Source organism: Sphingobacterium sp. BIGb0165, from assembly GCF_024810095.1.
Taxonomy (GTDB): Bacteria; Bacteroidota; Bacteroidia; order Sphingobacteriales; family Sphingobacteriaceae; genus Sphingobacterium; species Sphingobacterium detergens.
Window position 1 is genome coordinate 461,372 of sequence record NZ_JANUEB010000006.1, and the last position, 57,671, is coordinate 519,042.

The 57,671-nt window shown below is 40.6% G+C and carries 52 protein-coding genes and 1 tRNA gene (2 of these 53 running past the window's edge); 8 read left to right on the top strand and 45 right to left on the bottom strand.

The genetic code is table 11. The features are described 5' to 3' along the window. From M2408_RS16325 to fucP (M2408_RS16415), 19 genes are all read right to left on the bottom strand, one after another. Positions 1–1,513, bottom strand: the 5' portion of a protein-coding gene (locus tag M2408_RS16325; protein WP_259183363.1) for a hypothetical protein. The gene continues 590 nt to the left of window position 1, outside the view; only the first 1,513 of its 2,103 coding nucleotides appear in the window; it begins with the start codon at positions 1,511–1,513; its stop codon lies off the left edge, out of view. A 28-nt stretch (positions 1,514–1,541) separates the two neighbouring features. Further along, positions 1,542–3,299, bottom strand: coding sequence for a RagB/SusD family nutrient uptake outer membrane protein (locus M2408_RS16330; RefSeq protein ID WP_259183364.1), 1,758 nt, complete (start codon positions 3,297–3,299; stop codon positions 1,542–1,544). A gap of 11 nt (positions 3,300–3,310) precedes the next feature. Beyond that, complete coding sequence (locus tag M2408_RS16335) at positions 3,311–6,457, bottom strand: TonB-dependent receptor (protein WP_259183365.1); 3,147 nt, start codon at positions 6,455–6,457, stop codon at positions 3,311–3,313. A 200-nt stretch (positions 6,458–6,657) separates the two neighbouring features. Then, positions 6,658–7,710, bottom strand: a complete 1,053-nt coding sequence (locus tag M2408_RS16340; protein WP_259183366.1) for a hypothetical protein — start codon at positions 7,708–7,710, stop codon at positions 6,658–6,660. 2 nt (positions 7,711–7,712) lie between these two features. Then, positions 7,713–8,729, bottom strand: a complete 1,017-nt coding sequence (locus M2408_RS16345; RefSeq protein WP_259183367.1) for a LacI family DNA-binding transcriptional regulator — start codon at positions 8,727–8,729, stop codon at positions 7,713–7,715. 38 nt (positions 8,730–8,767) lie between these two features. Continuing rightward, positions 8,768–9,310, bottom strand: a complete 543-nt coding sequence (locus M2408_RS16350; protein WP_259183368.1) for an RNA polymerase sigma factor — start codon at positions 9,308–9,310, stop codon at positions 8,768–8,770. Between the two features lie 10 nt (positions 9,311–9,320). Continuing rightward, positions 9,321–10,985, bottom strand: coding sequence for a ribulokinase (locus M2408_RS16355; RefSeq protein ID WP_259183369.1), 1,665 nt, complete (start codon positions 10,983–10,985; stop codon positions 9,321–9,323). Between the two features lie 17 nt (positions 10,986–11,002). Beyond that, positions 11,003–12,349 carry an L-fucose:H+ symporter permease gene (gene fucP / locus M2408_RS16360; RefSeq protein WP_259183370.1) on the bottom strand — a complete coding sequence of 449 codons (1,347 nt, stop codon included), beginning with the start codon at positions 12,347–12,349 and terminating at the stop codon, positions 11,003–11,005. Between the two features lie 30 nt (positions 12,350–12,379). Continuing rightward, complete coding sequence (locus M2408_RS16365; protein ID WP_259183371.1) at positions 12,380–14,143, bottom strand: L-fucose isomerase; 1,764 nt, start codon at positions 14,141–14,143, stop codon at positions 12,380–12,382. Between the two features lie 5 nt (positions 14,144–14,148). Continuing rightward, entirely contained in the window at positions 14,149–15,387 is a 1,239-nt protein-coding gene (locus M2408_RS16370; protein WP_259183372.1) for a DUF6786 family protein, read from the bottom strand. A gap of 11 nt (positions 15,388–15,398) precedes the next feature. Further along, entirely contained in the window at positions 15,399–16,547 is a 1,149-nt protein-coding gene (locus tag M2408_RS16375) for a glycoside hydrolase family 172 protein (RefSeq protein ID WP_259183373.1), read from the bottom strand. Between the two features lie 575 nt (positions 16,548–17,122). Beyond that, entirely contained in the window at positions 17,123–17,911 is a 789-nt protein-coding gene (locus tag M2408_RS16380; RefSeq protein ID WP_259183453.1) for an SDR family oxidoreductase, read from the bottom strand. Between the two features lie 181 nt (positions 17,912–18,092). After that, on the bottom strand, positions 18,093–18,995 hold the full coding sequence (locus M2408_RS16385; RefSeq protein WP_259183374.1) for an amidohydrolase: 903 nt from the start codon (positions 18,993–18,995) through the stop codon (positions 18,093–18,095). After that, positions 18,946–19,803: a fumarylacetoacetate hydrolase family protein gene (locus M2408_RS16390; protein ID WP_259183375.1), complete on the bottom strand. Its 858-nt coding sequence runs from the start codon at positions 19,801–19,803 to the stop codon at positions 18,946–18,948. Before M2408_RS16390 ends, M2408_RS16385 begins: the two co-directional genes overlap by 50 nt. Before the next feature lie 62 nt (positions 19,804–19,865). After that, positions 19,866–20,630 carry an SDR family NAD(P)-dependent oxidoreductase gene (locus M2408_RS16395; protein ID WP_259183376.1) on the bottom strand — a complete coding sequence of 255 codons (765 nt, stop codon included), beginning with the start codon at positions 20,628–20,630 and terminating at the stop codon, positions 19,866–19,868. A gap of 2 nt (positions 20,631–20,632) precedes the next feature. After that, the gene (locus M2408_RS16400; protein ID WP_259183377.1) at positions 20,633–21,946 is read right to left on the bottom strand and encodes an alpha-L-fucosidase; all 1,314 of its coding nucleotides are present in this window, start codon (positions 21,944–21,946) and stop codon (positions 20,633–20,635) included. Positions 21,947–21,967: 21 nt separating this feature from the next. Then, entirely contained in the window at positions 21,968–23,626 is a 1,659-nt protein-coding gene (locus M2408_RS16405) for a UxaA family hydrolase (RefSeq protein WP_120259115.1), read from the bottom strand. Between the two features lie 3 nt (positions 23,627–23,629). Further along, positions 23,630–23,962 (bottom strand): L-rhamnose mutarotase, encoded by a 333-nt coding sequence (locus M2408_RS16410; protein ID WP_257087854.1) that lies wholly within the window; start codon positions 23,960–23,962, stop codon positions 23,630–23,632. 9 nt (positions 23,963–23,971) lie between these two features. Further along, positions 23,972–25,237 (bottom strand): L-fucose:H+ symporter permease, encoded by a 1,266-nt coding sequence (fucP, locus tag M2408_RS16415; RefSeq protein ID WP_259183378.1) that lies wholly within the window; start codon positions 25,235–25,237, stop codon positions 23,972–23,974. Positions 25,238–25,380: 143 nt separating this feature from the next. Between fucP (M2408_RS16415) and M2408_RS16420 the strand changes: the two genes are divergently transcribed. Next, entirely contained in the window at positions 25,381–26,244 is an 864-nt protein-coding gene (locus M2408_RS16420; RefSeq protein WP_259183379.1) for an AraC family transcriptional regulator, read from the top strand. Here the strand turns inward: M2408_RS16420 and M2408_RS16425 are convergent. From M2408_RS16425 to M2408_RS16460, 8 genes are all read right to left on the bottom strand, one after another. Then, positions 26,233–27,201 (bottom strand): NAD(P)H-quinone oxidoreductase, encoded by a 969-nt coding sequence (locus M2408_RS16425; protein ID WP_259183380.1) that lies wholly within the window; start codon positions 27,199–27,201, stop codon positions 26,233–26,235. The two genes, M2408_RS16420 and M2408_RS16425, sit on opposite strands and share 12 nt — an antisense overlap. A 74-nt stretch (positions 27,202–27,275) precedes the next feature. Then, positions 27,276–30,041, bottom strand: a complete 2,766-nt coding sequence (locus M2408_RS16430; RefSeq protein ID WP_259183381.1) for a TonB-dependent receptor — start codon at positions 30,039–30,041, stop codon at positions 27,276–27,278. 136 nt (positions 30,042–30,177) lie between these two features. Further along, a complete protein-coding gene (locus tag M2408_RS16435; protein ID WP_223583426.1) occupies positions 30,178–30,705 on the bottom strand; it encodes a ferritin in 528 nt (175 codons plus the stop codon). Between the two features lie 386 nt (positions 30,706–31,091). Beyond that, positions 31,092–31,466, bottom strand: coding sequence for a DUF6686 family protein (locus tag M2408_RS16440; RefSeq protein WP_257087846.1), 375 nt, complete (start codon positions 31,464–31,466; stop codon positions 31,092–31,094). Between the two features lie 311 nt (positions 31,467–31,777). Then, on the bottom strand, positions 31,778–32,137 hold the full coding sequence (gene hpf, locus M2408_RS16445; protein ID WP_259183383.1) for a ribosome hibernation-promoting factor, HPF/YfiA family: 360 nt from the start codon (positions 32,135–32,137) through the stop codon (positions 31,778–31,780). Positions 32,138–32,151: 14 nt separating this feature from the next. Continuing rightward, positions 32,152–33,033 (bottom strand): tyrosine-type recombinase/integrase, encoded by an 882-nt coding sequence (locus tag M2408_RS16450; protein ID WP_120259124.1) that lies wholly within the window; start codon positions 33,031–33,033, stop codon positions 32,152–32,154. A gap of 103 nt (positions 33,034–33,136) precedes the next feature. Continuing rightward, the gene (rpsU, locus tag M2408_RS16455; protein ID WP_046672133.1) at positions 33,137–33,331 is read right to left on the bottom strand and encodes a 30S ribosomal protein S21; all 195 of its coding nucleotides are present in this window, start codon (positions 33,329–33,331) and stop codon (positions 33,137–33,139) included. Positions 33,332–33,421: 90 nt separating this feature from the next. Next, complete coding sequence (locus M2408_RS16460; protein WP_259183389.1) at positions 33,422–34,054, bottom strand: HAD family phosphatase; 633 nt, start codon at positions 34,052–34,054, stop codon at positions 33,422–33,424. A gap of 89 nt (positions 34,055–34,143) precedes the next feature. Here M2408_RS16460 and M2408_RS16465 point away from each other — a divergent pair. Next, positions 34,144–34,217: transfer RNA gene (locus M2408_RS16465), tRNA-Ile, on the top strand. A gap of 143 nt (positions 34,218–34,360) precedes the next feature. Here the strand turns inward: M2408_RS16465 and M2408_RS16470 are convergent. The 13 genes from M2408_RS16470 to M2408_RS16530 all read right to left on the bottom strand — a co-directional run bounded on the left by M2408_RS16470 (position 34,361) and on the right by M2408_RS16530 (position 46,590). Further along, the gene (locus tag M2408_RS16470; protein WP_259183391.1) at positions 34,361–35,464 is read right to left on the bottom strand and encodes a DKNYY domain-containing protein; all 1,104 of its coding nucleotides are present in this window, start codon (positions 35,462–35,464) and stop codon (positions 34,361–34,363) included. Between the two features lie 102 nt (positions 35,465–35,566). After that, positions 35,567–36,598: a hypothetical protein gene (locus tag M2408_RS16475; RefSeq protein ID WP_259183393.1), complete on the bottom strand. Its 1,032-nt coding sequence runs from the start codon at positions 36,596–36,598 to the stop codon at positions 35,567–35,569. A 54-nt stretch (positions 36,599–36,652) separates the two neighbouring features. Continuing rightward, positions 36,653–36,997, bottom strand: coding sequence for a hypothetical protein (locus M2408_RS16480; protein ID WP_259183394.1), 345 nt, complete (start codon positions 36,995–36,997; stop codon positions 36,653–36,655). A 100-nt stretch (positions 36,998–37,097) separates the two neighbouring features. Then, positions 37,098–37,550 carry a nuclear transport factor 2 family protein gene (locus tag M2408_RS16485; RefSeq protein WP_259183397.1) on the bottom strand — a complete coding sequence of 151 codons (453 nt, stop codon included), beginning with the start codon at positions 37,548–37,550 and terminating at the stop codon, positions 37,098–37,100. Positions 37,551–37,614: 64 nt separating this feature from the next. Beyond that, the gene (locus tag M2408_RS16490; protein WP_259183399.1) at positions 37,615–38,202 is read right to left on the bottom strand and encodes a hypothetical protein; all 588 of its coding nucleotides are present in this window, start codon (positions 38,200–38,202) and stop codon (positions 37,615–37,617) included. Positions 38,203–38,368: 166 nt separating this feature from the next. Next, entirely contained in the window at positions 38,369–42,013 is a 3,645-nt protein-coding gene (locus M2408_RS16495; RefSeq protein ID WP_259183401.1) for a M1 family aminopeptidase, read from the bottom strand. Beyond that, positions 42,006–42,890, bottom strand: coding sequence for an ABC transporter ATP-binding protein (locus M2408_RS16500; protein ID WP_259183403.1), 885 nt, complete (start codon positions 42,888–42,890; stop codon positions 42,006–42,008). Before M2408_RS16500 ends, M2408_RS16495 begins: the two co-directional genes overlap by 8 nt. A gap of 192 nt (positions 42,891–43,082) precedes the next feature. Then, positions 43,083–43,595 (bottom strand): GNAT family N-acetyltransferase, encoded by a 513-nt coding sequence (locus tag M2408_RS16505; RefSeq protein WP_259183405.1) that lies wholly within the window; start codon positions 43,593–43,595, stop codon positions 43,083–43,085. Positions 43,596–43,736: 141 nt separating this feature from the next. Then, complete coding sequence (locus tag M2408_RS16510; RefSeq protein WP_259183407.1) at positions 43,737–44,705, bottom strand: dimethylarginine dimethylaminohydrolase family protein; 969 nt, start codon at positions 44,703–44,705, stop codon at positions 43,737–43,739. Between the two features lie 70 nt (positions 44,706–44,775). Then, on the bottom strand, positions 44,776–45,162 hold the full coding sequence (locus tag M2408_RS16515; protein ID WP_259183409.1) for a glyoxalase: 387 nt from the start codon (positions 45,160–45,162) through the stop codon (positions 44,776–44,778). Between the two features lie 22 nt (positions 45,163–45,184). Then, a complete protein-coding gene (locus M2408_RS16520; protein ID WP_223583417.1) occupies positions 45,185–45,634 on the bottom strand; it encodes an SRPBCC family protein in 450 nt (149 codons plus the stop codon). Between the two features lie 92 nt (positions 45,635–45,726). Next, positions 45,727–46,146: a DoxX family protein gene (locus M2408_RS16525; protein ID WP_259183412.1), complete on the bottom strand. Its 420-nt coding sequence runs from the start codon at positions 46,144–46,146 to the stop codon at positions 45,727–45,729. A gap of 21 nt (positions 46,147–46,167) precedes the next feature. Continuing rightward, positions 46,168–46,590: an SRPBCC family protein gene (locus M2408_RS16530; RefSeq protein WP_259183414.1), complete on the bottom strand. Its 423-nt coding sequence runs from the start codon at positions 46,588–46,590 to the stop codon at positions 46,168–46,170. A gap of 137 nt (positions 46,591–46,727) precedes the next feature. On the opposite strand from M2408_RS16530, the gene M2408_RS16535 reads away from it, so the two are divergent. Further along, positions 46,728–47,696, top strand: a complete 969-nt coding sequence (locus tag M2408_RS16535; RefSeq protein ID WP_259183416.1) for a GlxA family transcriptional regulator — start codon at positions 46,728–46,730, stop codon at positions 47,694–47,696. Between the two features lie 98 nt (positions 47,697–47,794). On the opposite strand, the gene M2408_RS16540 is transcribed toward M2408_RS16535, so the two are convergent. The 3 genes from M2408_RS16540 to M2408_RS16550 all read right to left on the bottom strand — a co-directional run bounded on the left by M2408_RS16540 (position 47,795) and on the right by M2408_RS16550 (position 53,121). Next, entirely contained in the window at positions 47,795–49,552 is a 1,758-nt protein-coding gene (locus M2408_RS16540; protein WP_259183417.1) for a DUF885 domain-containing protein, read from the bottom strand. A 93-nt stretch (positions 49,553–49,645) separates the two neighbouring features. After that, positions 49,646–52,309, bottom strand: coding sequence for a magnesium-translocating P-type ATPase (gene mgtA / locus M2408_RS16545; protein ID WP_259183419.1), 2,664 nt, complete (start codon positions 52,307–52,309; stop codon positions 49,646–49,648). 107 nt (positions 52,310–52,416) lie between these two features. Then, on the bottom strand, positions 52,417–53,121 hold the full coding sequence (locus M2408_RS16550) for an MgtC/SapB family protein (RefSeq protein ID WP_259183420.1): 705 nt from the start codon (positions 53,119–53,121) through the stop codon (positions 52,417–52,419). A 223-nt stretch (positions 53,122–53,344) separates the two neighbouring features. On the opposite strand from M2408_RS16550, the gene M2408_RS16555 reads away from it, so the two are divergent. From M2408_RS16555 to M2408_RS16565, 3 genes are read left to right on the top strand one after another with little or no spacing between them, the layout of a single operon-like run. Then, a complete protein-coding gene (locus tag M2408_RS16555) occupies positions 53,345–53,818 on the top strand; it encodes a carboxymuconolactone decarboxylase family protein (protein ID WP_120259139.1) in 474 nt (157 codons plus the stop codon). Positions 53,819–53,867: 49 nt separating this feature from the next. Beyond that, the gene (locus M2408_RS16560) at positions 53,868–54,206 is read left to right on the top strand and encodes a YciI family protein (RefSeq protein ID WP_259183423.1); all 339 of its coding nucleotides are present in this window, start codon (positions 53,868–53,870) and stop codon (positions 54,204–54,206) included. Between the two features lie 45 nt (positions 54,207–54,251). Next, on the top strand, positions 54,252–55,481 hold the full coding sequence (locus M2408_RS16565; protein WP_259183425.1) for an RNA polymerase sigma factor: 1,230 nt from the start codon (positions 54,252–54,254) through the stop codon (positions 55,479–55,481). A 64-nt stretch (positions 55,482–55,545) separates the two neighbouring features. On the opposite strand, the gene M2408_RS16570 is transcribed toward M2408_RS16565, so the two are convergent. Beyond that, a complete protein-coding gene (locus M2408_RS16570) occupies positions 55,546–56,031 on the bottom strand; it encodes a hypothetical protein (RefSeq protein ID WP_259183427.1) in 486 nt (161 codons plus the stop codon). Between the two features lie 58 nt (positions 56,032–56,089). Next, positions 56,090–56,623 carry a hypothetical protein gene (locus M2408_RS16575; protein WP_223583406.1) on the bottom strand — a complete coding sequence of 178 codons (534 nt, stop codon included), beginning with the start codon at positions 56,621–56,623 and terminating at the stop codon, positions 56,090–56,092. Between the two features lie 199 nt (positions 56,624–56,822). Here M2408_RS16575 and M2408_RS16580 point away from each other — a divergent pair, with 199 nt between their 5' ends. After that, positions 56,823–57,641 (top strand): hypothetical protein, encoded by an 819-nt coding sequence (locus M2408_RS16580; RefSeq protein WP_259183431.1) that lies wholly within the window; start codon positions 56,823–56,825, stop codon positions 57,639–57,641. Positions 57,642–57,660: 19 nt separating this feature from the next. Continuing rightward, positions 57,661–57,671, top strand: partial view of an SRPBCC family protein gene (locus tag M2408_RS16585; protein WP_259183432.1) — the beginning only. It continues 448 nt past the right edge of the window; 11 of the gene's 459 nt are visible here — the first part of the coding sequence; the start codon lies at positions 57,661–57,663; its stop codon lies beyond the right edge, outside the window.

Consider the following 57,671-nt stretch of genomic DNA (forward strand, 5'->3'; position numbering starts at 1 on the left):
CTTCGGCACCGACACGCGAACAGGACCAATAGGTTTCAAAATCTTCCCAGCGCCCATTGGGTATAATTTCCTTCACAATCGCTTGCATTGCTCGTAGAGCCGCTACTTTATACTCCTCTTTTTGCGTCATGCGATAAAGGGTCAATAAAAAGGTTACCGACAAGGCGCTTTCGGGTGAATCATTGAGGTGAGCAAGAGGCTTTAATGTCTCTACATCAAGCCAGCCTGGAAAAAATCCATCCGTGGTCTGTACTTCGAGCAGAGACTTCGCATAATCTTCGGCATAAGCGAGCAAACGCGGGTCCTTTTCGAGCTCGTTGTACCAGCGCAACATCAGCAACGCCGTCCAGCTCATATCCAGCAGATGAAAAGGGGATTTACGGGCATCCCAGGTATAGGGGTTTCGATTTGAATTTCCCCAGTAATAGTGTTCCCAACCTTTACTCCGAACAGATTTTTTATCGCCTTCTCCCGCAATAGTTTCTTCCATTTCTGTTCCAATTAAACCATAGAAAAAACCCTTCTTTTTGGGATAGGATAGCGCCAATTCCTTGGTCAGATTAGCCTTATCCAAGAGTTCAGGGTCTCCTGTCCGCTTTGCAAAACGATATAGGCCACTGGCTGAACGTAAAGAACTAAACCAGGCCTGATTCCATATTGAACGGAACTCCCGTTCATTGGTTTTCCCAGGATAATTGGGACTTTGTGTGGTATTGACAATAAAAGTCGGTGCGCCCACTTTTTTCCCATTAATTTCAAACGACTGCCATACCTGCTTGACCCAAGATTGGAATGCCCAGTGATAGCTATGCCGCACATAGGTACCCATATCTCCGGAGATTGGTTCACCCTTCTCAAAAAGACCTGCGCCCCAATTTTTCCAGTAGAAAGCCAGCGGCCTGCGAAAAGGATTTTCTGCCACTTCCCGATCGTCAAAAGCAAGAACATAAAATGCAAATTCAAATTTACCACGCGTGTATGTATTTCCAGATTTCCGTTTGAACAAAACATGTTCGCCGACCTGCGCCAGCGATCGCCCAAGTGTTAACTGGTTTTTCTGCGCATCCATATCCATATACCAATCTCTGGCTAAAGTACTATTCAACAGGTCTACATCGGGAATAATAACAAGTTGCTTCCGCTGATCAGTTAACATCATCATCGGCGCCCTAAATACATGCTGCGCAATAATATGGCTATCCGAAGGTGTCAAATGTGGTGCCCAATGAAATGTGGGCTGAAATGCCGGCAAAATTCGGATCCGCCAGTCATCGCAGCGCACATCCTCGGGTAGTTCTACCGAAACCCGCACCTTAACTACCTGACGCGCAATTTTCTGATAGCTCAATTGAGGCAGTTGCCCCCCTATACTATCAATTTTAATTGCTTTAATCAATGCATTTATTTTCCCCGGATCCCCATTCGCCCAGCATTGCTGGTATGCACAACATAATGTCAACAGTATCGACAAACAATAAGGAAATATGTTATTCTTGATCAATATTTTTATCATCACAGGTCGGTTTCGTAATATTTATCAACTAATATCCAGGATTTTGTGTATAATTCCCTTTCGCCCAGTTAATCTGAGGTTGAGGAATCGGAAAATATTCATCCCGACCTGCTGTAAAACGCCCCGCTCCCAGCCACTTAAACCTATTTTTTTCTACTGAAAAGTAGGCATTCATCGTTGGCTCCAATATTCCCCAGCGTTGCAGATCAAAAAAACGACGCCCCTCCGCGGCCAGCTCAAGACGGTTTTCCCATTGTAATGCCTTCCAGGCAAAAGCTTTATCCCAAGTACAATTGACACCTGGTTGATAGGTCGCAATTTTGTAATTGAGTACCGGAGAACCATCCTTTTTCACTAACCTCGCTGTGCTTTTAGCAGCTCGTTCACGAATCTTGTTGATCAGTATCAATGATTCATTCCAACGGTCCAGCTGAATCAGTACCTCAGCTTTCCAAAGTAAAACCTCATCATAGCGAATCATTTTCTTGTTCATCGAGTTAAATTGCCAACCATCGTATAGCAAACATTTACAATCTGGTTGTGGCAATTCCTTAATAGACTTCAAATAACCATATTCGGCACCATTTCGAATCCCCTTTGTTTCAAAAAGAAGATTCGGATTATATTTCCAAGGTTGCCCCGGTGCAGCTACTGTATGGCTAAATCGCGGATCAAAGCTGTTCCCGCCAAAAAACACAGCGTCCCCATCCGCATAACTCCCATTATTGTATGTATCAAATAAAGGTAGACCATTTGTTCCGGTTTTAAATGCATTCGCCATAGTGTAGCTGATCTGGTGAAATCCGCAACATTGAAAACCTCCCCATTGGAAGGGGTGATTTAATCCCTCGCCGCGATTGATCTTACCTCCACTTGAACTTCCATCATCAATGGAATATTGAATCTCCCAAATAGATTCTTTTGTCTTGTTATCAAAATTTATATCAAAGTTTTCGGCAAAATCTGTCTGTAAGCCAACCTTCCCCCCTTCCTGGTCGGTCAATTTGTTGAGATAAGTCAATGCTTCGCTCAACCTTTCTTTATTGATATTGACAACAGTATGTTTATCATTCTGTTCATAGGCCATAAATAACAAGGTACGGGCGACCATCGCTGTTGCCGCATTTTTATCAACACGTCCTTTTTCGGGCTGCGTCGCTGGTAAAAGCTGTTCGGCCTCTTTAAAATCGGCTAATATTCTCCCCCAAAGATACTGATCGTTGGGTTGGTCTTTTTCTCTATTCGGTACCGCTTCAAAGTCGGCACTGGTACCAATTACCTTTTCGTCGATATAAGGTATATATTTCCAAAATTGCTTTAGCCTAAAAAAGGTGAATGTCCGTATAAATTTAACTTCTCCAAGACGGGCATTCTTTTGTGGAAATTCTTCCTCCTTGATCAGTTGCAACTTTTGTATCGCCGTATTGCAGCGTTGAATAATCTGGTAAGATACATACCAGGGATAGTCTAGGGGCCATCCATTGGGATTGACTCCAACGAAGATCTCCATATTATGCCAGCCATCACCATCCCATGTTCCGCCACCACCTTTATAGGAATCATCTGCCCGCATGGAACCCGACCACCAGGGTGCAAAAGGTGAATCAAATGACGGAATATCGGTCATCCTGGCATAGGCAGCTGTCACAAAACCGTCCATATCCTCTGGTTTCACCAGAAAAGATTCGTCCAGCACCTGTTTGGGTGCAATATCAAGGGAATCAGTACAACTTACAGTAGTTAATAGGAAAAGCGCAAGGCATATTTTTATTTTAAACGTTTTCATAATAGGGAAGTTTAAAAGGTTACATTGATACCAAAAGTCAAAAACATAGGGGTCAGATAGCCGTAGTCAGGCATCTCGGGATCAAAACTGGTATATCGATCTTTTCCCCAACCTTTTTTGAATGTCAGGAGATTACGTCCAGAGACATAAAATCTTAAATTATTCATGGCTGCTTTCTTGGAAATCGCTTGTGGAAGTGTATAGCCAAGTTCTATATTCCTCAATTTCAAATAAGATCCATCCTCCACAGTATAACTTGATGGGCGTTGCTCCGCATTTAAAGTAGAATTTGAGATGGCGGGAATATCGGAGTCTGTACGATCAAAATACCATCCGGCCAAAATACGTGTAGGATGATTTTTGTGTGCCGGGACATTGATATTCCACAGGTCAGATTCCAATTTCCATAGGTTATTTACCTTATTACCAAAGACTCCCTGAAAGAAAATATTAAGGTCAAAATTGCGGTAACTAAAATCAAAAGTTATCCCACCGAAAAACTTTGGATCTTTGACGCCAATATAAGTCCGGTCATAAAACTCCTCGATCTTTCCATTGCCATCGATGTCTTTATAACGTATCCGCCCCACTGCCTTGCCGGGTTGCTCAGCATGATTATCGACTTCTTCTTGTGTCTTAAAGATACCATCCGCTACCATGCCATACAAGATATTTGGGGTCCTTCCCAACACAAGGTCATTGACACCATTGCCCGGGTATTTATTGATGACATCTTTAGGAAGGCTAACGATTTTGGTCTTATAAGTTCCCAGATTTGCAGAGAAGGTATACCGAAATGCATTTTGTGGATTGTTGTGATAACTAATATCCAGTTCGATCCCGCGGTTATTCATACTTGCACCATTGATCCAGGGCTCCCCACCTTCACCCATGGCGGCAATGTATGGGGTCTGAACCAAGATATCTTTTGTTTTCTTAAAATAGTAACCAAAAGATCCACTAAGCCTGCTATCAAATAGACTAAAATCTAGCGCGACATCAGTTTGTGTTGTTGTTTCCCATTTGAGATTAGGATTGCCCAGCCAGGTCCGTCGATATCCTGAAAATAATGGTCCGGTCTCATTCCCTTCGATCGGGTAAGATGTACCAAAATAATCTGTTGTAAATGGTGTTGAAGTATAACCTCTTGGAAGCCCCTGTACACTTCCATTAGCTCCCCATCCGCCACGCAGTTTAAGATCAGATATAAATGTATACTTCTTCATAAATGGTTCGTTGCTGATCCGCCAACCTGCCGAAAATGCGGGAAACATAGCGAATTTATTGTTTGCGCCAAAAAGTGAGGATCCATCCCGACGTAGAGTCGCTGACAGCAGGTATTTTTGGTTATATACATAGTTGGCTTTGGCGAAATATGACAGGTATACATATTCGTCGGCCGTGCTTCCAAGTGAGTATTTGGTTCCATTGGTTACACCAATATGTGCAAAGTCACGATCTTCCAGGTATATTCCTTCCCGTCGGGCAGAGAAACCTTCCTCAACAAATCGTGTGTATTCAGTTCCCAATACCGCATCTAAGCTATGTTTGTCATTTTGTAGGCTGTAAGAAAGCGTATTTGTCCACACATAGCTGAGGGGATGAGACTGGATATTCCCCACATAATTTTCATCATCGCTATTGCGACCACCTGTTTCCGACCATTTCTTTTCCACTATTCTTCGATAGGCATTTCCGTAATCGATACCAAATTGTGAGCGGGCGGAAATTCCTTTCCAGATATTTAAATCAACAAAGACATTACCGATCATCTTGACATAATTATTTACGTTGTCTTTGTTATCGGTCAGTACACGAACAGGATTTGTGAAGTCATCAAAACCTGCGGCACCAGCCCAGCCACCATAAATATCATGTACAGGAACAGCTGGTGGATTGATCAATGCCCAACGCATTTCGTTTGCATCACGGTATCTTAAATAAGAAACCGCAAAATTCTCCCCTACTTTTAGTCGGTTATTGATTAAACTAATCTCATTGTTGGCCCGCAGTGAAAACTGCCTAAAGAAGGTATGGATCTGCGTTCCTTGGTTTTCAAAATAGCCCAATGAAAACATGCTTTTTGATTTTTCCGTCCCACTGGAAACAGATACCTGATGATTTGTCATCAGCGCTGGACGGAGAATTTCATCAAGCCAGTCGGTATCAGTACTTTTCACCGTTTTTTCGGCATTAAGATACTCCGCCGGTTTAACAGCATCTAGCACAGCGCGCCCTTCAGCATCCCTATGCCAGGTAAAATCGTATGTTTTAGGCAGCGTCAATGGCACACCATAAACCGCTTCATCGTAGGCATAGGCCCGAAAGGTCGCCCGACCATATTCCTCGGCATTCATCAATCTGGGCTTGCGCACAATATTGCTTACTCCGACGCTACCATTATAGTCCACTTTTGTCTGTCCAATTTTGCCTTTTTTTGTTTGAACAAGAATAACTCCACCGGAAGCCCGTGCACCATAGATACTTGCGGAGGCTGCATCTTTAAGCACCTGAATAGATTCAATATCCGCTGCATTGATATCCCTTAAATTGAGATTCTCGGTGGGCATACCATCCAAAACAATGAGCGGTTTAACTCCGCCTGAAAGTGACGACAAACCTCTGATCTGCACATTCACGCCCTCTGCCGGATTTCCACCATTGGTGGTGATGTGTACACCTGCTAATTTTCCCTGAAGTGATTTCATGGCATTCGCAGATGGGTTCCTGGCAATATCACTCGCGTTTGCGATTGCAACGGAACCTGTTAAATCGGCTTTCCGCTGCGTCATATAACCGACATAGACTTCGGCAAGCATATTGCTTTCGTCCGTAAGGCTCACATTAATCAAATCGTTCTCACCCACTAAACGTTCTTCAGTCTTCTTTCCTGTATACGTGAAAACAAGTATACTTTCCTTGGAGTCAATTGGGATTTCATATTTTCCATTTGAGTTGGTGACAGTTCCGCCGGTTTTCCCTTTAACCTTCACATTGACACCTGCAAGTGTGGTATTCGTACCACTTTCCCGCACTTCGCCCCTGATGATCCTTTGCTGTAATATGGTCGGGGATTCTATAGCTTTTGCCTGCCAAAAAAGTGTACAAAACAGAAAGGCTATACTGAGCCAGTGTGCTAAATTTAGGTAGCGTTTCATAGTCATTAATATTAGGTGTTATTAATCAGTTTATACTACGGCACAAAAATTTAATCGTTTAAGCTAAATATCGGTAATGATACAGCAACTATATACTTAATACGTTCGATCACACAAAATCCTCTGCTCGGAAACTATTTTTTTATTAAAAACCCTTTATGCGGGAAGGTTTATATTTTCGTTAGTTATTGTTTCGTCGGTTAATGTTTGATATGTTGAATGAATGCTTCGGGCGAACGCGGTGTAATCCCAAAAATAAAGGAATCTCCTGCCTTAAATGGTTCCTTCAATTCAAAATTTTCAATGGATACACCTCCGGGTATGGGTTCTTTACTCGCCCAATAAGTGAATCTTCCGGTCAGCACTCCATTGAGCTGCTCGCTGGGATTCTTTTTAATCCAGTATTGAGTCGCCGGTTTACCCCGATACTTCCAATGTTGATTAGTCCCAGCTGTATAAACGGTTTTGATATAATCTACTTCATCAGGAGCTGCAATAAAATAAACACGCCCTTTTTTGTCTCGTATCATACGCTGTTGCCGAAAATAGGCATGTGGTGTAAAATGGATGTCTTTGTAATCGGGCCATAGCTCCAGCGAGGATTCTTTTCCATCTTGCAAGAAAAGTGTCCTTAACCGGGGTTTATTGCCCATTGTCGCGGTTAGTATGAAATAATCCAGTTCTTGAGACCCTTCATAGGTATAGGTCGCCAATTCAAACTCATAGGGTCTAGATGCAAAAAAACGAAGCCTAGCATAAACTCTTGCACCATTGTCAAAGGGTTCTGCAAATAGATATATTGCGAGGGTCTCCTCGCCATTGTTTTGGGCAACGATCCCCCGTGCTGGATATCTTCCATCCAGGGCTGATAATCCTGTCGAATGGTCTGCACTCCAAAAATGCTTTCCGCGTTTTCCGGGATGGATACTACTCATTTCAAGTTCGGAAAATCCACGTGCCTCCTTTCCCTTGGGAATAGGCTCAAAGGCAATAAAATTCATGACTTCCGGAAACCCATAATTTAAATAAGGGGTATAAATCCGGATCAACCCTCTTGGTCCTGGTAAAGGATCTAATCCGATCCTTATACCATTTACATGCCCCCAAACTGGCATCGCTGGCTTTCCTTGTACAGGTTGTACCCAAGTCCCCATCGTATCCGGTGGTGCCAGCTGCTGCCAGGGCGTAGAACTTCCCTGACCATATAAAAGGTCTGCGACCAACAAGAGTAAAGGGAGTAATAGCCGTTTCATTTTTATTTTTGACAGGACTTTCGTGCAACGATTTCCACATCCAACATAACCTTCTGTTCGCTGGATGCTTTCCCACGTAATTGTTCAAGCAATATCTTCACTGCTTCTTTCCCGATCATGGACAATGGTTGTTTGACATAGCTTATTGGACAATAAAACAGATCATAGGCTTCACTCTCATCAAAGCAAAAAACTGCTAAATCATCTGGAACAGTAATATTCAGTTCGTTGATAATCTTTAACCCCATAATAGATAAGGTATTTGTTGAAAAGAGAATAGCGTCTACACCCCGATCCGGCTGCAACAGCTCGATAAATTGCTCCCTAAAATAAGCCGCGTTATTAAACTCTACCTCACAGATTAAGCTGCTGTCCTCGGCATTCCCATGATCTAGTAACGCTTGCAGGTAACCGCTATAACGATCCTCTGTATGTTGCAGCTGGTTTTTATAACATACATAGGCAACTTTAGCATGCCCTTGGTTCAGCAGCAGCTGGGTAGCCTGATAAGTTGCATTAAAATTATCAACAACCACATAGCTGGTTTCCAAATCCTTAAAATAACGGTCAATGAGTACGAAAGGAATATTGGCATTTTTTAGGTATTCCAATTGCGAAGCTGTACCCTCTGCTGGTGCTATAATAAAACCGTCTATCTGCCGATTGATAAATGTGTCGATCAAGCGTTGCGAATTTTCTAGATTCTCATCAGAACTTCCAAAAAGCACACTATAACCATGTTTTTTTGCTTCATCTTCTATCGCACGAGCGAGATTCCCAAAAAAAGGATTGGAAATATCAGCTACCAATAATCCTATCGCCTGCGACTTACCGCTTTTTAAGCTTTTCGCAATCTGATTGGGTTGGTAGTTCATCTCTTTCGCCATTTCCCGTATCCGTTTTGCTGTGTCTTTATTTACCCTTGTCTGTTCGTCTTTATCATTCAATACATAAGACACTAACGCAGTAGAAACACCTACCGCCTCTGCTATATCCTTCAGTGAGATCTTCTTGCTCATATTTTTTTATACTAAATAGCGTGCACACCGTTATCGTGTTAATTCCAATGCACTTTAATAAACTGCATTGCCTTGACGATGTGATCACTTATTGTTGATGGTGAAATATGCAATAATTCGCTTACTTCTTCATAACTCCTTCGCTCAAATTTACACAGTTCAAACACCTGCTTTCTTCGCGGGGGTAATTTATTGATAATTCCTTCTAATTTAGAAAATTTGTCCTCATGGAATATACATTCCTCATCGATCTGATCCACCGCATTTATAAAATCACGATAGATTAGGGTAAAACCTTGCTCCCGTTTTCGCCTACGATAGTGATCCATAATTAAATTTCGGCCAATCTGAAAAAGATAGCTTTTCAATGATTTTTCGGTCTTGATCGTATCCCGCAATTGCCAGGTCTTCAAAAAAACATCTTGAAGAATATCCTCTGCCGTCTCTTGAAAATTGAGCAGAAACATAAACTTTTTATACAAAGTCCCCTGATAGGTTGTATAGACCAGATTAAAAGTATCATGATCTAGAACACCCAGCGGCCTGCCCATATGGATTTGTTTTTGCGTTATTGTTTCCATTCTAAAAACATTAAGTCTGCGCTTTGTTATCTCGATCGTTTTGCACGGCGCCATAACGTAAATACTGCGCATACCGATGATCAAAATGCGCCCTATATTCAGGTCTAGGCTGTACAATTTCCTTATCTCCCTTTCCCATACGGGCTGCCGCTTCTTCTATCGTGTCATAACGGTTGCTAACCACTGCAGCAAACATACAAGCGCCCAATGCGCAGACCTGTTCTGTAGCTGCGATGTGTATGGGTCGATTTAATATATCAGCCATCATCTGCATGGCGAAGGGAGATTTACTAGCGATTCCGCCGATCGCATTGATCCCTTCCACCCTTACCCCTTCGCTTTCAATACGCTCCATAATCGCCCGTGACCCGAAACAAGTTGCCTCAACCAAAGCGCTAAAAATTGCAGGTGCCGTTGTTCCCAAAGAGAGACCGCCGATCAGACCTTTTAGCGTCGGCGCTGCATCCGGTGTCCGTCGACCATTAAACCAGTCTAAAGCAAAAGGATCGTCGATATGCATTGGTAACTGCGCAGCTGAACGATTGAGTTCCTTTAACAGCTCTGTTTCCAAATGTTCATAAACGGCACTGAAATCGGCCGAAGAAATTAATTTTGCGGGCCAGAGGAGCAGATCCTTGAACCAAGAAAATACATCGCCAAAGGCAGACTGTCCAGCTTCAAGTCCCACCATACCCGGAATAATGGAGTCTTCGACCTGACCACATATACCTTCCACAAATACGCCTTCCATCTCCGGTTTGGGCACGACCATCATATCGCAGGTCGATGTACCTATAACTTTGCTGATGTAGTAGGGTTTTATTTCTCCGCCTACAGCGCCTACGTGCGCATCGATGGATCCGATACCGATCTGCACGTCGGTAGAAAGCCCCAGTCGCTCAGCCCATACTGCACAAAGGTAACCAGCAGATTCAACAGCCGTATATACCCTATCCCCAAATCGCTCCGCATAGGTACCCAACATCGGATCGATCGTATTAAAAAACTCCGCATCGGGTAAACCGCCAAAAGCGGGTGACCAAAGTGCCTTATGTCCTGCCGCACATACATTCCGCTTCATCTGATTTGCATCATTTCCACCCGTCAACAAAAAAGGCATCCAGTCACTGTGTTCTACCCAGGTATAACAAGCTTCCCTGACGGCTGGATCAACACGAAGTACATGTAATAATTTTGCCCAGTACCACTCCGAAGAATAGATTCCACCGACATATCGCAAGTAACCTCGAGGATCTTTTTTCCCAGCCCCATTGATTTCTGCCGCTTCATGGATAGCGGTATGATCCTTCCAAAGCACAAACATTGCATTGGCATTGTCCTTAAAAGCATCAAGAAGAGCCAGAGCCGTCCCCTGTTCATCAACAGCTACGGGTGTCGATCCCGTCATTGCCATAGATAAGGCGCCGATGCTTTGTCTGACTTCCGGATCCACCGTTTGTAGACAGTTTTTAACTGCTGACGTCAACCCTTCTATATAATCCAATGGGTGTTGACGAAATTGACTGTTGCCAGCATCACAGTATAAGCCTTTATGCCAACGTTCATATAAACAAACCGATGAAGAAAGGATCTTTCCAGTGATTGTATCCATCAGCATAGCCCTGACAGAGTCCGTCCCAAAATCAACTCCAATAACATATTTATTCTTACTCATATTCCTGTTCTCCTTATTTAATGGGACGCGCCCACAGTGATACGTTCCGTTTTAAGTTTACGCTTGATCCAAAATCCGTAAAACGCAATAAACAAATAACATAGTAATGGTATAAAAAAACCAACAGCCATCTTAGAATGATCTGAAATCAATCCCATAATAGGTGGACAGAAGGCTCCCCCTGCTACAGCCATCACCAAGAAAGAAGAAGCTTTCTTCGTCAATGTACCTAGATCTTGAATCCCTAGGGCGAAGATGGTAGGAAACATGATGGACATAAAAAAATATGTCGTAAACAGGCTGAAAACCGAAAGCCATCCGATATCAGCAATAACGACCGTGACCAACACACTATTGGCTATCGCGTACCACATCAATAATTTACGTGGGCTCACAAACCGCATAAAATATGCTCCTGTAAGACGACCGATCCAGAAGGCTCCCATCCCACCGATAGCGAGCAGGATCGAGGCTGCCTGTTCATTATTTTTGGGCATAAAAAAATCACCAAAATAACCTAAGTGTACCATGATATTGCTGATAGGTGTTTGCAGATCATGAACAGCATCTATGACATAATTGATAAAAAAGGAATTCGTACCTGTCTGCGCGGCGACATATAAAAATTGTGCTGCAACAGCCAATATAAAAGCTGGATATTGCAATAACTTTCGCAATGGCGGGTTTTCCTCCCCATCTGTATCGGGGTCTTCTTTGACTTCGGGCAACTTGATGACCATAAAAATAAGCAGAACCACCACTACGATACTACCGATCATCATATAGGGTGTCACTAAAGAATCAAACTTATCATGTTCACCCGTTGACTCCATCCCAAAAACGAAAAGCCCGCCGATAAGTGGTCCTAATATCCACCCAAGTCCGTTGAAAGATTGAGAAATATTAATTCGTCGGGCGGCTCCTGCCTTGTCCCCCAATACAGTAGAATAGGGATTAGCAGCGGTCTCTAAAAAAGTGAGTCCGCAGGCCAGCACAAACAAAGCGATCAGGAAAGGAATAAAAGCGCCTAATGATGCAGCCGGATAAAACATAAATGCACCTATAGCGAAAATAGCTAAACCAAGGATAATACCTCTTTGATAGCCATATCGCTTAATGAATAATCCTGCAGGCAAGGCCATGGCCAAGTATCCAATATAAAGGGAAAATTGCACAAAGCCGGATTGCGCTTTACTGACATGCAAAAGATCCTGAAAATGCTTATCCAGAACATCTAAGAAACCGTGGGCGAAACCCCAAAGGAGAAATAGGCTGCAAATAAAAATGAACGGCACAAGATAATTGACTCCTTGCTCATTGACAAAGAGAGATCTTTTCTTTTTTCTTGGGGATGTCGTGTTCATGGTGATAAAAATTATATTGAAGCCTAAATCTTATTTATACAAGGGGCCATATACCTGACATGCTCTATAATCGCTGCCCTCGCTGTCCATTCCAAAAGCTCCCCATGCCGATGGCCGAAAGATTGCCTCCTGCGCAACATTATGCATATTGACAGGAATGCGTAACATAGCTGCCAACGTGATCAGATCTGCGCCGATATGCCCATAACTAATAGCGCCATGATTGGAACCCCAATTGGCCATAACGGCATATACACTAGAAAAATTAGCTTCTCCAGTCAAGCGTGGTACAAACCAAGTGGTTGGCCAGATTTTATCTGTGCGTTCATCCAATATACGATGGACATCTCCAGGCAGATCGATCGTCCATCCTTCAGCAATTTGCAAAACTGGCCCTACCCCCTTAATGAGATTGAGGCGGCACATGGTTACGGGCATTCCCCCTTCAGTGACAAACTTGGACGAAAAACCACCACCTCGCATATAATCTCGATTGGAGGGGTAAAATGTGGTGGCCTTCAGACAGGCATCCACTTCTTTATCCGAAATTTCCCAATGTGGTTTCATCACAGGTTTGTCTCCAAGACGCTGTTTCCCCGTACCATCAAGGGTCGCCGATCCGGAATTAATCAAATGCAGAAATCCATCCGCAGCCCTTCCCTCCGGCTTCCAACCAGATACGCGCGCCACAGCCTCAGGACTCCAATAAGTCCGTACATCAGCAAAGATCTGCGCAGTATTGGTCAATAGATAATTAAACAGCATGGAAACCCCATTCAAGGCATCATTTTCAGTAGCCACCAAATAAGGCGTACGTATGCCATTCCAATCAAATGACGAATTCAATAGTGCTTCGGAAAAATCACCATCTGGTAAGAAATCTGTCCATTGCCGTTGCCCCTGAAATCCAGCCAAGAGCGCATGGTGGCCTTGGGCTTCTTCTCCGTAGCCTTGATCGACAAGTCTTGGATTGCCGATCATAAGATCACGCATAATCATCGTCATCTTGACAACAAACTCCCAATCCTGATCTTTCTCTTCGCGGCTTTTGACATTCTTTGGTTGATTAAAGTCTTCACCCTCCTGACAATGTTCACGCGTCCACTTCAATGCTAATTTAAACTCCTCCGGATCAAAAATATGCTGTTGTATCCGGCGTAAGATTTCTGAGGAATCCACATACTCATTACGCATGCCCAGATAGCTTTGGAAAAAATCCGCATCTACGATAGATCCCGCTATTCCCATTGAAACCGAACCGATAGCCAAATAGGATTTGCCCCGCATGATTGCCACAGCTAATCCTGCTCTCGCAAAGGCAAGTAACTTCTCACGCACGTCCTCCGGTATATGCTGGTCGCCCATGTCCTGTACATCCTTACCGTAGATCCCAAAGGCTGGTAAGCCCTTTTGATTATGAGCGGCCAAAGTTGCCGCCAAGTATACTGCTCCGGGTCGTTCGGTACCATTAAAACCCCAAATTGCTTTGGGCAACAGTGGATTCATATCCATTGTTTCAGAACCATAACACCAACAGGGGGTAACAGAAAGCGATACACCGACGTTCTCCCGCTCAAACTTATCGGCACAGTCTGCGGCTTCTTTCACACCACCAATACAGGTATCCGCGATAACGCAGACCACCGGTGTTCCATCGGGATATTTCAATTCAGCGTTAAACAAAGCCACGACAGCTTTAGCCATATTCATTGTTGTTTCTTCCAAAGATTCACGTATACCGCCCAAGCGACCATCGATAATAGGGCGAATACCAATTTTAGGATATGTTTTCATATTTGTTACTTTTTAGGTTGACCAAAAATTGTTGAAACACGGGCTAGGGAGGTTCCTAACACCTTCTCAGCAATTGTATTCAGCTCAGTTTTGTCCCCAGTAAAATGGAAGACACTATGATTGTGTACAATCTGTTCATTGGGAGGAATAAAAGCCGCTGGAGAAACACTTTCAATTTCATAAAAAGGTCCCATTTGCGTGCCGTCCGCTAACGGACCATCGTTATAAGCATTCATTGCATCTCCTAGGAAAGGATCTTTTTTTGTCGTCCATTCCTGGTTTAGATAAGTAGCAGTATTAGCCACGTCGAAAAGGGTAATCGTAAGCACACCTTCATCAACCGCATAACTTCCAGCGATAGGTTTGGCGCGATGAGGTGGTATACCGAGTTTGCCTCTTGACAAACCATCAGCCTTAAAGTATAAAACGCCTTTTTCCATTGCAATCCGATCAGATTGAATCTCACCAAAGTAGTCTGTTGTGGCTACTTTACCTTCAGCCTCTTCTTTATAGGGGATTAAAATCACGGTTTCTGGAGTAGGTGTAAACATATCTAAATTCCATATGCAGGGCGCTCCAGTCTTTTTATCCCAGGTAAAATCACCTGTATTTCGCAAGCTATTGGTTGTTTTAAACCCAACAGATTTCACCTTATCCCCTAATACAATGGAAAGCATACCTTCGATCTCCTTGCGTTCCAATATCTCCACCTGGCGATTAACATTTATTTTGAACTGCGTCCCGGCATAGTTTTGTAGATCCATATCCTTGGCGAGCCGCACACTTTTCGTGGAGGATGAAACCAAAGACCAACTTTCGGTATCAATTGCCGCTGGGGTGCGCCAATGATCAAAAACCATCTCCTTTTTCGGGGCAAAAAACAACGAAAAAGGCCCACCTTCTGGCCCCAGCCATAGCCGATCTTCACCACCATAAGCATTCATATGTGGATCGATAGCTTGATCAAAAGCTTTGTAGTTGATCCAGCCAAAACTCTTCCCTTCCTCACCTTCTGCGGTAGAAGTGAACACTTTGCCTTGGTATTTGGGCGAAACAATAAGTTTCGCTTCCCCGCCGGAAGCTGAAAGAACAATCAGTTGCTGATCCCATTTTTGCAGAAAAGTGAGATCAGCAGCGAAATTAGATTTGCTCTTTTGCGCCTGTCCGGGCTCTTTGTTATTACCCTGACAGGCTGAGAACAATACGGAGAATATCATCATAGCTTTGAATAGTTTTGTTTTCATGGTGCCAAACTTTAATTGATTTCTATCCCATTCTTTCCTGGAAGTGGTTTGAATTTGCCGTGAGGTTCTGTCTGGTACCAGTAAGCCACCGAGATAATATCAGATTTCTGCGGCAGATACCGGTCTTCGGACCGCCAACCCAAATCTTGAACCGTTACCTTTAGGTCACCGTTAAAACGTACAGGATCCATAATATGCCAGCGATACATTCCAAATCGCTGCTGTGAATCATATATTCCGTCGGGACGGATCACCTGATGCAGACCAGCATATGGTGTAGTAAATTCCTGATATCTACGCGTTTCCTTGTTTTCAAAATTATAAGATCCACAGAAGTAGTCTTCCAAGCCCGTGGTGACTATCGTAGCAAACTCTTTATCACCATCGAGAAAAAATTTGACTTCACCTTCACCCCACCAGCCCGTGTTGTTGACACCAACAGCTAAATAGGTTCCAACATAATGTCCTTTCCCTTTTACACCGTCCAGAATGGTATGTAAGGCACCTTCCGTAGGGTGAGATCTTCGGTATTGCGCATGGAAATAAGCTTCATCATTACCAACCTCAGTCTCGGCATAATTGACTTGATAATAGAGTACCATGGGATGAATACTGACATTTTCCATTGTTATCTTGCATTTTTTTCGAAAAGGCATCTGCCAATAGGAGTTAAAAGCACTACCTGGATTGACTGTCATCGCGAGTGAATTTAAAGGGGCGTATTTATTCCAGCCCATTCCAAAAAAGGCTCCGACAGGTGCTTCAACTGAAGGTTCTGTCTCCCCATCCCAATAAAATCGAATAATGGATTGACTCCAGTTGCCTGTCGGTGTCATCCAGATGTGCTGAATAATTCCCGATCCATCTATTTCAGCCAGCGTAAATGTCTCACCAGCACCGATATGGACATAAGGATTAACTTTCCATCCCACGCCGAGCTCTCGGGCAGCTTTGGAAGCATTTGCCTGATTACGCGCCCCTTCCTTTTCATTGGGGACAGCCATTCCACCTTTACCTTTTCCACCGCTAAAGTTTTCAGGACTGATTGACCTTGTTTTAGCATTCGATAATTTCGATAGATTACCTAATCCGTTTGAATTTTGAGCGAAAGATGTATAACCGAACATGATTACACACCATAAAAACATGAATCTTTTCATATACTGTAATTGATTATCTTATTGATTGTATATTTTAAACAGTACAAATGAGTGTGTTAAACGCTCTTTCCCATCAGTAAGATGGAGCATTTCCTATTTAAAAATTACATTCAATTGTGTAATAAAATTGAAATTTTAAATATGGATGGTTTATAATCCATGTAATATTTATTTGGAATTTATTTTATATAATCAGTTCTGTAGGATCTTTTTACCTTCAAAGCTTAAACGTTTAAACAAAAAGAGCAAAAAAAAGCAAATGGATCCGCTAGTTTATCTTCAGTTTATAATTATCAGTTATACAAGTATAAGCTTAATCGATTAAATAAACAAAATAAAATTCATATTTTTTTTTATTAACATCAAAATCCTCAGTAGATTAGGTAGAAAATCGGCCTTATTTGTATATTTTCACGGTCTTCGGCATTCCACCTATCATCACCGGATATAAAAACAAAAAAGTCAGAAGAATAGTTCTTCCGACTTTAACAGGCACAGCCCAATTTTCTTATCGCACGTAGCTCATTAGAGCAAGGTTAAACACGATGCTTCAAGTTTCTTATTTTTACTGGATACTATTCCGCAATAATGGAACGGTCCAAATGCACATAACCACCGTCAACATGGATTAATTGGCCTGTTGTATGGCTTGACTTGTCAGATAGCAAGAATACGGTTGTATCTGCAATTTCCTCCGACGTAGTCATGCGATTTTCCAAGGGAATACGATCGGTAATCTTTTTCAATATTTCCTCTGGATTTGGTAAAGTCTGAATCCAGGTATCGTATTGTGGGGTAGCACATTCAGCAACAACAATAGCGTTTACACGGATTGAATAAGGCAACAGTTCTACGGCCCATTCGCGTGTCAATGCATTTCGCCCACCATTGGAAGCGGCATAGGCTGATGTATTGCCCTGTCCAGTTTCTCCTGTTTTGGAAGATATATTGACAATACTTCCTTTAGATGCTTTCAATGCATCCAATGCATGATGCGCCATCAAATAATAGTGGATCAAGTTTTTATGTAATGAGGCTACAAATTTTGCATAATCCCCTGATGCCAACCCCACCCCATCATTCTGTCCCGCATTATTCACCAAGCCGTCTATACGACCATAAACCTCCAGTGTCTTTTGTACTGCTTTTTCACAATCTTCAGGTTTGGACAATTCAGCTTCGATACACAAAGCATCAATACCAAACTGTTTCACTTCTTGCTTGACTTTCTCATTGTCGGCCTGCTTACGTCCCACAATAACAGGAATAGCCTGCTCCTTGGCCAAAGCATGCACTACAGCTCGCCCTATCCCTTTTGCACCACCTGTAACAATAACTACTTTATCTTTTAAATGAAGATCCATAATAATTTTATTGAATTGTATGTTTCGTTGATGAGTGTCTGTTTTCTGCATCAACGAACTCGTTTCACCGGTTATTGATTAAAGCTTATCCCAACAGCAGCGAGCTTATTAGACTCGATTTATCTGCCATGAAAGGACTTCAGTATGCATTCCTTCCCTTTCATACATACTGAAGTCTTTTTTATAGATTATATACACGTATGGCATTCTCAGCCCAAAACGCATTTTTTTCCTTTTCTGTAAAGTCGCCTAACTTATCTTCGACTATAGCGATACTTTCCTCATAGGAGGCCGCCAACAGGCATACGGGCCAGTCCGATCCAAACATAATCCTTTCTTTTCCAAAACGTAGGAAAATATGGTCGAGATATTGTTTGAAATCATCCAATTTCCAGCTGGACCAATCTGCCTCTGTAGCCAGCCCCGACACTTTACAGACCACATTTGAAAAGGCAGCAAGTTTATCGATAAACGCGGCCCACTCATCAAACTCCCTTGATTTAATCGGAGGTTTGGCAATATGATCCAGTACAAATTGAAGATTTGGATTTTGCTGAACACATTGCAATGTAGCCTCATAATGACGTGGACGAATCAATAAATCGTAGGTATAGCCAAATGCAGCCAATGCTTTTAACCCGTTCAACACAGCTGGTCGAATCAGAAAATCTGGGTCCAACTCTCCCTCAACAATGTGGCGGAAGCCTTTGATTACCGGTAGTTCTTTATAACTTGTCAACTGTTGTTCAATATCTTCGGCCTGAAGATCAACCCATCCAACCACACCTTTGATAAAGGGATGACTTTTGGACAGCTGAACCAAATAGTTCGTTTCCGCGTCAGATTGATCAGCCTGAACGGCCACACTACCTGCGAATCCATTTCGCTCCAATACAAACTGAATATCCAATGGCGTGAAATCCCGTTTGATAACGAGCATTTCGTCTGTAATCCAACTGTCTCTAACAGGATCGAATTTCCAAAAATGCTGATGGGTATCTATGCGCATAATAAAACCTAAAATAGGAGATAAATTAATTTTTTGAATAAGCAACCACAGTCTGACGTGATTCGCCAAGTCCATCTGCGCCCAATTCAATCACATCACCAGGTTTTAAATAAATAGGAGGATTAAATCCAAGACCTACACCCGCAGGAGTACCTGTTGAAATCACATCTCCTGGTAATAAGGTCATAAATCTAGAAACATAGGAAACAACATGTGCAATTGAAAATATTAAATCTTTGGTATTTCCGTCCTGATAGGTTTTACCATTAACTTTCAACCAGATACGTACATTGTTAATATCCTTGATTTCCTCTTTAGTAGCCATGAATGGTCCCATAGGCGCAAATGTATCACAGCCTTTTCCCTTATCCCAGGTACCACCGCGTTCCAGTTGATACTCACGTTCAGATACGTCATTGTGAAGTACATAACCCGCAACATAATCCAAAGCCTCATTTTCCTCTACATAAGAGGTCTTTTTACCAATTACAATACAAAACTCCACTTCCCAATCCGTCTTCACAGAGTCTTTAGGAATCATCACATTATCGTATGGTCCTATTAATGAAGTGGTGGACTTCATAAAAATAATAGGTTCAGCAGGAATCGGTGCATTTGTTTCCTTGGCATGATCCATATAATTCAGTCCGATACAAACTATTTTAGATGGACGTGCAAAAGGTGCTCCGATACGCTCGTCTTGTGGAATTTCAATCAGTTTACCTGCATTAGCCTTGACAAACTCTTCTAAACGAGCCAAACCATCTTCTGCAAAAAATTGCTCATTGTAATCACCACCAAATGCACTTACATCGTAGTTTACTCCGTCAACCTGAACTCCAATCTTCTCTTTGCCAAAGGCTCCAAAACGTATTAATTTCATATTTTTTTATATTTGAGATATGAGATAGTAGATATGAGAATCTAATGTCTCAAATCTAACATTTAGTTATTCAATTTAATAAAACCACCGTCGATCGGATAGTCATTCCCTGTAATAAACCCTGCGTCGTCGCTACAAAGGAAAAGTGCCAGCTTAGCTATTTCTTCGGGTTGTGCCATACGACCTATTGGCTGGCTTGCAGACAGTTTTTCAAACATTTCAGCTTCTTTACCAGGATAGTTCTTCGCGATAAAACCATCCACAAAGGGGGTGTGTACACGCGCTGGCGAGATACTGTTGCAACGGATACCGAAAGCCATGTAATCACGTGCTACCGACAAAGACATCGCATAGATCGCACCTTTACTCATGGAATAGGCAAAACGATCCGTAATTCCTACCCACGCCGCAATCGAAGCGAGATTAAGGATAGCACCTGAACCTTGTGCTTTCATGATCGGTACAATAGCATATAACGCATTGTAGGCACCTTTCACATTCACATTAAAAACGCGTTCAAAGTCTTCGGATTTACAATTTTCCAAATTGCCAACGTGAGCAATGCCAGCATTATTCACTAAAATATCAATTTTCCCGATATTTTGAGCTATGCCGATAATTTCCCCTTGATCGGTTACATTACAACGATTGAATACAGCCTGCCCACCTAGAGCCAAAATTTCCGCTACTACAGCATTCCCACCTTCTTCATTTAAATCCAGAATGTGGACTTTCGCTCCTTCTGTAGCAAATTGCACACTGATAGCACGACCAATCCCACTACCACCGCCTGTAATAACAGCTACTTTTTGTTCTAATTTTCCCATTGTTATTTAATTGTTAGTGTTAAAACTAGATCTGCCTCGTCAGTCGATGCCGGCAAATCCAGTCGTAAACCATTATCTTTATTACTAAATTTAATATCCTTATTTCCGATAAATGTCTTTACTTTCTTCACCTGATAAGGAAGCTTGGCAATATACAATTCCTTCTTTTCAGGTTTAAGGATATGCAGGTATACCTGATTTCCTTTTCGCGTCAACGCATAATCTTCCGTAGGTGGTACCCCTCCCGCTTCAGTTCCATAGATAGTCTCGCCATAAACTGCCAACCATTTACCAAGATCTTTTAGACGATCTTGTTGATAGTCCTGAATCTCGCCGTTCGGCATCGGTCCCACATTGAGTAACAGGTTTGAACCATGTCCCGCAGCTTTAACCAAGTAAGTCAATACCTCTCTAAACGATTTACGTGTCCTATCTTTCAATTCAAAGCCCCAAGATCCAGCGATGGTACCACAAACCTCTTTGGGCAATTTACCCACATCATGTGCGCTTGTTCCAAATCCCGTGGTATTTTCTCCTGGCAGATCACGCTCAAACATCTGAAAGTCCTCTCCCTCAAAAGGAGCTAAATGATGATTATTACCCACCAAACATTGTGGCTGCAACTTATGGATCAACTCATAGATTTCTTTAAAATGCCAATCCTCTTTAGGTTTGTCCCAATGACCATCAAACCAAATTCCATCAACTTGACCATAACTTGTAAGAAGCTCAGTCAACTGACTTTTCATAAATTGGACATAATGATTCCAATCACCTTTTGTAGAATCACGCCCAGCGATGCCACCTCCCGTTTTACCTGCAGGTAGGTAATCATTGCGGTTCCAATCCAAAAGCGAGTAATAGAACATGACTTTTATTCCTTCTGCATGACATGCTGCGACCAACTCTTTTACGATATCGCGTTTGAATGGCGATTTTTTCACGATGTTATAATCCGAAGTTTGGCTATTCCACATGGCGAAACCATCGTGATGCCTTGTCGTGAATGTAATATATTTTGCCCCAGCCTGTTTAAATAATTTAGCCCATTCTTTTGCATCAAAAGAAATGGGATTAAAAAATTTAGGCAAGAGTGCATACTCATCCAAGCTGATGTTCTGATTATTCATGACCCACTCACCATCCCCCAACACACTATAGACACCCCAATGGATAAAGACCCCGAATCGAGATTGTTCAAACCATTCCCTATTTTTTAAATTTTCAGGACTTGGCTGGTACTGTTGTTGGCTATAACCATAGGAGAGTGATCCTATGATCAAGGCCAAACTGCAGATGACATGTTTTAATTTCATTATGTTCGATTTTTTGGTTATTTACAAAGAAACGCCCCTTCGCCAAGGAATAAAATCATCCTGTCCCAACAAGACTGCTTTAGGCTTGACCTCACCTGAAGCAACTTCAATTACATAATCAAGTATACGATGCGCGGCCTGTTCAATAGTCTCTGTGCCTTCGATAATGGTACCACAATTAAGATCTATGATATCAGGCATTTTTTCAAAAGTCTTTGTATTGGTCGATAGTTTTACGACTGGAGTAATCGGATTTCCCGTGGGCGTACCCAAGCCGGTCGTAAATAAGACAACATTAGCACCCGCTGCAACCTCTGCGGTAGTACTCTCCACGTCATTCCCAGGTGTACATAGTAAGTTGAGCCCTGCCCCATTAGCCAATTCAGGATAGTCAATCACGGCAGCGACTGGTGAGGTACCACCTTTCTTAGCTGCTCCTGCAGATTTGATCGCATCAGTGATTAGACCATCACGGATATTACCCGGAGATGGGTTCATGTAGAAACCCGAACCATCCGCTTCTGCTTTCGCATTATAGGTACGCATCAAGCTCATAAATTTCTCGGCAGTAGGTTCATCAACACAACGGTCACTAAGTTCCTGCTCCACGCCACATAGCTCTGGGAATTCAGCTAAAATAACAGAACCACCCAAAGTCACCAGAATATCCGAAACAAAACCAAGTGCCGGATTGGCCGAAATACCTGAGAAGCCATCTGAACCACCACACTCCAAACCGATACATAGTTTATCTAAAGTGGCTGGTTTGCGCTCATTTTTATCCGCTTGCATCATCCCTGCGAAAGTTGCTTTGATTGCTTTTTGCATCAATTCTTTTTCAGTTCCTTCTTTTTGTTGCTCAAAGATGTATAAAGGACGGTCAAAGCCTGGATTCCTTTTCTCTATTTCAGCCTTTAAAATGGAAGCTTGTGCATGTTGGCAGCCTAAACTCAATACAGTTGCACCTGCCACGTTGGGATGTGTGATATATCCCGCCAACAAACCGCATAGTGCATCAGAGTCCATACGTGTACCACCACAGCCCATTTCGTGGTTCAAAAACTTAATGCCATCCACGTTTTTAAACAAACGTTCTTGCTCATTTGATGTTGAATTAGCCAATAAATCCTGTCCCAAAATTTGGTTTACATCTGCACCGGATTTATATAATCCGATCAAGTCTTCTACTTCGGAGATATAATTGTTGGCTTTGACCTTATAGCCTAGTTTCTCTTCGAAAGCAGCTTTTAGCGTCAGTACATTCCTGTTTTCACAAAATACCAATGGAATGACCAACCAATAGTTAGCCGTTCCTACCGTACCGTTCGAACGGTGGAATCCGTTGAATGTTTTATCTTTAAATGCAGCAATATCCGGTTTGGTCCAAGTGGTCTTGCGATCACCCATTCTAAAATCTTCGGATGCATGACGTAGATTTTCTGTTGTGATCAACTCACCCGCACCTAAATCACCATTCAGCTTCCCAACCAAAACACCGTACATCAATATTTCGGCATCTTGCTCCATGGGCTGAATCGTAAACTTATGTTTGGCCGCAACGGCTTGCTTCAATGTAAACTCTTTACCTTCGAAAACAATTGCTGTTCCTTCAGCCAGGTCCTGCAATGCAACCAGGACATTATCCATCGGATGGATTTGTAAATAACGTTGTATGGCCATAACTTATACTAATTCAAATATTTTATTCATCATTACCCACTTTTCACCTGGTTTGGATCCCGGGATAGCGGCTTGATATTTCCACATCAACTGCTCCCATTCCTGAACTTTTTCATTGGCAGCATCCATAGCAGATTTACGCTCAAATGAAAAATCTTCACCAACTTCCATATTCATAAACAATCTATTCTCAAAACGATAGATCTCCATTTGCGTTACCCCAGCATCCAAAATCGATCGCTTGATCTCTGGCCACACTGCACGGTGGTAATCCTCATATTCTTTGATCAATTGTGGATCATTGACAAGATCCAATGCCATGACATACTTTTTCATTACTATCTATTAATGTGATTTAAGATTTTCTGTTTCCGCGATGCTCACGTTCCTATTCTGAAAGGCAAAAGCCAATACCACGATAAAACATACCAAAGGCACAAAATAACCATATTGAAAATGGCCTGTTGTATCCGATATTAAGCCCAAAAGTGGCGGCAATAACGCTCCGCCAACAATAGACATGACAATCAGACTCGAAGCAGATTTAGTATCTGCGCCGATCCCCTGTACTCCAAAGGCAAAAATGGTCGGAAACATGATGGACATAAAAAATGCGATTCCAATCAAGGCATATAATGTTTGTACACCTGTTCCAAAAATAACGAACAGTGATAATACGATCGTAACAAATGAATATATGATCAACAGTTTAGATGCTGAAACAAAACGCATAAAGAAGGTTCCAATAAATCGGCCTAACATAAATGCTAATCCTGCAAAACCTGCATAGTCCGCACCATCTTTCCCTGATATCCCTGCTACTTCTGTTGCATATAGCACTAGAAAGCTTAAGATACATACCTGAGCACCAACATAAAAAAACTGAGCAATGACCGCCCATCTTACATTTTTATGTCTCAAAGCATGAAAGAAGCCTGCTTTACCTTCTTCCTCTTCATCCTTGATATCAGGCAATTTGGTAAAGAAGAACAAAGCAGCAATCAACAGGATCAATACGCCCAAAACAAGGTAAGGCATTTTTACAGAAGCAGTTTCTGACTGGATATAAGCCAGTTTTGCCTGTTCAGCCATTTGCGCAAGTTCTGCTTGCGATTTCGGTTCGTGTGACAAGATAAATTTCCCACCAAATATAGGTGCCAAGAAGGCTGCAAGACCATTGAATGACTGCGCAAAATTCAGCCGTTGAGCAGATGTTGCAGGATCACCTAAAATAGCGACATACGGGTTGGCTGCTGTTTCCAAGATAGTCAATCCACATGCGACCACAAATAAAGCCCCCAAAAAGAAAGCATAACTTATGGTATTTGCTGCAGGAACAAACAAAAAACAACCTAGCGCGAAAAATAACAATCCGATCAAAATACCGGCCTTATAGCCATAACGTTTCATAATAATTCCCGCAGGGATCGCCATCACAAAATAGGCAATAAATACCGCTGAATCGACCAAAGAAGCCTGGAAATGCGATAAACTAAAGGCATTCCTCAAGTGTGGAATCAAGATCGGATCAAGGTTATGGATAAATCCCCAAAAGAAGAACAAGGAGGTCACCAAAATCAAGGCAAATGTGTAACTCTTTTTGTTAGTCATATATTCAAATGGTTATAAGTAGTTATTTTATGTAAAATAAGCCTAAAAAACCTAGACAATATTCAAGTATATTATCAATTTATTAAGCTATATTACCATATCTAAACAGGAATATGTAACTTTAATGCATATATTTCATAGTTATGAAAGCGCAATTACTTCATTTAAACAACCATCTCACCCATTCATTCAACGCTAGACGAGATAATACACCGCAATACCACAACATTTGGCATTATCATGAAGAACTTGAATTGATCTATTTTGCAGAGGGAGCTGGCACACAGTTTATTGGCGACAGCGTTCGCCGTTTTGAATCCGGAGATATTACACTGGTAGGTTCTAATCTACCTCATTATTGGCTGTTTGATGAAATCTACCTAAAAGAGGATAATCCGCACGCAGCAGATATACGTGTACTGCATTTTAAAGAAAATTTCTGGGGGAATGAATTCACAAACCTGCCTGAGAACAAAAACATCAAAGACTTGATACGGATTTCGAAAAGGGGGATAGCGCTTTCTAAAGCAAGTAAGGCTGAAACCATAACACATATTGATGCCATACTAGACAGCGCTGGCACAACAAGAATCATCCACCTACTGCAGATCCTCACATCTATTGCAACAGAGGAGCAGCATGATCTATTAACCAGTACAGGCTTTACGATTCAATCTCAGGATCAGGATGCTGACCGCATGCGCATAGCCATGCACTACATCGGCGAAAATTATCGTGATCAGATCCGCCTACAGGAGCTTGCCTCATTGACAGGAATGACGCCAAATTCATTTTGCCGTTATTTTAAATCGCAGATAGGTAAGACACTTTTTCAGTTTCTAATTGAAATGCGTGTAAAGACGGCATGTAATTTATTACTTGAAAATAAACAAACCATCAAGCAAATCTGCTTCGAGTCTGGGTTTCAAAACTTCTCGAGCTTTCATAAATATTTCAAGAATATCACGGGTACGACCCCGCTTAACTATCAAAAATCAAAAACTTAATACGATTTTTCCCAACAAATTCGAATCCTCCATCAATTGATGTGCCTTTGCAGCTTCATGATAAGGCAAAACACAAAACAGTCTGGGTTTAAAATCACCAGAAATGATCTTAGGCCATACCTCAGCCCAGATCTCATTACGTAATGTTTCTTTAAAGTGATGATCTCTTGCTCTCAGGGTACTTCCGGTAAGTAGAATTCTTTTTTGCATCAATTTGAGCAAGTTTATTTCTGCTTTAGCCCCTTGCATGGCGTTGATATAGACCAGGCGTCCATCGGGGTTCAAGAGATTGATGTTTTTTTCGAAATAGGCACCACCTATACTGTCTAAAATCACGTCAACTCCCAAGCCGGCTAGCACTTCTTGAAAATCTTGGGTCGTATAGTTTATCACTTTTGATGCACCTAGTGATTGGCAAAAAAGACCTTTCTCCTCCGAACTAACAGTTGTATAAACTTCCGCACCGAATAGTGACCCTAATTGAATAGCTGTACTACCAATTCCGCCTGCTCCACCATGCACCAGGAAGTGTTCTCCAGATTGTAGTTTTCCCCTTCGAAAGACATTGTCCCACACTGTAAAGACAGTCTCTGGGAGTGCTGCCGCTTCTTCAAAACTTAGATTCCCCGGAATAGGTAGGCAATGCCCCTGGTAAACAGAAACGTAACTAGCATACCCACCACCGGCAACCAGTGCACATACCGAGTCACCAATATTCCAGCTATCGACCAAAGAGCCTTTCTCCACAATAACACCTGCCACTTCGAGCCCCGGGATACGTGGATCAACACCTGGAGGTGCCGGATAATTTCCCTTTCGCTGGAAAACATCTGGCCTATTCACACCCGCCGCCCTGACTGCGATCAACACCTCCATATCTCCAATCTGTGGTCGCTCCAGTTCCTCAACCGTTAATACCTCAGGATCACCCGGTCTGCTTATCACAACTGCTTTCATCTGTAAATAATTTCTAATTACGCTTTTATTATCTCACATTCAATCATGATAACAATGTTATGCATGAATGCCTATCAGGATTTCTTCGGGTATTTTTGTAAACGAATATTCAGTGAGAGCATAAAATAACGGGCCAAGCGATTATTTTGAACATCCAAGATATCATTTCCAACAACAGCACGGGATATTCCAGTATTCTGATTCATTAAATCGAAGCCCTGAAACCGCAACATACCCAGATTATTACGTCCAAAAGTATATTCCATATATGCATTGATTATCGTTGGACTAATATTACTCCATGAACTTGAATATCCTGCGTTAAACTTTTGGGATAGCTCCAGCCCCATCGTGAAATGCTTCCCCAAATACGCCTTGGAACCAAGCCCTACAATTCCAGAATGTGCAGTGATATTGTCCCGAAAAGGCCAATCAAAAGTCGCCCGATTCAACGAATAATTACCGTTTAATTCGGCCTCAAAAATATCATTCCAAGCATAACGAAATTGAATGGCCTGAGTAATTAAAATATGTCCACCAAAACTCTTCTTATCATTAATGAAAGAGATATTGTTATAGTAATCCCCATTTCCATTGAGACTCATCTGCAAATTATCCGAGAATAAAGAAGCTGTAAAAAGGTAATAGCTTTTAATATCAAAATACCCATCCGTATTCCGATAGGTTGTTTTTTGTATTGTAGAGTTAGGCTCAATGGTACGATCTGCAACAATTTTATCATTTACCAGGTTATAAGCAAAACTTGCCTCAAAATACTGTCCTTTTCCCGTCATTGATTTGCGGTACTTTGAAACAATTGTATTTGCAAATTCTGATTTTAATTCCCCGTTTCCAACAACAATATTTTGTGTATTTGTATTATCTACTACGGGTTGTATCTGATAGAAGTTAGGTTGATTATTACGTCCATAGTAATCTATGGATAGATCTTCCTCTTTGGTAAACTTCCACTTTAATCCGGCTGAGGGCACAAAATTTACATTCGGATAGGAGGCTGGATTATCTTGACCGGTTAGGGCACCTTTCAATTCTGAAGCCTGAACAGCAAAGCCAAAATTTAATTTGACGTTTTTCCCCACATCCTGCCGATAAATCATTCCGACCTTATTACTCGCAAAAGAATAGTTATATTTTAAACTGAGTGAGTCGATCATTATAGGCTCTTTCTCAGAATTCGTATGATCAAAAGTTGAGCGGCTGGCATCTATTTTTGTGTAATCGAGGTCATAGTTGATCTCTAACACACCTCCCAGATCTACTGGTTCGACAAGAGACAGGCGGCTCTGAATATTTTTGCTCTCATTATCCGTTCGGATCATTTGATTCAGAAAGGTTTTCGTTATTTTAGGCGGAGTCACAGTACTGTCTATCCCTTCGTTCTGATCTTGCAGTACTTCGTCCTTATCCAACGCATTGAAATCTGCATGAAAAGTATATAATATTTTCCGGCCTGGCTTATCAAAACCCCTTGTATAAAACAGATCAAGAGCCGCTGCTGGGCTTTCTGTACTATTAGCAGCTTCATAATTACCTGTACTGCTCAACCTGTTGTTCTTGATCCGTCGATCCTTTAATGTTCGACTTGTCGAATTAGTCCAGGAGAGCTTTGGAGAAATCTTCAATTGGTCTTTTGGTGAGAGTTTCATATCGAAATCCCAATCCATTTTATGTGTCCGATCAACAGACTTTATCCTATAGTCCTCATAATTACTGATCGAGGTATTCACTCCTTTTCCAGACCCATAGATGGATTGCAAAAAAGAATTTCCTACAGTAGAATTGTTACGCTGAGTAAAAGAATATTTTCCACTGGCATTGACAGTCTTTGAAAGTGGACTGGAAAAACTAGCCCCGATTGAACTTATTTTATTAACACCATCTGTGGGGTCAGCAAAATCTGCCAGCTCCCCCATTTCCCGTTCCCGCTCGCCTCCATTTGGAGAGCCAAAAGAGAAGAGATTGGTATTTGTATTATTGACAGAGGATACAATAGAATATTCCTTTCCATTATCAAATCTATTTACACCAATACTTCCAAGGTAGCGGTCGGCGGTACCTCCGCCCAATGTTGCCTGTCCGAAAGTGATTTTTTTCTTATCCTCTCGAAGTACAATATTCAATATCTTTTCGGATTCGGTACTTTTAATCCCTTTAGCCGTCGCTTCGTCTCCATAAAAATCAATAACCTGCACACTTTTCACAAAATCCGCGGGGAGATTTCGTGTAGCAGTCAGAACATCCCCTCCAAAAAATCGCTTACCATCAACTTTTACCGAAGATATGGGTTTTCCGAAAGCGTAGACAGATCCATCTCTAGATACTTGCACATTTGGTAAGGCTTTAAGCGCCTCCTCTAAAAGTGCACGCCGATCGAATTGAAAAGCGTCTAAATTAAACTGTACAGTATCTTGTTTATAGACAATAGGCTTATATTTGAGAATAACAATCTCCTTTAATAAGGAAACATGCGGAAACATTGTCAATTTCCCCACGTCCAGTTTGGCCGTACTACTATTGTAAAGCGGATAACTACGTTCGAGAATACTCAAACCTATTTGCGTACAGCTTATCCGAATATCGTTTCCTAAAACACGTCCGAAGTGAAAATATCCCGTCGCTGATGTTGACGAAAACAGTGTGTCCCGAGAACTCGTCAAATGCACACTAACACCTTTGAGAGGATTGCCCGCAGTATCTATAACAATTCCATAAACCTCTTTTTTTGTCGCCTGACCAAACGTATTCTTTGGCAGAAAAAACAAGCTTATAATAGTTAACAAAAGTATAAACCGGATAATATTCCCGCCCCTTAGTTTCATCAAACAGACTTTGCAATAATACAATTCAATATAAGAAATTCTTAAGCTATTAACGTAAAAAGTTGTGATTTTGTATAAAAAAAAACGAGTTGTCAGGAAAACAACTCGTTATTACTACTAAAATTCTTGTAATTTGTTACTCACCAGCAAAGGCTACCTTAACAAGGTGTTTGTCAATTTCCCAACGGCCAGTACCATCTTCGCCAATTACATCAAATAATTCAAGGATACGTCTTGCAACAAATTCCTCCTCTACTTGCTCTTCCAAGAACCATTGTACGAAGTTGAACGTCACGTAATCCTTAGCCTTTGCACATTTGTCAGCAATGTTATTAAATTGCTCTGTTACAAACATCTCTTGCTCCAATGTTTGCTCAAATACACCACGGAATGATTCGAAATCTTGTGGAATACCTGTAATCTCCGGAGAGATTGCACGACCACCACGATTATTGATGTAGTTGAAAAGTTTCAACATGTGCTCACGCTCTTCATTGGACTGTTTTGCAAAAAAATCAGCTGCATTTTCCAAACCTTGATCGTCACACCATGAAGACATTGCCAAATATAACGCTGAAGAATGTGCTTCAACTTTAATTTGTGCATTTAGTATATTTTCGATCTCTTCTTTCAAAGAAGATTTTAATTTCAATAAATCTTTCATATTTACCTTAAGTTTAATTTCTAAAACAACATCAAGTGATATACCTTACCATCTGATTACATTACAAAGATACATCGGATTTCGAAAATCTGTATAAATAATATGCAATACAAATTCAGTCTAAATTAGACAAATAAACCACAACTTGTTTAGAATCAATACAATTACAAATACCGTTCATTGATACTTTCAATAGCCCATAAATTTAAAGAATAGGAAGGCATTTAGGTGTAATAAATACCGAATCACAATAAACACAGCAAAGAGACGCTAAACACTTATTTAATTTTAATTTAAATAAGTGTTTAGCATAATAGAAAAAAGCGGTGCACACCCTGATTGGACATACACCGCTTTTCTGATATTTTTATATAAAGTATTCTTCTTTATGCTAAGACAGCAAATGGAGAAACCTGTAGACATGTTCTGATGACGGAATTTAATTCCATCATAAATTTAGCTCCATCCAGTAATTCACGAAGTTGAAGCACATCCTCTACAGCAAGAATAAAACATCTTTCTGTACGAAAAGGCATAACAATTTCAAAATCAGAAGAACGTGTTGTATCATTAATCATCCGCTCCACATCAATTGAATCCATACGCTTCTTGAATTTCAAAAAATCCGACACCGAAAAAGATGTAGTCTCATTATTATACTCCAACCAGAAGCAATTTTTACGACTACATTGATAAACCTTACCAGCTGCAGTGGAAAACACTTCTTCAACATGTGCTAATGGACAAACCAATTCTGACATTTCTATTACCCTTCTCTTTTAAACTGTTCAAAAATAAATATTATTTATAATCAATCCAAGTAAAATAAGTGATTATTTTGATTTAATATAAATAAACTATTTTATTATCGATACCATCGCGAAACTGCCCTCCTCTATCGTATTATAAATAGCGCGAAAAGCTCGGGATAGTCCTGAACCGATTAAACAGATCTATAAATTAACGGACTTGCCAATACATAAAAATCTATAGCAATCAATACGGCACCCCCCCAAAAAAAAGGGGGTCAATTATAGATTGACCTCCTCTGTTAAAATGTATGTGTTATATTTTAATCGTATTCTTCCTCTTCTTCTTCCTCTACGGAAAGTACTTCTTTGCGATTAGTAACGGCTGTATTTTTTGTCTTTGTTTTATGTTTATTAATCTGCCTACGTAAGGACTCTACGGCGATATCCGTTGCCTCCTCAAAACTCTTCGCCTGCCCTTTTGCGAAAAGTTGGCTCCCTGGGATATTCAGTTTGATTTCTGAAATCTTATTTGCCTCGTCATCGACATTCTCCAATCGCAGGTAGCATTCACCACCAATGATTGAATCCAAAAACTGCTCTAATTTTCCTGTTTTCTTTTTAATGAATTCGATTAACTTTTGATCTGCATTAAATCGAATGGATTGCACAGTAATGTTCATTTTTCCTCCTTTTTTTAAGCTTTTGGATGAGCTTGTTTATAAATAGACTTCAATCGTTCTGCTGAGTTATGCGTGTATACCTGCGTTGCGGCAAGTCCCGCATGTCCCAACAGTTCCTTAATTGCATTTAAATCCGCCCCATTATCTAATAGGGCCGTTGCGAACGTGTGCCTCAAAATATGAGGGCTTCGTTTACCTTGAGTAGAAATCAGTGTCAGATACCGATGCACAATATCATAAATCAGCTTGGCATAGGCTGGTTTCCCCTCTTTTGTAACAATCAATAAGCTGTTATTAGTATCAACAAATTGCGACGCTTTTTGTTGCAAATAGTTTTTCAATTCTTTTACTAAAAGATCATTTATCGGAACAAGACGTTCTTTGCTCCTTTTACCTAATATAAGGATATTTTTATTAAAAAAATCGATATCCTGCTCCTTTATTTTCAACAATTCAGCCAAGCGAATCCCTGTCCCAAAAAGCAATTCCATTACCAAATAATTCCGGCATGATTCAAAATCATCCTTCTCCTGTTCCAGATGATCCAACAGCTGAACTAACTTTTCCTTCTCCACAACAACGGGTAGCTTCTTCGCAGTTTTTAACGCCTTAATAAGGGTCATCGGATTTTTATCAAGGCATTCTTCACGTTGAAGAAATTTAAAATAGGTACGCAGCGAAGACATACTTCGATTGACAGAACTTGCATTTTTACCTGACTCCATCATCTGAGCAAAGTAATGACGCAGATCCCGATAGACAACATCCGATAATACCAGCCCCTCCACATTCAAAAAGGATTGAAACATTTCCAGTTCATGCCGATAAGCAATAACGGTATGTTCTGAATATCTTTTTTCAATCTGTAAATACCGGATAAATTCCTTTTCCAACATAATTTCCCTCGCTATACTATCCTTAAATTACAAACTTAAAAGCACAAAAAAAAGGGAGAAGCAATGCTTTTCCCTTTATATTTTTAAATTCTCAGCGAATCAATTAGTTAGCCACATCTTGATTCAAAGATTGTTTGTAAATCGCTTTTTTCACTTGAATGCGACGAGTTACAGATCTCTTTTCATAAGCTTGACGTGAACGCAGCTCTCTTAAAACTCCTGTTTTCTCGAATTTCTTCTTGAAACGTTTCAATGCTCTATCTAAAGATTCTCCTTCTTTTACATTTACGATAATCATGCGTTGTATATACCTCCTTTCGTCGCTTTTAAAATTTAAAGTGGGACAAAGGTACAATATTTCTATTGAATATGAAAAGAAAAATAATTTTTATAGCAGTCCAAATTCCGCTAGAATCAATTGCAATGGTTTTTCCTTGGTACACAGTGCTGTATGCCAGCCCAACTGCTTTGCTGCAGCCAAATGCTGAGGGCTATCGTCAACGAACAGTGTCTCCGCGGGATTCAACTGCTGCTCCATCATCACCAATTCGAAAATCTCGGCGTCGGGTTTGCGCATGCCGACTAAATGCGAATAATAAGTTTTTTCAAAAAATCCAGCATTATCGGCCACACCATATTTTTCTTGAATATCATTCATACAATAGGCATAATGAATCGCATTATTATTACTCAACAAAAAAGTACGGTACTTATCTTTCAATTGCAACAATAGTTCATGATATCCTTTAGGGACTCCAATCAACAGACTGTTCCAGGCTCCATCGATTTCTGTATCGGTCAATGCTGGATTTTTGGTAACCTCCCGGATTCCATCCCGAAATTGCTTAGCATCAATTTTTCCCTTATCAAAATCGTCAAAAAGTGCACTTTGACCATGATGCCCAAAAACTTCGTCAACATTTTCTATACCTAACTGAGTAAAAGCAACTTTCAACTTTACAAAGTCGATCATGAAGATTACATTCCCATAATCAAGAACAATATTTTTAATTTTTTCCATCGAATTATTTTGAAATACCGATACAAATATCGATAATTGCATCGTCAAAACAGCATAACCAATGCCAAAATTGACAAAACAAACGACCTGCTCCTATAGCTCAGTCGGTTAGAGTAGAAGACTCATAATCTTTTGGTCCCTGGTTCGAGCCCAGGTGGGAGCACAAAACAAAAAAGTCGCTTTTCTGAATAAGAAAGCGACTTTTTTGTTTCTATACATTTTTTAGACAACAGTATTTTCCACTGTCTAAACTACAACTATATTATTGATTTCGCAGCTTCTCGGCCGGTTGGATGGATTTTCATTTTACTTTTCAATCGGCATTTTACGTGTAAAATGATTGATGTTGCCGTATTGTGGGACCCACTTGTAATGGCTATCTTTTATGAGGTTTTGGTTTCCGTCTTTTACGAAACGAACAGTATTAGGATCTGCATCCAAAAGCTTGTCGTCATAGTAATAAACGTAGTTGTTATCTTTTGCATAAGAACTGAAGCCGTTATTACCAGGGTACTTGTAAACCGAAAACGAAGCTATATCTGCATCTTCCAAAGGTTCTCCTTGACAATAGATTTTTCGGTCAATTATCATATAGGTGTAATCGGGCTGAAAGTATCTTATGCTTTGCTTATCTTCAACAGGTATTCTTATAAAACGGCCTTCTTTCTGTGAAACAAACACCGCATTGTCCGACTCTATAATACCGGGAACGATTTCTTTCGGGTTGGATAAGCCCGGTTCCGGAATGGCTTTCAGATAAGTGGCTTTATCCGAATATCCGGATGTGTGAAGAAGATAAATATTGTCTTTGTCGTGATAGATATATTCAGTAATAGGTTTAAAAGTATTATAATCCGTATTCACAACAGTGTCATGAACGAAATAATGCTTACTGTCCTTATACCAATAACCACTACCTACAGCATAATCGGTCTTCTGATAGGTTTCAGGGTCAGCTTCTTCAATAATATTGTGGGGATTACGAAATGAGTAAACGTGGTTTTTATCTCTGACAATACCAGCTATAACCATTCTATCTTCTTTGTGATCGCTAATCAGGAAAGTAGCATAATCCACATTAGTAAGCATAATGCCTTTGTGGAAATAATGGTCTTTGTCTTTAGCGTAATCTGCTTGCAGTATGACAAATGATTTTATATCTGCATTCACGACTCTGTATTTATCGTCCCAGGGAATATCCGGCGCTCCAGGAGACGAGTTTTTGTCATAGAGATAAAGAATTTCGCTCCCGTTTTTTGCAATAAAATAATTGTCACCCAGCGGCTTCTTCTTATGGCAGGATTGCAATGCAAAAGCAAGAAGTACAGTTAGAATTAGTTTTTTCCAGGGACTACGCCTATTGTTACATAAATTAAGCCACTTGCTGACTGAGTTAGCGTTATTTTTCATTTGTAAATTCCTTTTTATAATCCTTTTATCCCCTCGGGATTTTCCAAATACCTCATAGAAATAACAAGCTTATGAGGGGCGGTCTGTTAAAAACCTTTATTTTTATTTATTCGACTTTGCATATATCCAATAGAGTTGACCATCAGAGATGTACGAAAGTGTGTCCTTATCATTTTTTGGCAGATACACCGTGGTTGGAAAAGCCATCATCTTATTCTTGTACTTAAAGTTGAAATACCGATCTCCAAATTTAACGCGATAATATTCTGTTTCATTTTGCCTAATAGAAATTTCGAGGAATTGTGTCTGGATAAAATTACTTTCTATGGTTGGTTCTTCTGCCCTTTCGTAAGCAAAACTTCTGCGTTCAAAAGTTTTCAGGTCTACATCTTTATTATAACGCGGAAAAAGAAGGTATAGACTATGCCATATATCGTGGAAATGATCTGACTTCACCTTCGTCTTTCCAACAGTATATAATTTTCCTTTTTTTGCATCAGCATAGAACTCTGTGTCCGTTTCATTCCCACTCCGCATTTTGGTTATAGGATAAAGTGTTCGGTAAAAATCAATCTCTTTTGTTTTTTCTTTTATATAAGCCGCATCTAACCTTTCTTTCTCTTCATCAGTGGGGTTGCTCGTTTGAGGATAGTTTTTCCTTTTCAAAAATTCAGCCTGTGTCTCTTCCAGAATAAAATCCTCAGCTAGGAGCCTTTCCATCTTATAATCACCTGAAAAACTGGCACCTATATACTGCTTTTCAAAGAGCGTATCGTTTTTAAAAATCTCCTTAGAAAAAATAAATCGTTGATTAAGTGAATCAATATAGAAATCCTTTGTTTTAATGATTTCTCTTATCCTCCGCCCCTTTTCAGTAGTCAAAGTCGCTTGTATAGAATCACCGTATTTTATGAACAGAATATCTTGTTGGGAATTGGGCATTTGGAGTACAATATCCGTTTCTATATCCGTTTTTTCAATTTCAAAAAATGAATCTTTGTTCTGGGCTATAAAAATCCAATCCCGATGTTTATCCCATTCTGGTATTCGATACCCCATAGAAAACGCAATTGTGCTTACAATGACAATTGCAATAATCAAAATATAGATTTTCTTGTTTCTCAATATTTTCATATTTCAGACCCTTGCCCAAAGGAGCTACTGTCAAATTATCTTATTGATACCTTACTATCGTAAATACCGGTTAAACACGCTAATAATAACCGCAGCAACCAAAATAAAAAATTGCACTTCATTTACTTTTTTAGCGCCAAATTTCCCGACTGCAAACCTATCAACAACGATAATCAAGACCGCGGGAACTAAAAGCCAAAGCCCATATAAAGCAGTCAGTTTGCTCTTCTCACGACCGGAAAGAAATAATTCTGCGGACTGATAAAGGACAAAAACCATCCAGCCTATTCCAAGTACCAGAAATAAGCTGATTTTTGTCCTAAAACGAATGCCTCCGCTCATAAATATTCCCATCTTTATTCCAACCGTTTTAATATTTCTCCCATTTAACTCTTTCAAATCTGATTTCCATCAGGCTATGCAAAGCAAATGGCAACATGAGTACGTCAAGAATCCTGTTAACAAAAGTCCGGTCATAGGTGTGGCATTTCATTAAATCTTAATGTTGATTGACATCATTATACTGCCACAGGACATTTGCGACTTTCCAGACACCATTCAATTTCACAACATGGATATAATCGATCCATTCATCCGCAATTAGCTTAACAGAGGCTGTACGTGCCGAAACATTGAGAAATTTCACCTCTTTCTTTGGATTAGCGGGAAATTTATCTCCATTTTTATTGTAACTCTCTGCCAGTAGAATCATGGATTCACTGGTTGTCTCGCGCAAATAGTCTTTACCGGTAGCCTTATCTTTCCAAAAAGTTCGTTTCACCATCCGCGGATGTAAAGCTCGCTCCATTTGCTCAGGTTTCACCTGATGCTGCGATTCAATATAATCAAGGGCAGCTTGCTTGATCGCTACACTATCCTGTTTTGTTTGCGCCAATAAACTACAGGTACATGCGAAGAACACGACCGGGGTAAAAAGATATTTTATTCTCATTTCAGAATTGATTTACTCGTTTCACTAAATAACACAATAATAATAAGACAACAGTTTATCGTTATTAATCTGCTTTAGTCGTCTTATAGGTATTAAAGCCTGAATATACTCGGGTTTCTTTTAGTCTGCCTTTTTTATATAGTTCAATTTTTTCGGTGTCACCGGATTTTTTATTAAAATAACGTATGCTGGTCAGTTGCTTTTTAGAATCGTAAAATTCGGCTGTCTTATTTCGACCCTCCTCCTGAATATAGATCGCCTTCAAATCACCATTCTTTTTATAGGTATATCGCTTTGAATCATAAAAGTTTCCCTCCTTGTAAGTGACACCTTCATAAGTAAAACTGGCACTAAATTTTCCTTCCAAAACCAGTTGTTGTTTATCATTATTGATAAGGTAATATACCCCATCTTTCGGGGCAATCAGTTCGTAGCTTTCTACCAACTCGGGCTTACTACAGGGGCGAGCTATGATACGCTCTACTCGTCTAAAAATGGTCGTATCATGCTGTGAGACCCGCAAAGTATCAGTCCGAATATTTCCATATTCCATTGTTAAAATCTCGCCACGGTCTCCACACTCCTTTGATGTAACATCGTCAAGGGGAACAATAAACAACCAACAAAGTAAGGTCAAATAGTACATATCCATGCAATTACTATAAAATCATCTACCGAACACCTATATCAAATATACAAGCTATTGTCATCGGCTGATAAAGACAATTAAAATTCGTAGATCCCTATTTATTATTCGCTGGATAAAACCTGTTTTTTAACTATTGAATGCTCCGTAGACTGCTTTCATCGTCTCCAAACTAAATATCTTTTCTATTATCATCCGAGTCGATGTCAATCAGTTTGTTATATGGATCGATACCGACCTGAATGGGCTGCTGATCAACTATCAATGTCAACTTATTATTAATTTGATCAATACGATGTTTTCTCAGATATAGCTCCTGTGGCTTTCCGTTTTTCTTATCCGTTGATTTTGAAAAAATCCCAACCTCAATATAGTCCCTAAGGGGCAAAGATTCTAGTGTCACCCGATCAGATTTCTTAAACACGAGTGGTTTGCTCCCTTGATCATTATAGCTCTTTTTTCCATTGGCATCCACGCGATATTTGGCCACTTCAAATTGAATATCAACTTGGTATTTTCCATTTTTCAGCTTTTTAGAACTTACGCTCTCCACCCTATTGTTATACAAAGTAATCGTTTCAAACATATCTTTGATCAGATAAAGCAACGAATCAGGTGTAGCTCTTCGAAAAGAATCCACAAACTCCAATGATGTTGTGTAAGGCGGGTTTTGGAAGGCTGTACTTTTCAGATACGCTTTTGCTGTCTGGTTGAAAACAGTTTCACCTAGATAATCACTCAGTGCGTACAATACTAACGACCCTTTTTGATAATGGATATACATCTGATTTTCATTGTACATCAATGGCCTTTCACCCAATGTCTCCGCCCCTCTACCTTTTAAGTAGCCATCCAGCGCATCTTTGAGAAACTTACGCATCTGTCCCTTTCCATACCTTTTTTCCAGGACTTTCAAAGACGAATATTCAGACATACTTTCAGACATCAAAGTTGCTCCTTGCGCATTGGCACCTACCACCTGATGGGCCCACCACTGGTGGGCTATCTCATGCGCTGTGACAGCATAAGGATAATCCACCGCATCGTCTTTCTTCTCATCCACATCTGCTATAAAGCCTATTGCCTCGGAAAAAGGAATGGTATTGGCAAAAGACTGCGCAAAAGTTCCGGCTGTCCGGGGAAATTCAACAATACGCAACTGCCGATGCTGATAAGGACTATATTCCGTGGTATAATAAGCTAAAGAGGCCTTGCTCGAAGCCATCATCCGATCAAGGTTGTAGGTATGCCCTTTGTGGTAATATATTTCTAAATTGACACCATTCCATTTGTCTTTTTTAATTTCATATCGAGCAGAGTTAAACGCAAAGAAATTCAAAATCGACGAATCCATTTTATACTGATAATATTTTCGCCCATCTTTCTCCCATTGCTTGGTCAGGTACCCCGGAGCTATGGCCAGCTGGTCCGGATCCGTGCTCACAGTCGCCTCAAACCGGACCCAATCCGCATCATTTGAGATATAATTATTCCGCAGTGCCATTGAATCAGTGGGTGGAGCCATACGATCTCGATGAGGTAATCCGTATTTCTTGCGGATATCATTATCCACCAGTTCGCCCCGATCCAGATAACCGATATTTGGAAACAGCATATTGTTGATAAAGGTTCCATTACCTTTGACAGGAGACTTCTCGTTCACCCAGGTATTGGAAGGGCTCGTTGTACTGAAATTTAAGACGATGGAATCTCCTGGAGCCATTGGCTTGGCTAACTTATAGATATTGAAATTGTAAATATCATCTGCAGAGACCAACTTATTGGAAACATTGAAGGAGAAAGTATAGTCATAATCATTATAATTGACAAAAATAGAATCTATAGCGACTGCAGTCTTATTCTTTAACACATAAGAAGCTTGCGCTTTAAAACTACGCCCAGAAGGATAGATATCCATATTAAACTTAATATCAACAACACGGGGCTGTGGCCGAAATTGATATTTTTTATACTTCTTTTCCCATTCCACAGATTGTTTTTCGTGATCCAAGCTGGTATAATATGGGTTTTTAATATGATCTTCATAATATATCCCACTACCGATAGCAACAAAACCAACAAAACTCAGGATAAGTACGGTCATACTACTCGCCTTTACATTCGATCGTAAAATAGCCCAGCGCTCTCTTATACCAGAGAATCCACCCCTACGCCACAACAAAAGGGCTAGGGTCAGAAAAAACACAGCGAACAACAGCCAATACACCCGATAGGTTAAAAAAGGCAAGATATAGCCAAAACCGTCCATATCCGAATAATCGAGCTCAGGCCCCTGATTAAATTGATAAATCGCCTGCTCCACCCCTATAAAAGACAAAAATGGCAATCCAATAAATAAGGTTAACAGAATAAAAAAACCAGCCAAATAGTTCTTGAAGAGCGTATGTACAAAGATGGCCACAAATAGCCATACGATATTCCCCAACATACCATATACCATCAGGTGCATCATGTACTGTCCGATTTCGAAATTATAATAATGATGGTAAACCTGAAATGCCATACAGGTGAGCATTACCACTGCAAGCAGGGTTAATTGCATCAAGATGATCGCGATTATTTTGGACCCCATGAGTGCCCAGTTCGGAACGGGTGTCGCATCCAATAATCCGCCCATTCGTGTAATGCTACCGCGATGAACCAATAAACCGCTGAAGAGGAAGGTCAAGATCAACAAAAAGAACTTAAAAGTCGTACCTGGTATCATCAGCATTTTCCAGGTAACAGGATAAGTCGAGGTACCGAATATTGTACCGATTGTACTAGCCATCAAGATGATAAAAAGTACACCGACCAAAGTCAAAATCAGAAAGACTGGATTCTTAACAATATAGCGATAATCATACCGTGCCAGTGTCCAGGTCGTTTTCAAGTAATGAGCTATTGAGAAATCGTAACTCACTTTCGGGAGGCTGATGCGAAAAATGCTGTCAAAGTTATTTTTTGTCAAGCACTTTCCTTTTTTCCCTGTCTTGATCGAGATGGAATCCTGTGAGAAAGAAAAAAACAGGTAAAATCCACCGATAAATAAAGCCGCTACAGCTAGCCAAATCAGTCGATTATAAATTATTACACCAAGAAAAGGAAGATTGTTTGTATTCTTTTCTTCGGGAGACCAATATTGCGTATAGTAAGAAATGGCACTATCGCCAAAAGGGTCTATCAATGCCCCAAAGTAACGATTATCGGCATTATCAGTCAAATTTTGAATAAGCACCTGTAAAATGATAAGCACCAAAACGGCGACAAAACCGACATACACATTGCGGGTGAAGGTTACCAACACGAAAATAATGGCACTTAGGATAACTAGATTAGGAATAACCTGAATCAGATAGGTTTGAAAGTAAGCTAAAACATGTACCGGCCCCAATAAGTTTGGATTGATACCAGGGACAAACTGTGCGACAATAATACCTAGCGTGGATGCCAGTACGATTATAAGTACAACAGCAACTGAACCAAAAAACTTACCCAGTAAATAGTCTGTTTTGGTAAATGGGTAACTAAAAAGGATGGTATGTACATTATATTGAAAATCTCGGTACACACAGGCCCCCACAATTGAAGGGATCAAGAAATAGATAAATGAGGACATTCCATTGATCATCCCGTTAATTGCCCAAGGGGAATTTCTGATCGTATTGGATGAAGTAGTCGCTGTGACCCCGTCAAATATCCCCAATGAAGAGAGCATGATGAACAGCGATAGCGCAAAGAATAGAGCCATATAAATATAGACGGCAGCATTCTTAAACCAACGCGTAAACTCAAATTTAAAAATCGGACTAAACATGGCGCTGGTCATTTTTTAGTGCTACAAAATAAACATCTTCCAGTTGCCCTTGCGCATTGACAAAAGATTCATCTGGTTGCACATCGCTATAAACCCGGATATTGAGCGTATTATCCTGATTGTAGTTGGTGGAAATGACATTATATTTCTGGGTATATTCATCCAATTGATCGCGACTAATAATACGCACCCAGATCTTGCCTTCTAATTGTTCTATCGTTTCCTTTGGCGTCCCCCGCAATAGTATCTTACCACCATTTAGAATAGCAAGTTCGTGACATAATTCACGTACATCATCCACAATATGTGTAGAGAAAATAACGGTATGATCGGTACCTATCTCCCGTAATACATTCAAAAAACGATGTCTTTCAGCTGGATCCAGTCCAGCGGTGGGCTCATCAACAATAATCAGTTTTGGATCATTCAATAATAATTGGGCTATTCCAAATCGCTGTTTCATCCCACCTGAATAGCCACTGACACTCTTATTACGAACATCCCAAAGATTGGTAACCTCGAGCACGCGTTTGATGATCGCCTGTCGGTCGGCACCTGTTTTAATGCCTTTGAGCTTTGCAAAGTATTGCAATAAATCTGTCGCTGAAAGGTTCGGATAAACACCGAATTCCTGCGGTAGGTAACCTAAAACCTTTCGCAGTTCCATCTGTCTACCAAGCACATCAATATCACCAAAAGTAATACGACCGCTATCTGGTTTTTGCAGGGTCGCGATAGTACGCATCAAGGATGACTTCCCCGCTCCATTTGGTCCGAGAAGACCAAACATACCCGGTTTAATTTCCAAATTCACTTTATCAAGGGCTTTTACACCATTCGGATAGGTTTTACTGAGGCTTTCTATTGATAAGTTCATAAATAAGTTTAACTGTTAATAATGCGTTAGTATGCTAAAACGACAATTTGTTACAACAATATAACAAAAGTTCACAAGAAAATCCGTAGATCTATCTATTTTTCAGCGCAATACCAACTAAAAACAGTTATTGATTACACGGCTTCCACATGTCGGAAAAACGGTGTAAACAAATTGGCTTGATTACATCTCTCAAAGTTTTATCTCAAACAAACTGACGGTAGCATTGTCATAATGCGCCGGTAAGCCCGCTGTATTACGAAGCTTCTTTAATCCCAAAAAATCAAAACCACATTTGGTGTAATGGTCAATAAGTCCTTTATTCTCACCTACTGTATCCAATCGAACAAACTTCTTATTATTTGCACGAGCATATTCAATCGACCAATTCACAATATTGTTAACAAGATTCTTACCTCTAAAATTGGGATTCGTTGCGATGCGATGTATGTAAACTGCCGGATCGTCATTTCTCTCCTCCCAAATGTCAGGGTCGTCGAATGTTGTCGCCCAGACACAGGCGATATCCTGATCCGCAATCATTTTCCATTGCCTATTCTCCTCCAGCTCCTGTTCGATAAGCTTCCGATCAAACTCAGGCCAATAAACCATGGATTTTGCCTTTTGAAAATCAGTTGCAATCCTATAAAACTTAAAGATCGAATCAATATCGTAAAGTGTGCTATTCTGTATCTGTAGTTCCATAATTATGACTAAGCTATTTATAAGGAAATAAAACTGTGCCTAAAGCATATACAAAGTTACACTCCTGCTGATAATTGTAATGGGTACAGATCAGATACATCTTACGGTCTCAGTCCCGCTGTCCGAAAGAATATCATCAGCTTAAAATCGTCGCAATAGGGGTTGCGTACTACAGCGGAATGAGCCACCAAAACTTCTGCTGATCTTGAAGTCAACATATTCGACATGTATCCCATAAAGCGAAAGCTTATCGCCAATAGGTTTAAATACAGGGTCAGTGACGTATACATTGGGATTGATCGATAGACCATTGGTTGCCAACTGTCCCGCCTCGGTTAGGGTAACGTTAATCTTATCCCATTGCTTTAAATGTTCCGGTATGCCGTCAAGAAATGCATCTTCACAAACAACCATTAGCCCTTCACGAATAAGTCCGAGTGCACAATCCAAATGTAAAATATCCGGATGCAATCTTATTTCCTCGACCTGATAACCATAGGGTTTAAGTAATTTTGACAGCCAACGGATGCCCAAACTATTGGATGCAAGCCCAGAGCTACCGACAAATACCTGTTTGCCAAGTACCAACACATCCCCACCCTCGATAAAAGGCCCGTGCCAACGTGAAAGATCGCCATGATCATTGATCGCAGGTTGGGGTGCAGCAACATAGAGGCAATCATCCGGATAGACCTGTTGTTCAAAAATATCCCGCATCGGCAAGACTTCATTTCTCCGTTGGAGAAAACGCAAGGAACCTTCAATGACAGCATGACCGACAGTAAAAAATGGATCACGCACAAAGAAGTTGGCATAACCATCTTCAGCTCCCACTTCTTTTTCCAAGCTTGTCAATTGACGGGGGCGCAACACTTCTACCCCATATTTTTCCAGTACAGTAGCAAAATTTGCACGTTCAAGATCCCATGCTTTTTGTTGCCCTGGATACATTTCTGCGAAATCTTTTCCTGCATTTGCAACATCACTTTCAGTATCGGTATCGGGGAGAAAACGGAGATCTTCCGCTCGAACTGCTTTTGGAAATCCAAACTCTGAAACCGCCAAGATCACTTTTTGTAAAGGAGCAAACTCATTTTCTACATATACCATAACAATAAAGCTTTTTTATAATACTACTGATTTTGCCTTAACTTAACAAAAAAATAAGATTTAAAAAACACTATTGAATCCCCAATATCCATCTTACGTCAAAAATATCCGTTACTTCTACCAGCTGGTCCGTCTCATTATTTCCCAATACCGCTTGTCGCTCTGCCGCAAGCTTGGTGACAAGCTGACCGCGATCAATCACATCTGCACAAGGCAAAAACACCGAAAGATAATTACCGATTTTTCGTCCATCATCGTGTACCAGATCCGAGCCGTAGATGACCACACTTGGGGAAGTAAGAGAGGCACTTACAATGGGCAGCTCTGAATACCCATTTATCTTTTTATCCAGCCTGTCAAAATCTAGGCTCCCGCCAAAACATGACTGATAAAAGGTAAGCGCCTTTCTACAATTTCCCGAAAATGTGATAAAAACCCCGCTTCTTAACCGTTCCATATCCTAAACAAATTGAATTAAACTATGCGTCTGGTATAACAGGCTCCACAAGTTTTTTCATTTTTTCCAAAGATTCCTGCCATCCCAGGTAACACATTTCTGCTGGAATAACTTCAGGAATTCCTGTTTGCTCTATTTTAAGTTCAGTACCACAGCTGACCGCACGCAAAGAAACTGTCGTTGTCATTTCTCCGGGTAAATTTGGATCATCAAAGCGATCGACATACTTGATAAATTCATTGGGTGTAATTTCCAAATACTCCCCACCAAAGGAATGACCATTACCTGTGCCAAAATTGATAAATGTCATCTTAAATTGACCGCCTACTTTAAAATCCATCTGCTGTACAGTACAGACAAAGCCATAAGGGGGTAACCAAGTAGCGTGTGCTACTGGATCCGCGAATGCGCGGAAGACTTTTTCAGGGCTTGCCTGAATAACCCGATGTAAAGAAACACTATTTGTTTTCATCTCGATTGATTATTTATAATGTAAATAGATAATACTACCTTTTTGTTCTTTTTAATAAATTCTCAATAAACCTATCCTTTCGGATGGAAATATTAGGATATCGCCGATGCGCCAGTATATGCATTCTGCTGCGAGGTACGACTTGCACCAGCTATCTTTGACCGATAGACATAAGATAACATCAGTATACCCAATACAATAAGTGGCAATAACATATAGGTTATATTTTTATCCACACAAGCATGACTGATAAAGGCAAATAGTAAACTGAATGTCAATCCCGCATAAGCCCATTCTTTTAATTTAGCCGGAAACTGTGGAATGGCAATGGCAATGACCCCTAAAACTTTACAGAGAATAAGTGCATAGGCAAAATAATCCGGATACCCCAAGGGTTTGGTTCCTGCGTTCATATATTGCGGTGCAAATAGTAATGTGCCCAGTGGCATAACGCCTTCCCAGATAACAATAAATATTGTCGCTATCCAGAAGATAATTTTATTTTTTTTCATGATGTTGGTATTTTATGGTGATTAATTTGTTGATTCAATGTGTTTTACAAAATTATTGAGAATAGCTTGCCAACCTTGCTTCTGAAATTCGGGATGATTCTTCTGCTCCGCATCAAAAGTGGTACTCATGATTGTCTTTCCATCTCTTTCAGAAAATACTGTGCTTACTGTCCGACCATCAGACATGGTATAGGCGATTTCCTGATGCAATTCAACCTTATCATAAGTTCCTTCAAAATCGAATCCAAAACTTCCATCCTTTGCTTCCATCCGATTTTTAAAAGTGCCATTCACACGCAAGTCGTTTTGACTGCTTGGGCAATGCCAGCTTGGATCCGCAGCATTCCATTGCATAATATCTGCTGGCGCATTCCATTGTTGCCATACCTTTTCTACTGGCGCGTTTACCGCTGCTTCTACCTTAATTTTTGTTTCTCTTTCCATGATTTCTTTTTATTTGTTGATGATGATATAGCAAAGATGCGAAGGATTTTAAGGGGAGGCACATTGTAAAAACGACAACTTTAGGGGTGGATTACGACAAAAACAATTTGTACCTTTATCCTATAAACCAAAAAGATATGCAAATCTCTGTTTTTGTTCCCCAATATGGTACTATTGAAGGCATTACACCAGCATTTAGAACCTTTCTTACGGCCAACGAATTTCTTTCGGCTTTTGGAAAAAAACCGATATTCAATGTTGAGTATGTAGGTCTTAGTGAATATGTTCCTGCCAATAGTGGTGAGTATACCATAAAAACCAATCGTTTGCTGCAAGATGTGGAACGGACAGATCTATTAATCATTCCCCCGACTTTCGGAGATATTGACACCGGAATAAGGGATAATGCTGAGGCCATACCTTATTTCAGAAAACTCCATTTAAAAGGTACCCGCCTGGCTAGCTTATGTGTAGGAGCTTTCCTTTTAGCTGAAACGGGTTTATTAAATGGTAAAAAATGCTCAACCCATTGGGCCTATGTCAGCGAATTCAAGGAAAAATACCCTGAAATAGAAGTCGAAGATGGAGCCGTTATTACAGAAAACGATAATATTTACAGCAGTGGTGGTGCCAGCAGCCTATGGAATTTGATTCTATATCTTGTCGAAAAATTTTCCGACCGTGAAACGGCGGTTATGATCGCCAAATATTTTGCGCTGGATATCAGCCGTGACAGCCAGTCCCAATTTGCGATATTCCGCGGCCAACGCAATCACGAAGACCTGGATATCCAAAAAGCACAGGACTACATTGAACTAAAGTATGAGGAAAAAATTACGGTCGAAGATTTAGCCAATTTTGTTAATATTGGCCGTCGAACTTTCGAACGAAGATTTAAAGAAGCAACAAATAATACACCTGTGGAGTATATCCAGCGTGTACGCATAGAGGCCGCAAAGAAATTTTTTGAAGCTTCAAGGAAGAATGTTTCCCAAGTGATGTATGATGTCGGATACACAGATACAAAGGCATTTCGGGATATTTTCAAAAAAATAACAGGTCTCACTCCGATAGAGTATCGAAACAAGTTTGCTAAAGTCGCTTAAGAGAGAAAGACTTATTAACAAAAAGTAGCTGTATAGCATAGCAATAAAATCAGAAAGCCACCCGATATCAGGTGGCTTTCCAATGCGGTTTCTTATACCTATTTTTTCAGCATCATTTCCCGGATATATTTTACGGGCGAATTACCAAAGCTCAGAAATTTCTCATTGAAGGCTTTTAGCTTAAATTGAGCACCTTCCTCCTTTTTCACAGCTTCTCTTAAATCATAGATTTCTTTATATCCCGTAAAATAAGATGTTAGCTGTACGCTACTGACAGATACCCTTTTCCATTTCCCGGCGGCCTCGGCCTGTTGTTGAAATGCTTCGTCAACCAATAAATGCATAGCATCCTTCTCACTAATATTCTTCACGTGCACACTATAGTCCAAAATAGCATTACATACAGTACGTAGATGCCATTTATACCACATTAACCACATTTCAGGTGCGTTATCGCCATAGCCATTTTCTAACATCATCTGCTCGGTATATACAGCCCAGCCTTCGATCATGGCTCCATTCCCCAAAACACTCTTGATTAGGCTAGGTGACTGGTTGGCATAAACCAACTGTGTATAATGCCCCGGAATAGCCTCGTGGATATTTAGAATCTGCAAAATGTAGTGATTATATTCCCGCAGATAGCTTTCTGAAGCTTCTTTGGTCCATCCGGCAAGACTACCAACATTGTAATATGTATTCCCACCTTTATCATAGGGCCCCGGAGCACTGATAGACGCTCCAGCAACACCGGCCATATAAGCAGGTTCTTTCCGTACGACCAAAGGTTTGCTATCATCTATGTACAGGAGATCTTTCTTTTTCACAAATTCCACCAATTTTGGTATCTGCGCTTCAATGGCCGATTGAAATTCATCTGCTTTGACGTGATTGACAGACAAGGTATCAATCATCTTGCGAATCAGCACTAAACTATCTGTGGGCTGTACCGTCTTTCCAAAATACTTTGGCCACAGTTCCTTACTGATTTTATACATTTCGCCATGTAAATAGCTCTTACGTGCCATTGCCGCATCATAGATCTGTGCAGCAGTAGACCCCGACTGGATATCAAACTTGAACTTTTGATCGTATAGCTCCTGCCCCAATCTAAAGCTTCGTGGTGATGGATTCGGATTCGTTTTTAAAAACGTTACAAATCCATTGATTGCCTTTACGGCTTGATCGGCTTTCGCTTGAATAGCTGCTTTTTCAGTTGCTGGAAGACTAGATTTTTTCAAGGAATCACGCAGATCTGTTTCAAACACAGATAATCCGCCCAAATTCTGCTGTATGGACAGATCTGTTAATACCAACGCTGGATTCTTAATCTGTCCTTTCGCAGCCTCATAATAAGCTGGAATTTGTGCCATCCGTTGTTCAATAGCGTGAAGACGATCATGCAATGGGGCATAATTCTCAGCCAACATAAAGGCGATAGTTCCACTTACATTGTAAGATGAAGGATTCCACTCGTAAGAACGCTCTTTCTCGATTGACCATACATTAGATTCCAGGTAGTTCTGAATCAGGTGGTAATCGGTCTGTTGTGAGAGATTCAGCTCGTTCAGATCAAAACTTTTCAATTGATCTAAATGTTGCTTAGAAAATTCCAAACGTAATGCCCTGCTCTTGGCATCGGGGATCGTTAGCAGCGAATCGTATCGATGAAAACCCACCTGTGTGGCCCATTCTGGATTTTCTTTCCAGAGCTGTTCGATGAATCGATCTTCATAAGCTTTAAAATTTGCATTCGAAGTCGTATCCGCAAGGGCTTTTTTTGTATTGGATCCCGACCCACAGGAAGCCAGGATTCCCAAACCCAGGACAGTGAATGTATATGTTATCAGTTTCATTGGAGTAATTTGATTAAAAATAACAATTGTTGTTGATTTTTAATCAAACCACCTCAAGGATTTTACAATTAAAAATAGTCCCATCATTTTTACTTACAGCCAGGTATGGAATTTTCGAATAAACCAGTTCTTAACAAACTGTGTCAACAGACAATAACCGATCAAAATGCCTATCAGCCAAGGGAAATAAGACAATGGTAGCGCCTGTAATTTCAAAGCCTCAGCAAAAGGTGAAAATGGCAGCAGAATACCGATAACCATTACCAAGGAGGTCAATGCCACGACGGGAGTTGCAGCCCAGCTTTGTATAAAAGGTATTTTGCGTGTACGGATCATATGGATGATTAAAGTCTGTGAAAGCAGTCCTTCGACAAACCACCCCGATTGAAAAAGCGTCTGATGTTCGACCGTATTTGCCTTGAAGACAAAATACATTAATGCAAAAGTCGCAAAATCAAAGATAGAACTGATCGGACCAATAAAAAGCATAAACTTTGACACGCTCCCCGCATCCCATTTTTTCGGTTCCTGAATAAATTCTTCATCCATACTGTCCCAAGGAATAGAAACCTGTGAAATATCATATAAAAGATTCTGTATCAGCAGGTGTATCGGCAACATCGGCAAAAAAGGCAGAAACGCACTTGCACCGAGCATACTGAACATATTTCCAAAATTACTGCTGGCTGTCATCTTAATATATTTAATGATGTTACCAAAAGTACGTCGACCATAGATCACGCCCTTTCGAAGAACCATCAGATCTTTTTCCAATAGGATGATATCCGCGCTTTCTTTGGTAATATCCACTGCCGTGTCCACACTAATGCCCACATCAGCTTCTTTAATTGCAGCCGCATCGTTGATACCATCCCCCATAAAACCAACGGTATGTCCCTTGGACCGCAAAGCTTTGACCACACGTACTTTTTGCAATGGACTTAATTTTGCAAAAACAGAAACGTCAACGATACATTGATCCAATTCTTGATCATTGATCTGATCCAATTCGCTTCCATTAATAATACGTTGCACAGGGATCCCCACGTCATTACAGATTTTACGTGTGACAATCTCATTGTCCCCTGTCAGCACTTTTACAGCTACCCCTAATTTATGCAGAGCTTCAATTGCTGGTGCTGCAGAAGGTTTGGCTGGATCCAAAAAACCGATAAAACCAGTCAATGTTAACCTGGCTTCATCTGCGATGGCATAAGTCAATGGATGTGACCCCTCAAATTCCCGAATGGCAACCAACAACACGCGCAAACCTTCTTCATTCATCTTTTTGGATGTATTCAGCACGATTCTCCGCATGGTATCATCCATAGGTACAGTACGGTCATTTTCAATATGCAGGCTACGATCATCCCCAGGATCAAAAGCGTGGGTACACAATTCCAACATTTCCTCTACTGCCCCCTTACAGATCAGGAGATGTTTACCGTTATGCTTTTTGAGAATGACGGACATTCTTCGCCGTTGAAAATCAAAAGGTATCTCATCCACTTTGAGGTATTGATCTTCCACTTTTAGATAATCATGCAGTTCAACATGCTCCAGTACAGCCTTATCCATCAGATTTTTTAAGCCTGTCTGATGAAAACTATTGAGGTAGGCCCATTTTAGTACCTCGTCATCTTCTATACCATAGACATTGAGGTGCTTTTCCATCACAATCTTGTCCAAGGTCAGTGTACCTGTTTTATCCGTACAGAGAATATCCATCGCACCGATATTCTGAATGGAATTCAAGCGTTTGACAATGACTTTACGTTTACTCATATTAACCGCTCCTTTGGCTAGATTTGCCGTCACAATCATGGGGAGCATCTCAGGTGTGAGCCCTACGGCCACAGCAATTGCAAATAACAACGCTTCGGTCCAATTCCCTTTCATCAGGCCGTTGATCAAAAAGATCAGTGGAACCATCACCAACATAAAGCGAATAAGTAGAAAACTAACCTTGTTTATCCCTTTGTCAAAACTTGTTTCAGGCCGTTCGCCTGTAATGGATTTACTGATACTCCCGAAATAAGTATAGTTGCCTGTCGTTACAATAACCGCTATAGCTGAACCACTGACAACATTGGTTCCCATAAAACAGATATTGCTAAGCTCGATGGCCTGCTTTTCTTTTGCATTCCGAATTGGCAAATAATTCTTCTCTACAGGGAGCGCCTCTCCCGTCAGCATGCTTTCACTCACAAAAAGATCCTTACTCTGTATAATCCGGCAATCGGAGGGAATCATATCGCCTGCAGAGAGATAAACAATATCGCCGGGTACGAGCTCAGCAATAGAGATCTCTCGTCGTCCTTTGAATTTTCGCAATACAGTAGCTGTGGTCTTCACCATGCCTTTGAGTTTTTCAGCGGCTGCATTGCTTCTATACTCCTGTATAAAACGTAAGAGGGCGCTGATCAATACCATAATGGAAACCACAAGAACAGTCTTATAATCCCTGTCATCCGGTGATGCAAGCCAGACATCTAGAACGAAAGACACAGCAGCAATGACAAGCAATATGTAAATAAAGGGATTAGCAAATGCCTTTATCAATTGGATATACCATTTGGGAGCCTTTTGATGTTGTATCTCATTCAGTCCAAATTTTTGGCGGCGCTCATTGGCCATATCATCTGTAATCCCCTCATCACTACTTTCCAGCATAGCACAAGCCATTTTTTCATCCTGACTCGCGACTTCATGCAATTTGGTGATCGTTCCCACGTTCATACCATTTGAACTAATCATGCTATGCAATGGGTTTCTTATTTTGTTTCTAACGCTGATCATAACCCTAGTCTTTGTTTAATTTATATGCGATACAACTTACCGCCACAGGAAGTGGCGCAACAGTTTTACAGATCGGCTTCAGTGCCGATAATTTCCCAGCTTATTTTGCTTACCTTTTCTTCCATCGTCAGTCGACTGGCTATCCGTTCAATCAGACTATCCTGCTGTCCGACAGCTTTGATAACAGCTGTAATTGCGGCCGCATTCGTCTCCACAGTATCATCACTGGATAGTGATGTCAATAATACCTTCTCCTCATTGCCCAACATTTGGATTAGTAGCACACGGATATGATTTTCGATAGCAATGCCGCATCGAATAGATACCAGATAGTCGGTTTGTGCTACTGCGGATTTAGTAAATTTGATGAAACCCATCCGTTGGCCGATGGGCCGGAAGATCAAATGTGTCAGAATAATGGTTGCAGCTACCAACGCTGCCTGTGGATACGAACCCAAACCCGATAATGCACCGACTGCAGCTGAACACCAGATCGTAGCCGCAGTATTGAGACCATGCACATTCAATCCATCCTTCATAATTACTCCGGCACCGAGGAAACCAATCCCACTGACGACATAGGAAGCGATACGTCCAGTAGCATCACCACCTATTTCAATAGAAAGAAGTACAAAAGCCGCTGAACCTAGCGACACCAATGTATTGGTACGAAGTCCGGCATTCTTCTGGCGCCATTGCCTTTCGGAACCAACAGCGGCCCCCAAAAGTAATGCTGCCAATAATCGTAGTGCAAATTCAAAAATAACCATAGCTCATCCTCCTTTGCGTGCAAAGGTCAGCAATCGTTACTAGGATGACCGTTAGAGATCTTATAGAAAATCATTAGAATTTTATTAGAAAAATAACAAGGCTAAACACCTGAAAAACAATAATTTAAAAAGAAATAAAAAAATATTTCAGGCCTTATGTCCAATTTCTTTAACTTCAATCATTATTGTAATGTAAAACAGTTACACTTAAAACAATAATAAAATGAAACAACGAATCAATTTTTTCGCAAAAGGCCAAAATGCTATGAAAGCTATGTTTGGATTGGGTGCTTATTTAGGTAAATGTGCAATCGAACAAGAGCTTTTGCATCTCATTTATTTTAGAGTATCACAGATCAACGGTTGTGCTTATTGCCTAGACATGCATTCAAAAGATTTGCTTGCTACTGGCGAAAATCCACAGCGCCTATTTTTATTGGACGCTTGGCGTGAGGCGCCACTTTACAGTGCACGTGAACGTGCCGCCTTGGAATGGGCCGAAGCCGTAACAAAAATAACCAATGGTGATGTACCTGATGAGGTTTACGCCATTGCAAACCAAGAGTTTTCTGAAGAGGAACTGATCGATCTGACTTTGGCGGTGACAACAATCAATGCATACAACCGTTTTAATATTTCTTTCCGCACTGAAGCTGGCGGGTACAAAGTCGGTCAACATAAGGTGCAGACAGCATAATAACAAGAAACCAGGTAAATAAAATTATTTAACACATTAAACTATAAGCATGAAAGATTTCATCTTATTATTTAGGCAAGCAGGCAATGAGCAGCCTCTTTTGAATGACGAAGAAATTGCCAGAATAAACAAAAAATGGCAGGATTGGATCGGCGACATTGAAGCGCAGGGAAAGCTATCCGACCATGGTTCACGGCTTGAAAAAGCCGGAAAGGTATTAAAGCCCGGTGGAGTCATTACAGATGGTCCATTTGTAGAGATCCGGGAAAGTCTTGGTGGGTTTATTGTCATCTCAGCAGAAAACCTTGAGGAAGCGACGACATTGGCACATGGTTGTCCGATTTTAGAATCTAATGGTAGTGTTGAGATCAGGGCACTTTTAGTTTAAAAAAATTAAAGGGCAGTTGTATAGTATACAACTGCCTTATTATGTATGATGGAGTCTAACTTTCTAAAACAGCTTTTTCAACAGGAATTCACCAAGATTGTCGCTGTAATTTCAAAAGGTTTTGGTCTACAATATATTGAAATTGCGGAAGATATCGTCAGTGAAACATTTTTGCTGGCTACGGAATCGTGGCAGACAAAGGGCTTGCCTCCAAATCCAACGGCATGGCTTTACACGGTAGCCAAACAGAAAACCTTAAGCCACTTTAGACGGAATAAGATTTTCGAAGACAAAGTAATCCCTGAAATACATCAAAAACAAATCGCAGTGGATCATAGCGATGAATTTAGCTTCACGCAGGAAAACATCAAAGATAGTCAGTTGAAGATGCTGTTTGCCATCTGTACACCTGCTATTGCTAGTGAGGCTCAGATCGGACTGGCACTACGGATTCTCTGTGGTTTTGGTATCGAAGAAATCGCCGAAGCCTTCCTCTCAAATAAGGAAACAATTAATAAGCGTTTATTCCGGGCAAAAGAAAAGCTCCGCACAGAAAAGATCCAGCTGGAGTTGCCATCCGAAAAGGAAATCGTCCAAAGACTGGACAATGTGCTGCATATTATCTACCTTTTATTCAATGAGGGGTATTATTCCAAAACGCAAAACCAGATTTTACGCAAAGATCTGTGTATAGAAGCCTTGCGTCTTGCGTTAATGCTATCCGCCTATGAGAAGACAAATGTTCCAAAAACAAATGCGTTGATCGCCTTAATCTGTTTTCATTCTTCACGTTTCGACGCTCGGCACAGTACCGATGGCGAATTTATCTTATATGAGCAACAGAACGAGAAACTATGGAACCAAAAATTAATCAATCAAGGGGTTTATTTTTTGAATCAATCGGCCGATGGTGATCAGCTGACATCTTATCATATCGAAGCAAAAATTGCACAATGCCATTGTACAAAAGCAGATACAGCAGAAAAATGGGGCGAAATCCTTCAGCTTTACGACCGTTTGTTACTGGTCAATTATTCACCGGGCGCAGTACTCAACAGAACATTTGCTTTATATAAGGCAAAAGGAGCAAAAAGGGCACTAGTTGAAGCAAAAAAACTGAATCTATCAGACAATCACTTCTATTTTGCACTCTTAGGAGAACTCTATAAGGATATAGATAGACAGAAAGCAATCGCGAACTTTCAGCGTGCGCAAGCATTGGCAAAAAACTCCTTAGAGCAGGAGACTATTCAACGCAAGATCGATATGCTGTAAAGTTCGCGAGCCAGTGTACAGTGTTAATGCATGCTAATGCATGTACTCTTCCAATTACTGCCCCTTAGTGTATCCCCGATTCTTTTTTCGAGTGCTGCCAATAACTCATAAACAATTCGTAGAGTTCGGCAGATTCGATGGCTATCACAGAAGCAGAATACATGATATTTAATTCTTGTGTAGCTTCATAATAAGCCATTTTCCATAACATCGATGGAAGCCGGTCTTTATAATTGGAAGCATTGCTCAAAGTGACAATCACCAAAGTATCACCACCTACTTTTTGCAAGTTAATGGCTGTGACATCTTCCCAATTTCCCGCGCCAAAAGCTTTTGCCAATGGGGTTGTTTTTCCCGAGAAATGGTTTTTATTCAATACGATCTGAGCAGACTTGTCCCGAAGGTTTAATAAACTGCTCAACAACAGAATCAGCATCACCAGTAATGCAGCACCCGAAAATACGGCAGGTTTGACTTTTAACTCACCATCAAAGAGTCCAATACAGTACAAAAAGGTCAACAAAAGAATGACACAAATCCCGCCTGACATAGCGAGAAGCTTAACGGTTTTGCTTCTATTTCTATATAAGTTAGTTTCCTGATCCATCTTAGTTACCCCAGTTCACATTAAGGTTATGTTTTTCGGCATACGATTTTCCTAAAACATATACTTCATCAAATACTTTGTCGATCTCAGGCATAGCATCTTTTTGAATCTTTTCAAGCAATGCCTGCTTTTCCTCGGCAGATCCCTTGGTATCACAAAGTTTGGCGTAAGCAGTATACTCATTTTTATAAACCGGAAGTACCTTCTCAAATAAGGTGATAGACTTTTCTTTTAAGGCTTTTGCATCATCATCTGAAACATGAAGTTCATTGATGTCTTTCAATGCTTTCTCTACAGTTTGAATTTTAAATTCCACTGTTTTCTGAGCCTCATTCCCTTCTTTCTTACTGGAGGGGATATCTGGAAATTCGACAGTTTCCTGTTCAAGACGTTTACCAAAACGCTCGGGAGCAAAGTCGGCTACAAGGTTTGTATTTAGAACAACTTTTCCGAAAAAATTTTCCGGACTTGGGGATTGGCAAGCGGTGAAAAATAAACTCGCCGACATGAAAATAATAAATAGTAAGTGCTTCATATAAATTTTATTTTGTTCCAAAGTAGCTAATATTACCTAAACACACAAACCCTTATGTGCCCATCTCCTTCATCCGAAATAGTCAGCAAATCGTTATATTGAATGAAGCACTTCACGATCTTTTATATTTTACTTGTCCAACACGCTAATTTTTAATATTTTAGTAAATACAAAAACAACAGATTAAAAACCGCTAATTATGGGCTTTGATATTAGTTACCACCCTATTTCTGAAGAACAGATTAATACCTGGTATTTTGAAGTGATTGCAAATCCAGAAAAAATAGAGGCACTAGCATCCGATCACCAAATTGACGACTTCTATAAAACCAAATATCAGGATACAATAAACGCAGGTCGGGAAACAGATCAAAATGATTATTTTGACAAAACGCATGGTTTCTTTATCGCCGTTGTTCAGGGATTCTTTGAAACCTACTTTTACGTCCGCGGCGGTGCATTGTCCTTTTCAGAGAACAAGCAGTTAGATTCCTACTATAAAAAATGGGAAGAATTTATCCCAATTGGATCCCTCACAAAAAAAGTACAAAACAGGCTTGTTGAAAATTATTGCTCAGGTGTATATATTTCTGCTGATCAGGTCGTACGTTTATTGGACGATTATCACCACAATCTGGAAATTAAATCGGAATTGGATCAATTATTTTCAGATGGACGCATCAGCATTTTCCTAAAGGCTTTGAATTTTGCCAAAGAGCGCGGATTGGGTCTCTTGGAGGCCACAGAAGTTGTAGAACCTCAGCCCCTTGATTTGAATGAATCTAAAAGTTATTCCAACCTCTTTAACTGTGATAAAGAAGGTCCACTGCTCTATCAAACCACAGCATTCGAACAGATCAAAAATATCGAACAACGCAACGGTCTCCCTGAAAATGAGATCCTACAGAATGTCAAAGTCGAAAAAGTTCATGTAGAGCCCGCAAGTACAACGACTGGTACAGAGAAAACCAATGAGGTTATCCAAAAGAAAGGCTTCTGGAAGCGATTATTTGGTTAACATAAACACAGTAGAGACAATGGTCACACC

What these genes read in the sequence shown, in the direction of transcription:
- M2408_RS16330 (WP_259183364.1), bottom strand. Translation starts at nt 3,299, where the DNA reads ATGAAAACGTTTAAAATAAAAATATGCCTTGCGCTTTTCCTATTAACT.
- M2408_RS16335 (WP_259183365.1), bottom strand. Translation starts at nt 6,457, where the DNA reads ATGAAACGCTACCTAAATTTAGCACACTGGCTCAGTATAGCCTTTCTG.
- M2408_RS16340 (WP_259183366.1), bottom strand. Translation starts at nt 7,710, where the DNA reads ATGAAACGGCTATTACTCCCTTTACTCTTGTTGGTCGCAGACCTTTTA.
- M2408_RS16345 (WP_259183367.1), bottom strand. Translation starts at nt 8,729, where the DNA reads ATGAGCAAGAAGATCTCACTGAAGGATATAGCAGAGGCGGTAGGTGTT.
- M2408_RS16350 (WP_259183368.1), bottom strand. Translation starts at nt 9,310, where the DNA reads ATGGAAACAATAACGCAAAAACAAATCCATATGGGCAGGCCGCTGGGT.
- M2408_RS16355 (WP_259183369.1), bottom strand. Translation starts at nt 10,985, where the DNA reads ATGAGTAAGAATAAATATGTTATTGGAGTTGATTTTGGGACGGACTCT.
- fucP (WP_259183370.1), bottom strand. Translation starts at nt 12,349, where the DNA reads ATGAACACGACATCCCCAAGAAAAAAGAAAAGATCTCTCTTTGTCAAT.
- M2408_RS16365 (WP_259183371.1), bottom strand. Translation starts at nt 14,143, where the DNA reads ATGAAAACATATCCTAAAATTGGTATTCGCCCTATTATCGATGGTCGC.
- M2408_RS16370 (WP_259183372.1), bottom strand. Translation starts at nt 15,387, where the DNA reads ATGAAAACAAAACTATTCAAAGCTATGATGATATTCTCCGTATTGTTC.
- M2408_RS16375 (WP_259183373.1), bottom strand. Translation starts at nt 16,547, where the DNA reads ATGAAAAGATTCATGTTTTTATGGTGTGTAATCATGTTCGGTTATACA.
- M2408_RS16380 (WP_259183453.1), bottom strand. Translation starts at nt 17,911, where the DNA reads ATGGATCTTCATTTAAAAGATAAAGTAGTTATTGTTACAGGTGGTGCA.
- M2408_RS16385 (WP_259183374.1), bottom strand. Translation starts at nt 18,995, where the DNA reads ATGGACTTGGCGAATCACGTCAGACTGTGGTTGCTTATTCAAAAAATT.
- M2408_RS16390 (WP_259183375.1), bottom strand. Translation starts at nt 19,803, where the DNA reads ATGAAATTAATACGTTTTGGAGCCTTTGGCAAAGAGAAGATTGGAGTT.
- M2408_RS16395 (WP_259183376.1), bottom strand. Translation starts at nt 20,630, where the DNA reads ATGGGAAAATTAGAACAAAAAGTAGCTGTTATTACAGGCGGTGGTAGT.
- M2408_RS16400 (WP_259183377.1), bottom strand. Translation starts at nt 21,946, where the DNA reads ATGAAATTAAAACATGTCATCTGCAGTTTGGCCTTGATCATAGGATCA.
- M2408_RS16405 (WP_120259115.1), bottom strand. Translation starts at nt 23,626, where the DNA reads ATGGCCATACAACGTTATTTACAAATCCATCCGATGGATAATGTCCTG.
- M2408_RS16410 (WP_257087854.1), bottom strand. Translation starts at nt 23,962, where the DNA reads ATGAAAAAGTATGTCATGGCATTGGATCTTGTCAATGATCCACAATTG.
- fucP (WP_259183378.1), bottom strand. Translation starts at nt 25,237, where the DNA reads ATGACTAACAAAAAGAGTTACACATTTGCCTTGATTTTGGTGACCTCC.
- M2408_RS16420 (WP_259183379.1), top strand. Translation starts at nt 25,381, where the DNA reads ATGAAAGCGCAATTACTTCATTTAAACAACCATCTCACCCATTCATTC.
- M2408_RS16425 (WP_259183380.1), bottom strand. Translation starts at nt 27,201, where the DNA reads ATGAAAGCAGTTGTGATAAGCAGACCGGGTGATCCTGAGGTATTAACG.
- M2408_RS16430 (WP_259183381.1), bottom strand. Translation starts at nt 30,041, where the DNA reads ATGAAACTAAGGGGCGGGAATATTATCCGGTTTATACTTTTGTTAACT.
- M2408_RS16435 (WP_223583426.1), bottom strand. Translation starts at nt 30,705, where the DNA reads ATGAAAGATTTATTGAAATTAAAATCTTCTTTGAAAGAAGAGATCGAA.
- M2408_RS16440 (WP_257087846.1), bottom strand. Translation starts at nt 31,466, where the DNA reads ATGTCAGAATTGGTTTGTCCATTAGCACATGTTGAAGAAGTGTTTTCC.
- hpf (WP_259183383.1), bottom strand. Translation starts at nt 32,137, where the DNA reads ATGAACATTACTGTGCAATCCATTCGATTTAATGCAGATCAAAAGTTA.
- M2408_RS16450 (WP_120259124.1), bottom strand. Translation starts at nt 33,033, where the DNA reads ATGTTGGAAAAGGAATTTATCCGGTATTTACAGATTGAAAAAAGATAT.
- rpsU (WP_046672133.1), bottom strand. Translation starts at nt 33,331, where the DNA reads ATGATTATCGTAAATGTAAAAGAAGGAGAATCTTTAGATAGAGCATTG.
- M2408_RS16460 (WP_259183389.1), bottom strand. Translation starts at nt 34,054, where the DNA reads ATGGAAAAAATTAAAAATATTGTTCTTGATTATGGGAATGTAATCTTC.
- M2408_RS16470 (WP_259183391.1), bottom strand. Translation starts at nt 35,464, where the DNA reads ATGAAAAATAACGCTAACTCAGTCAGCAAGTGGCTTAATTTATGTAAC.
- M2408_RS16475 (WP_259183393.1), bottom strand. Translation starts at nt 36,598, where the DNA reads ATGAAAATATTGAGAAACAAGAAAATCTATATTTTGATTATTGCAATT.
- M2408_RS16485 (WP_259183397.1), bottom strand. Translation starts at nt 37,550, where the DNA reads ATGAGAATAAAATATCTTTTTACCCCGGTCGTGTTCTTCGCATGTACC.
- M2408_RS16490 (WP_259183399.1), bottom strand. Translation starts at nt 38,202, where the DNA reads ATGGATATGTACTATTTGACCTTACTTTGTTGGTTGTTTATTGTTCCC.
- M2408_RS16495 (WP_259183401.1), bottom strand. Translation starts at nt 42,013, where the DNA reads ATGTTTAGTCCGATTTTTAAATTTGAGTTTACGCGTTGGTTTAAGAAT.
- M2408_RS16500 (WP_259183403.1), bottom strand. Translation starts at nt 42,890, where the DNA reads ATGAACTTATCAATAGAAAGCCTCAGTAAAACCTATCCGAATGGTGTA.
- M2408_RS16505 (WP_259183405.1), bottom strand. Translation starts at nt 43,595, where the DNA reads ATGGAACTACAGATACAGAATAGCACACTTTACGATATTGATTCGATC.
- M2408_RS16510 (WP_259183407.1), bottom strand. Translation starts at nt 44,705, where the DNA reads ATGGTATATGTAGAAAATGAGTTTGCTCCTTTACAAAAAGTGATCTTG.
- M2408_RS16515 (WP_259183409.1), bottom strand. Translation starts at nt 45,162, where the DNA reads ATGGAACGGTTAAGAAGCGGGGTTTTTATCACATTTTCGGGAAATTGT.
- M2408_RS16520 (WP_223583417.1), bottom strand. Translation starts at nt 45,634, where the DNA reads ATGAAAACAAATAGTGTTTCTTTACATCGGGTTATTCAGGCAAGCCCT.
- M2408_RS16525 (WP_259183412.1), bottom strand. Translation starts at nt 46,146, where the DNA reads ATGAAAAAAAATAAAATTATCTTCTGGATAGCGACAATATTTATTGTT.
- M2408_RS16530 (WP_259183414.1), bottom strand. Translation starts at nt 46,590, where the DNA reads ATGGAAAGAGAAACAAAAATTAAGGTAGAAGCAGCGGTAAACGCGCCA.
- M2408_RS16535 (WP_259183416.1), top strand. Translation starts at nt 46,728, where the DNA reads ATGCAAATCTCTGTTTTTGTTCCCCAATATGGTACTATTGAAGGCATT.
- M2408_RS16540 (WP_259183417.1), bottom strand. Translation starts at nt 49,552, where the DNA reads ATGAAACTGATAACATATACATTCACTGTCCTGGGTTTGGGAATCCTG.
- mgtA (WP_259183419.1), bottom strand. Translation starts at nt 52,309, where the DNA reads ATGATTAGTTCAAATGGTATGAACGTGGGAACGATCACCAAATTGCAT.
- M2408_RS16550 (WP_259183420.1), bottom strand. Translation starts at nt 53,121, where the DNA reads ATGGTTATTTTTGAATTTGCACTACGATTATTGGCAGCATTACTTTTG.
- M2408_RS16555 (WP_120259139.1), top strand. Translation starts at nt 53,345, where the DNA reads ATGAAACAACGAATCAATTTTTTCGCAAAAGGCCAAAATGCTATGAAA.
- M2408_RS16560 (WP_259183423.1), top strand. Translation starts at nt 53,868, where the DNA reads ATGAAAGATTTCATCTTATTATTTAGGCAAGCAGGCAATGAGCAGCCT.
- M2408_RS16565 (WP_259183425.1), top strand. Translation starts at nt 54,252, where the DNA reads ATGATGGAGTCTAACTTTCTAAAACAGCTTTTTCAACAGGAATTCACC.
- M2408_RS16570 (WP_259183427.1), bottom strand. Translation starts at nt 56,031, where the DNA reads ATGTCAGGCGGGATTTGTGTCATTCTTTTGTTGACCTTTTTGTACTGT.
- M2408_RS16575 (WP_223583406.1), bottom strand. Translation starts at nt 56,623, where the DNA reads ATGAAGCACTTACTATTTATTATTTTCATGTCGGCGAGTTTATTTTTC.
- M2408_RS16580 (WP_259183431.1), top strand. Translation starts at nt 56,823, where the DNA reads ATGGGCTTTGATATTAGTTACCACCCTATTTCTGAAGAACAGATTAAT.